Genomic DNA, 57,671 nt, shown 5'->3' with positions numbered 1-57,671 from the left:
GGATGCGCAGGCCATGCACCCGATGGAGCAGGGCTGATGACGCTGGCCGCCGATCCTGCGCGCGACCCTGGCCATGACGGGGTTCAACCCTCGGGTGCGATTCTGCCCGCGCGTGGCTTGGGTGACCGCGTATCTGCGGTCTTCTGGCGGCATCCGAACGTATTGCTGGCGACGCTTCTGGCCTTGCCGCTGCTCTGGCTGGTCGTCGTCTATCTAGGCTCGCTTGCGGCACTGCTGATGCAAAGCTTCTATTCCATCGACGAATTCTCGGGCCAGATCCGGCGGGAATTCACGCTGTCGACCTATGCAGAACTGCTCCGCCCCGCCAATATGGATATCATCATCCGCACGGTGGCCATGTCAGCGGCGGTTACGCTGGGGGCTGTCGTCATTGCCTTTCCCATCGCCTATTTTGCAGCCCGCTATGCGCGCGGGCATTGGAAGGCGCTGTTCTATCTGGGCGTGATGCTGCCGCTATGGTCGTCCTATCTGGTCAAGGTCTATGCGTGGAAACTGATCCTTGCGCGCGAGGGGATCATCACTTGGGCCACCGACGGGATCGGCGCATCTGCGGTGTTGAATGGCATACTCGCCCTGCCGGTTATCGGGGGCAATTCGCTGTCCACCAGCTATATCGGCACCTGGCTTGTCTTCCTCTATGTCTGGCTGCCCTACATGATCTTGCCGATGCAGGCCGCGCTGGAGCGTGTGCCGCAGTCAATGCTGGAGGCCTCTGCCGATTTGGGGGCGAGCCGCTGGCAGACCATGCAGACAGTTGTGTTCCCCTTGGCCTTGCCGGGGATTATCGCAGGCTCGATCTTTACCTTCTCGCTGACGATGGGGGACTACATCATTCCGCAGATCGTCGGATCGTCGCGGCGTTTCATCGGGCAGGCAGTCTACCAGTTGCAGGGCACGGCGGGGAATATTCCGCTGGCGGCGGCCTTTGCCGTGATCCCGATCGTGATCATGTTGATCTATCTGACTGTGGCACGGCGCAAGGGGGCGTTCGATGCGCTCTGACAATCGCCCGCCGCTGATCCTGACCGCCGGTGCCATTGCAGGGCTGCTGTTTTTGCACCTGCCGATCCTGCTGATCTTTCTCTATGCCTTTACCACGGATGAACGCACCTACCAGTTCCCGCCGCCGGGCCTGACCACGCAATGGTTTGCTGTGGCTTGGAATCGCGCCGATATCTGGCCGCCACTCTATCTGTCATTGCGGGTGGCGGCGTTGTCGACAGTGATGGCGCTGATCCTTGGCACACTGTGCGCCGCTGCGATGGCGCGGTCGCGCTTTTTCGGGCGTGACCAGATCAGCCTCCTGATCATCCTGCCCATCGCCTTGCCGGGCATCATCACCGGTATGTCGCTGCGCTCGGCCTTTTCGATCATGGATGTCCCGTTTTCCACATGGACCATTCTGATGGGGCACGCGACTTTCTGCATCGTGATCGTGTTCAACAACGCGGTGGCGCGATTTCGGCGGCTGTCCGGCTCGATTGTCGAGGCCTCATTGGATCTGGGGGCCAACGGATTCCAGACCTTCCGCCATGTGATCCTGCCCAATCTGGGCTCTGCCCTGCTGGCGGGCGGGATGCTGGCCTTCGCGCTGTCCTTTGACGAGGTGATCGTGACCACCTTTACCGCTGGCCAGCAAAGCACCCTGCCGATCTGGATGCTGAACGAGTTGGTGCGCCCGCGCCAGCGCCCTGTCACCAATGTCGTTGCGATTGTCGTTTTCGTCACCACCTTCGTGCCGATCCTCATCGCTTATTACCTGACGCGCGGCGGGTCCGAGACCGCCGGCGGCGGCAAATGACCCAGCCTATAACCCAAGGGAGGTTACCACATGGGCAAGATAGATATGGAACTGCTGATCGGCGATCGTTTCGAGCCTGGACAGGATGCGGCAGAACCCGTCCTTGATCCGCGCACCGGCGCGCTGATCGCCGACATAGCCGAGGCCAGCACCGCCCAGGTGGACCGCGCCGTCGCTGCTGCGCGCAAGGCTTTCGAGAAATGGTCCCGCACGACACCTGCTGAACGCTCTGCCGCACTTTTGCGGATCGCGGACAGGGTCGAGGCCGAGGCCGAAGGCTTTGCCGCACTCGAGGCGCTGAATTGCGGCAAGCCGATCAATGCGGCCCGCAATGACGAGATTCCCGCCATCGTCGATTGCTACCGCTTCTTTGCAGGTGCCGTGCGCTGTCAGACGGGTGCTATCGCGGGCGAGTATATGGAAGGCCATACCAGTATGATCCGGCGCGATCCCATCGGGGTCGTGGCCTCGATCGCGCCGTGGAACTATCCGCTGATGATGATGGCGTGGAAACTGGCCCCTGCCATTGCGGGCGGGAATACGGTGGTGTTCAAACCCTCGGAACAGACACCGCTGACCGCGCTCAAGATGGCGAAAATCCTTGCAGATGAACTGCCCGAAGGCGTGGTCAACATCCTGCCGGGGCGGGGACATACGGTGGGTAACTACTTGATCAACCACCCGCAGGTGGACATGATCAGCCTGACAGGCGATGTGGCGACCGGCAAGAAGATGCTGGATGCCGCCGCCAAGACAGTCAAGCGCACCCATCTGGAATTGGGCGGCAAAGCACCTGTGATCGTGTTCGACGATGCGAATATCGCGGAAGTGGTCGAGGGGCTACGCGCTTTCGGCTTCTATAACGCGGGGCAGGATTGCACAGCCGCCTGCCGTATCTATGCGGGCCGCAAGGTCTATGACCGGCTCGTGGCCGATCTGACCGATGCTGTCGCTTCGATCCAGTTGGGCAATGACGACGACACAACGAACGAGATCGGTCCCCTGATCAGCCTGCGCCAGCGTGACCGCGTGGCGAGCTTTGTGAACCGTGCGCGGGAAATGAACCATATCCAGATCACCACGGGCGGCGAGGCGATGGACAAAGGGTTCTATTACCGCCCCACCGTTGTCGCGGGGGCCACGCAAGCCGACGAGATTGTCCGTCGCGAGGTGTTCGGCCCTGTTGTGTCGATCACGCCATTCTCGGATGTGGACGAGGCTGTGACTTGGGCCAATGACAGCGATTACGGTCTGGCCTCTTCAGTCTGGACCCGCGATGTGGGTCGCGCAATGGCGACAGCGGCACGGCTGCGCTATGGCTGCACATGGATCAACACGCATTTCATGCTGGTCAACGAAATGCCGCATGGTGGGATCAAGCAATCAGGCTATGGCAAGGACATGTCCGCCTATGCGCTGGAGGATTACACCTTTGTGCGCCATGTGATGGTCAAGCATGGCTAGGCTGCCGCGGCTACAGGCGACCTCAATCGCCCGCCACGTCGTCAGGGGTGGCAGGCCAGATTGATGCGCCGCAGGGGGCGGACCCGCATTAGTTCTGCGCGCTTGGCCCATCTGCCCCTTGCTGCTCCAGAAGGCGGGCAAGCGTGTTGCGTGCCGTGGGGATGTCGACCGGATCGTCCTCGATATTCGGCGGGCCACTACCCAGTTGCGGCAGATGGGTGTCGGTCAGCGGCGGGACTGGGCTGTCTCCGACGATGACCTCGTAATGCAGATGCGGCGCGGTGGATGTGCCGGTTGAGCCGACCCGCCCGATCCGCTCGCCGCTGCTCACTTGTTGGCCCACTTTGAGCGTGTCTTCCACGCTGCTCAGATGTGCGTAAATGGTCCGGATATTGCGGGCATGTTCTATCTCGACCATCATCCCGTAACCGCCCCGAGGTCCTGCAAAGGCAACGCGACCGGATCGTGTCGCATGGACACTGGCCCCTTCGGGCGCGGCGAAATCGACACCGTTATGCATCCGCAGACTGCCGTGGACCGGATGGGTGCGCGGCCCGAAAGCCGAACTGAGGCGTGCGCCCTTGATCGGTTGCTCAAAGGCCAGCAAATGTTGCCCGTTCTTGTAGATCCGCGTGGTCTTGGCCCCGTCCTGCGGCCACAGGATCTCGTACCTGTCTTCCCCCAGATCAAGCTTGGCGAAGTCAATTATCGGCTCGCCGATTACGCGGTCACCCAACCGGCCTTCGCGCCAGACAAGCCCCAGATGCTCGCCTCCGCCAAGCGCGCTGCGAAGATCAAGTGTGCCTGCCAGAACAAGCTCCAGATCAGTTGCGAAACGCGTCGGGATATCGGCGGCCTCCAGTGCCGCGTAGATGGAACTGCCGATTTCGGTCTCTCCGGCGCGGTGGACCGTATCCAAGGCCGGTGGAATGGTCAGAACCGAAGGCCCATCGCCAAAAACAGCATGGATGCGAACCCCGTCCTCGACCTCAAGCGTGGCGGTTTGCAGGGTTCCGTCCGGTGTGATGGCCAGATCAAGCCTGTGACCCGGTTTCAGGCGTTGCAGATCGTATTCCGATCCGATGGCCGCAGCAACGCCTGCACGGATCGCGGCGTCAAGACCGGCTTCGGCAAGCAGGATGTAGAGGCTTTCGCCAACACCCACCGCGCGCGAGAATGTCACCTCAGCATCCTGTATCGCGCTGTCCTGGTTGTCATTTTTAAGGGCCGGAGCGCGCGCATCCACGACGTCATCCGCTTTGTCGGTTTGGTCGGGATTCTGCTCTTTAGGTTCAAAGGTCAAAGGAGCCACATTCACAAGGGGTGCGGCGTCTTTTTCGGGGTGGCCCTTTCCGAATATCACGACCAGGGCGATACTGCCCGTCACGGCAAGGGCTGTCCAATATCGCAATCTCATATTGTAGGGCCTTCTTGCCGCATCCTGTCTTGCCTCGCATAACCTCTGCGTTGCGCGGCACTTCTGCCCTTGCGAGGGCGGCAAGGCAAGGCAGCCATAGCCTGCGCCGCAAGATGTGAACACCGCGCGCTATAAATCCGCGCGGCCCGCCGCCCAGCTTTTGCGTCCTTTTTCAGCAATATCAGTGATTTGACCATCCGGAACAGGTGCGGGCGCCAGTGGCGACAAGCCATCATCGTGGAAAAGATAGAGCCGTGCCGCGAAATCCTCGAACGGCAGAGAGCCTTCCCCGAACCGCTCTCCACAACCATGGGTGGACACAACAATACCGTGCCCCCAATCCTGCCCGCTGTCATTATTGGGGTTGAAGAAATAGACACGCATCCGCTCAGCAGGGTCCAGCCCGACACGGATCAGCGTGATCGCATGCCAGCCGACAAACGTGCCCTTTGAGTCTGTAACGGCGATTCCTGCGGGCTGGGGATGGATGACAGGTTGGTTGCCATTGTGTTGCGGATGGTAAGAGGCGTGGAAATGGCGCAGGAAACCTTCGTAATCCTTCAAGGCGCCGGTCGCGACATCGACGGCGATATGGAAATCGCGCCCCACCCACCAGCCATGCAGTTCCGGATTGATCCAGCGATGCGGGTCTTCTGGCCTGCCCGCACACCGCCGGCCCATTTCCGCATAGGCTCGATCCAGATGCGGCACCAACAGGACCGACACAGGGTCTGCGTCAAGCAGTGTCGAGACAGCAAGACCCGGCGGTAGCGTGCCTGTGTCAAGCGGCTCGCCTTCGAAATGTAGTATCAGCCCGTTCCCACGCGATACCTGTGCGACCAGCCACAGCAGGTAGTCGGGATCGTTCAGCGCCCAGAGTGACAAAGCGCGGGCCGACTGGCAGGTCGGGTTGTTGCCCTGACCGACGCCAAGGGGTTGACCCAAAAGCATGATAATCCCTGCGACGAGATGCGTTCTGGCCGGTAGGGCCGTGCCGCAGGATGCCTCCAACGCGGCAATGCCATCTCCGCTAAGCGGCGTTTCCAGCAACCGCCATAACGAGGGCGCGATGGGTGGTGAATAGAGAATGCCACGCTCCAGCATCAGCGACAGCCCGTAGACCGCCTGCGTAGTGCCGGGCTGTATCGCCGCATCGACCAGCGCCCGCACCAGCGGTTCATAGCAGCGCAGCGCATCAAGCCCGGTACTGGATAGACCCAAAGCATCCGGCAACATCGTCGCATGATCGGCCTCAAGCGCCCAACGCAGATAGGTTGCGTGATAATCCGACACCAATCCCGTATCATGCATGGCGCGGGCCATGGCATAGGCCTCGTCCTGCACGGTGCGCGCGTCCGCGCGCGACAGCCTGTCGACATAGGCGGCAATGCCGGGATCATCGCGGCTAAGTGTGCTGGGCCCAAAAAGTGCGCTGATCAGCCTGTCGGCTCCGCGATGGGCGTCGGCAGCCTTGGCATTGCCGCTTTGCAATGCCTGCGCGATCTGGACAATCATCGCTTTGACATGGTCGACCTGCAAAGGCCGCTGCGCCATGATACGCCAGATCTCGTCGATCAGGTGGTCAAGTATCCCTTCGGTCCCGATCTCCTGCATCACATATTGCATCAAACGGTCTATCGCGGGCGTCAGAGGACCGTCGGCGTTGCGACGGGCCTCGTCCGCGCCTTGCCCCAGTAGGCGATCCAGATTGAGCGCCAGAACCTGCGTCAAAAAATGTTCTGCCTGCGCGGGGGGCAATGTCGGGTGCGCGTACTCTCCCGATGCAACCGCAACAAAACGCAGAAGACTTATCGCTTCCAGCGTGATGGTCGGGGCAGGGGCATAGGTCAAAGTGTGCTTGACCAGCCCCGGTAACAGGTTTGCCGGATGGCCCCAATCGGTGCCGGAAAACAGACCGGCCTTGTCCATCGTCCCTGCACGCTCACGCAAAGCAGGCAGGCCATCCTCATGCAGAAGAACGCGGCGCGCCACATCCAGCACGCGTATCGCGTGATCGGTCTTGCCGATCCGCGATGCGCTATCAAGATGCGTGACCTGCCTGTCCAGCCGGTCCAGAAGCATGCCCAGATTGGCCGCGGGGTTTTTGGAATCTGTCATTTCGGCATCGACCATCGTGTCGACCTTTTCTCAATTGGCCGGGGCACTGTGAATGCAGCCAACCGTCAATACAAGGATGCGGCAGCCCTGTGCGGATGAGTGGCAGGGATGTGCCACCTCATGCGCGATCACGGCAGCACCAGCGACCAGAGAGTGCCGTCAGAGGTAATAATCCAACTCTTCCTGCGCTTTCAACAAGTCGCGCATTTCAACCGCATCCTCGCCGAAGAAATAGACCAAGCCCCAATGCGTGCCAAACGCTGTGCGCTTTGTGACCTTTTGCGCATGCGGCGGTGCAAGTTCGTGAAAATCGAAATAGGCGTGGTTCTCGGTTGCGGCCGGGATCTCGAGATTGCTGACAACACGGCGTCGGGGATAGACCCCGAAACATCCCGCATGGCCTTTGGCATCCGCGACCGGAGTCGGAAAAAAGGCATCAAGCTCTTCCTGCGTGGTCTTGGGGTCAAACACCAGAACCAGTGCCTGATAGGCGTTGAAACCATAAGACCGCTCAAGCAGTTCGAACACGTTGAAACCCGGCGGACGATAGGCCACTTCGCCGAAATACATCGTCCCGTCCGATGTGACGAAGTATTCCGGGTGAATGAAACCGAAATCAATATCGAAAACGTCGATAAGCTTTTCAATCTCTTGTGTAATACGTCCTCGCCATTTTTCCAATTCCGGTGTCGCGGGCACAAAAACAGAATAGCCCAGCGTGACATATTCCGATATATTCAGAAACTGGATTTTACCATCCTTGATCCAGGCCTCGACCGCGAATTCCCAACCGTCCAGATGACTTTCCAGAAGAGCAGGAAATTCGTCATCCGAAATAGAGGCAACATCATCAGCGGTCCGAATGACGCGGTGCCCCAGACACCCCGCCTTGTCGAACGCCTTGAAATGGATCGGATCATTCGGATCGCCGTCCAGCTTCAGCAAGGTCTGGTTGACGCGTCTGAGAAAGCGGATCACATCGGTCTGGTCCATCGCCTCCTCGAAGATCCCGACGCGGATACCCCCAAGCTGCGCGCGCCGCTTCATCAGCGACTTGTCACGAAACAGCATGGACTGACCCAACAAACGCGGGTTTTTCATCAAAACGGAATTGACCGCACCTGCCCATTCGACAGTCTCTTCAAACAGGGGGATCGCCACATCGACGCCCATATCGTCAAGCGTTGTGGCCAGTTCGAAAGAGCGGTCGTTCAGTCGCTCGAAATCCCACGCAACAAACGGTATGTCATGCTCGACCGCATAGGCCTCGGCCCAAGCTGGAGCGACGATCACATAGCGCCGGTCAAACTTCTCAAGCGCATCAATACAGCGCAGGCTCCAACCAAAAATCGCAATATATCCCTTGTCCGAATTTTTATCGGTCATCCCAACTCCTTATTTTCTACATGGGCTGATACCTAAACACTTGTTCAATAAAATCAACCTAGACGTATATTTAATTGGAAGGTTGACTAATCTATAAAATCGCTAAGACCCGTTTGGGTGTTGGTGGATCAAGCTGTAAAAGTGATCGCCCAAGTTAATTCCTGAATTACCGCTTCTGGACAATTATATCAGACTGACGGATGGATAAGAGCAGAAGTTCTGCCTGCCGATGGCCACTGGATGGCGCTGCGATCAACGAGACATCCTCGCCAAGGGCATGGCTTCGAACGGACGTCGACATCTCAGGTGAGTTGGCTGGGGCGGTAGGATTCGAACCTACGGTACACGGTACCAAAAACCGATGCCTTACCACTTGGCCACGCCCCAACGTGTGGGGCTGATTACTCTGACATTCAGACGGGTTCAAGACCCGATTGTGAAAAAAAGAGCGGATTGTCGTGCTTGGCCTCGGGCATGATCCGGACGCGTTCCGTACGGCGTAGCGACAGTCCTGTCGCAACGTATGGGCGCCGCTCTCGGGCCGATGTCAGTTGCAAATCAGCCGGTAGTGATCCTTTGGCGCGATCAGTCGCGCAACTCGTCGGCTTTGACACCCCATAGCGCGGTTTTCGGGGCCCATCCGCGATAGCCGCCCACCGACAGGCGGCACCAGTCAGTGTTGCAATTGTCCAGACGTGCGACAACGCCCTGTTCCAGCTTGGCATTCGCCGGTGCTGCCGGATCAGGGCGGCTGAGCAGGGGAAGCATGTCCTGGTCCACGATCACGGTCCTTGTGCCCGACAAAAGCGAGTAATGCACCCATCCGCCCGCGCCGTCGCGGTCGCGGACGCGGCGCCAATGGCCATATTCGGCTGTGATCTCCAGCGGCATGTCCTTGCGCGCGAAGACCCAGTCGATCCGGTGCGTCAGGGATGGGCCGCGCCGCACATTCACCTCGCCCGACTTGATCGAGACATAACGGGGCAAGGGCAGGTTGGTCACGCTACCGCGCTCAACGGCCTCCGCTGCGCCCGCATGCGGCAGCGCCATCAAGGCTGTTAAACAGACGATTGCGATCCGTTTGGTCATCGCAGAACGGGCCGCCGCCCGAAACTTCAGCTGTGTCATCTCTTTTGCCTGCTTTCTATCCGCTCTGAACCGGTGATTTCTGGCATGGGGTTCTTGTGCCCCGCCGGTTCATCGGCCACTCTGGCATCAAGTGACTGATTTGAAAAGAACGGGAGGGTTTGAATGCCAACTGCACGTCTGAGTGTTGTCGTGACGCGACGCTTGCCCGAAGCGGTCGAGACACGGATGAAGGAATTGTTCGATGTGCAGTTGCGGGAGGACGACACGCCCATGACTCGCGCGGAGCTGGTCGACGCGGTCGCGCAGGCGGATGTGCTGGTGCCCACGGTCACCGATACGATCGACGCAGGGTTGATCGCACAGGCGGGGCCACGGATGCGGCTGATCGCCAATTACGGGGCAGGGGTGGATCATATAGACGTGGCGACCGCCCGCCAGCGTGGCATCCTTGTCTCGAATACGCCGGGTGTTCTGACCGATGATACTGCGGATATGACGATGGCTTTGCTGCTGGCTGTGACTCGTCGCATTCCCGAAGGTCTGGCGGTGATGAATGCAGGCGAATGGAAAGGCTGGTCGCCGACCGCCTTGCTGGGCGGGCGGGTTGCAGGCCGCCGTCTGGGTATTCTGGGGATGGGGCGCATCGGACAGGCCGTGGCGCGTCGCGCCCGCGCTTTCGGAATGCAGATTCATTACCACAACCGCCGCCGCCTGCGCTCCGAGATCGAGGACAAGTTCGAGGCGACCTATTGGGAAAGCCTTGACCAGATGGTGGCGCGCATGGATGTGCTGAGTATCAACTGCCCGCACACGCCCTCGACCTTCCATCTGATGAATGCGCGGCGCCTTGCGCTGATGAAACCTGACGCGGTGATCGTGAACACCTCGCGCGGCGAGGTTATCGACGAGAATGCCCTGTCGCGGATGCTGGAGGCGGGTGAACTGGCGGGGGCCGGTCTGGATGTCTACGAACATGGCACCGACGTGAATCCCAAACTGCGGGAACTGCCCAATGTGGTGCTCTTGCCGCATATGGGATCGGCCACGCGCGAGGGCCGCGCCGAGATGGGTGAGAAGGTGATCATCAACATCAAGACATTCGCCGACGGGCACCGCCCGCCTGATCAGGTCGTCCCGTCGATGTTGTGACGGGCGCAGGATCGCCACAAGAACGGAGAAGTACCGATGCGCCTGACCAATGCCGTAATTGCCATCTGGTTTGCAGCGGGCACAGTGGTGGCGCAGCAGGCAGCAGATGCCGTGGCACCCGAAACGGCAGGGGCAGGGGTGGTCGCGACATCGGCCCGTGTGCAGGCGGCGCAAACCGCCAAGGCTGAGGGACGCGCTGTCGCGGCGCAGGACTGGATGGTTGTCGCGGCGCACCCTTTGGCGGTCGAGGCGGGGGCCGATGTGCTGGCCGCCGGTGGCACGGCGGCTGATGCGATGGTCTCGGTGCAGGCGGTTCTGGGACTGGTCGAACCGCAATCCTCGGGTCTGGGGGGCGGGGCCTTTCTGGTCTGGCATGACGGCACTACAGGGCAGATCACCACGTTGGACGGGCGCGAGACCGCGCCTTTGGAAGCAACGCCGCGCCTGTTTCAGGACGATGCCGGCGAACCGCTGGGCTTTTTCGAGGCTGTTGTCGGGGGCCGCAGCGTCGGCGCGCCCGGCACACCCGCCCTGATGGCCGAGGCACAGGCCCGTTGGGGCAACAGCGATTGGGCAGCATTGCTGGACCCAGCGATCCGTCTGGCCGAGGACGGGTTCACAGTCTCGCCTCGCCTGGCAACGCTGGTGGCAGGGGATGCCGCGCGTCTGGCGGTTGATCCGGCCACGGCTGCGTATTTCCTGCCGGACGGCGTGCCGCTGGCCGAGGGCGCTGTGCTGCGAAACCCCGATTATGCCACCAGCTTGCGCGCTTTGGCGGAACAAGGGATTAACGGCTTTTACACCGGACCCGTGGCCGAGGCGATTGTCGCGGCTGTGCAGGGGGCTGATCACAATCCCGGATTGCTGGGGCCGATGGATTTGGCGATCTACCGCATCAAGGAACGCCCCGCTGTCTGCGTTCCCTATCGCGGGCACGAGGTTTGCGGGATGGGGCCGCCATCCTCGGGCGGCGTCGCCGTGGGGCAAATCCTTGGCACACTGGAAAGCACTGATCTGGCGGCGCTTGGCTCTGAGAACCCCGAAAGCTGGCGGTTGATCGGCGAGGCTAGCCGACTGGCTTTTGCGGATCGCGGGCGCTACCTGGCGGATAACGATTTTGTGCCGGTGCCAGTCGAGGGGTTGCTTGATCCTGCTTATCTGGCGACGCGCGCGGCTTTATTCGAAGACGGCGATGTTCTGGACGAGGCTCCTGCCGGAGAGCCGGAGTTTGACCATACTTTGCGACGGGCCGATGGCGACACGTTGGAGCGCCCTGCTACGACCCATATCTCGATCGTTGATTCCTATGGCAATGCGCTGTCCATGACCTCGACAATCGAGAATGCCTTTGGTGCAAGGCTGATGGCGGCAGGTTTCTTGCTGAACAATGAATTGACGGATTTTTCCTTCCGCAGCCATGAGGCGGGTGTGCCTGTTGCAAACCGTGTCGAGCCGGGCAAACGGCCCCGATCCTCGATGGCCCCCACAATCGTGCGTCGCGATGGCGCACCTGTGCTGGTGCTGGGCAGTCCCGGTGGCAGCAGCATCATTGGCTATGTCGCGCAGGCAGTGATCGCGCATCTGGACTGGGGCATGGATGTGCAGCAAGCGGCGGATATGGGCCGCGCCCTGAACCGCTTTGGTATTTTTGATCTGGAAGAAAACAGCTCCGCGGCGGCGCTGGCCGAACCCTTGGCGGCGATGGGATACGAAGTACGGCTGGGCGCGCAGACATCAGGGCTGCATGCGATCTCGGTTGGGTCAACCGGCTTGCTGGGCGGAGCCGACCCTCGCCGTGAAGGTGTAGCACTGGGGCAATAGGGGCAGAGGAGGGCTGTCTGCCTCCCGCCGCCAAGCTGCGTTCGACGCCACCCTCCGAAGATATTTCACGCAACAAGATGCGCACAGCGCGTCGCTTTCAGGCTCGGCGTCGCTTTCAGGCGGGATTGCGTCGGCTGGTTCACACGCCGTTTGCGGCACCTGCTATTGATCGGCGAAAGCTTGATCCAAGGGAGTCGCAGGCACCATGAAAACACATGTCAAAGCACTGGTTGTCGGCGGCGGCGCTGTCGGAACCTCGATCGCCTACCATCTGGCCCGTGCGGGATGGCAGGATGTCATGCTTCTGGAACGCGACGAGTTGACATCTGGCTCGACATGGCATGCCGCGGGCCTTCTGCCGCTGTTCAACATGTCTTTTGCGACAACGCATATCCACAAATACTCGGTCGATTTCTACAAATCGCTGGAAGCGGAAACCGGCCTGAACGCGGGCTTTTCGGTCGTGGGCAACTTGCGGATGGCACAAAGCCAAGCACGGATGGACGAATATATGGTCTATGCCACCACAGCGGAAACCTGTGGTGTGCCCTATGAATGGATGACGCCCGCGCAGATCAAGGACCGCTGGCCGCTGGTGCGGACAGATGACCTGAAGGGCGCGATCTATCATCCGACCGATGGCTATATCAATCCGGCCGATGTCACGATGGCGATGGCCAAGGGTGCGCGGCAACGCGGCGTGATGATCGAACGCCGCTGGCAGGCCGATGCCTATCACTGGACAGGCTCCGAATGGCAGGTGACTTGCACCAAGATGGTCGAAAAGGGCGGCAATCTTGTGCCCTCGGACGAGCAGATCGTCATCACGGCAGAGCATGTAGTAACGGCCACGGGCAATCACGCACAGCGCACCGCAAAGCTGTTGGGGATCAAATCGCCCGCTATTCCGGTCGAGCACCAGTTCATCGTGACAGAGCCCGATCCGGCCTTGATGGCCTATCGCAAGGCGGGTGGGCTGGAGCATCCGGTGCTGCGTGATGCCGATGCCAAATGGTATGTCCGCGAAGAGCGCGGCGGCTGGATTCTGGGCCCCTACGAGCGCAACGCCCCAGCGCGGTTCGAATATGGCGTGCCGGACAGTTTCCGTGCGGACCTGTTCCCGCTGGATCTGGAGCGGATCGAGGAAGAATACATGAGCATGATCCACCGTCTGCCCTCGTCAGAAACGGTGGGTCTGAAGGATGATTTCAACGGTCCGATCTGCTATACGCCAGACGGTAACCCGCTGGTCGGACCGGCCCCCGGTCTGCGGAATATGTGGCTGGCCGAAGGCTTCAGCTTCGGCATCACTGCGGCGGGCGGCACCGGCTACTACCTTGCGCAGATGATGGTTGAGGGCGAGGCCGAGATCGACATGGCCGCCCTTGATCCCAAGCGCTATGGCAGTTGGATGACCACCGAATACGCCGGGCGCAAGAATGAGGAATGCTATGAGCATGTCTTCATCCTGCACCACCCTGATGAAGAGCGCGAAGCCTGCCGTCCGCTGCGGACAGCGCCAGCCTATGACCGCCAGAAGGCGCGCGGCGCGCAGTTCGGCCATGTGAACGGCTGGGAGCGGCCCAACTATTACGGTCCGCTGGATGCATCCGACAGTTTCGACCATGACGCACGGTCGTTCCGCCGTGGTGGCTGGTGGCAATATGCGGTCGAGGAAGCCCGCGCGATCCGCGAGGGCGTGGGCCTGATTGACGCAACCGCCTTTACCAAACATCTGGTCAAAGGTCCCGGCGCGACGCAGTTTCTGGACTGGTTCACCTGCAACAAGCTGCCGAAGGTCGGCCGGATCAACCTGACCTATGCGCTGACGGATCACGGCACCACGCGCACCGAATACACGATCGTGCGACTGGCTGAAGATGAATATTATCTGGTCAGTGCAGGGGCCTGGACTGAATATGACGGGGATTTCCTGCGGAAATCCGCCGCCGAAAACATGCCCGAGTTTGGCTATATCGAGATCCAGAATGTCACGACCCAATGGGGTGTCTTTGCCATCGCAGGACCGAAGTCGCGCGATGTGTTGAAGGCCGTGATCAAGGATGCCGATCCCGAAACAGCCCTGTCCAACAAGCGCTTCCCGTGGCTGAGCGCACGTCAGATCGAACTGGGCATGTGCCCTGTCAACGCCATCCGTGTCGCCTATACCGGCGAGTTGGGTTGGGAATTGCACCACCCGATCGAGATGCAGAACTACCTGTTCGATCTGCTGGAAAAGGCGGGTGCCGCGCATGGCATGAAGCTGGTTGGCGCGCGGGCGCAGAACTGGCTGCGGCAGGAGAAATCCTATCGCGCATTTGGGAACGAACTTGGCCGCGATGCCACCCCGCTGGAGGCCGATTTGCCGCGTTTCGTGGATGTGTCAAAGGATTTCAACGGCAAGGCCGAGATGCAGGCCAAGGGTATCCGCAGCAAATGCGTGACACTTCTTGTTGACGGTCCGGCGGATGCCGATCCTTGGGGCCGCGAGGCGCTGTATACGGCGGATGGCACGCGCGTGGGGCGTCTGACCTCGGGCGGTTATTCGGTGCATTTCGGCCAGAGCATCGGTATGGGCTATGTCCGCCCCGATCTGGCTGTGGTGGGCGCGGCCCTCAAGGTCAAGATGTTCGACCAGTTGTGGGATGCGCGGATCGTCGAAGACAGCCCCTACGATCCGGCTAACGCCACGATCCGCCAGGACGGGTAAGCCAAGGAATTGCAGCGGGCTGGACCTCAGCCCGCCTCCACCGGCCAGAGCGCGACACGGATCGCGCGCCCCGCCAGAGAGCCTGACAGAAGGCCCGCGGCGGCCCCGAAAACCAGTGTCGGGATCATGGCTTCGGTCATGCTGGGGTCCAGACCCTGCATCATGCCCGCTGTGAAATTCAGACTGAACAGGCCCAGAATGGTGATCATCGTCACCCATTCACCGCGCAGCCGGATCTTTTTGGGGTCGCGTGCCACAATCCACATCGGCTGCACCCCGTAGCCAAGAACGCAACCGGTAAGATAGGCAATGACCATTGCGGTCAGTGCGACTTCGGCCAGGGGCAGCCCCAATGCGCGATTCAGCGACATCAGCCCCAGAAGCGGCAGGGCATAGATCATCCATGGTGATGCGTCGCGGTCTTGTGCGGCGCGCCTTCCCAACCAGACCAATCCTGCGAGAAGCGGAAAAACCCAAAGCGGAATAGCGGAGAAAATCGAGGTCAGCATGCGGCTGTCTATCCTGTCGTTTGATTCACTTTTCCTTGGCAATAAAGCTCCTGCATGACCAGCGGCAATTCGTGAAACGCAGGCTTGATACGCGTTCACCAGCAACCCGTCATTCGCGACACGCCACTGTCGACAGGGCTGGCCTGACCCGTTTTCAATCAAAAACGTGTGGCTGCTGGCACTCGCCACGATCAGACTGCGTTGGTAGCAACAAGCTCGTCATAGCATTCCAGCGCCTTGGCAGCATACATCATCGAGGGGCCACCGCCCATCTGGATGGTCATGGCCAGCACATCGCCGATCTCGTCCCTTGTCGCCCCTGCCCGGATCAGGGTTTCGACATGCAGGACGATACAGGCCTCGCAACGGGTTGCGATGGCGATGCCAAGGGCCACGTATTCCTTGGTCTTGAAATCCAGCACTCCGCCTTCCTTGACGGCCTTGCCCAAGCCGCCGAAAGCGCGTGTCGCGTCGGGGATGGCCTTGTTCAGGGCGCGCAACTGGTCGCGCGTGCTGTCGAGTTTGTCATTCCAGTTCATAGATCGGTCCTTTGCTGTGATCCTGTCAGAACAAGACAGATCACAGCAGGACGCAGCGCGCCTTGATCCTGATCAGATGGGGGCGTTCAGGGCCGTCTTGCGACAAAAGCCATGTTATTGGCAGGCATCTCAACGACCTGCACCAAGTCGAGCCAGTTGGACTGGAGCCATTCGATCACGTCCCAGTCATCCTTGTAGCCGATCTCGGGGTCTTGCGCCGTCAGACTGCCGTGGAATGCGGCGTCGCCTTCCGATGTCGTCTTCCCGTCGCGCAGGAACGGGCCGTAGATGATGACAACACCACCTGCGGCAAGGGCCTGCGCCGCCTCGGCGATCAGGGTTTTGGCCTCGGTCAAGCTGATCAGATGCAGCAGGTTTACCAGAACGATCAGATCTTGTCCGCCATGCGTTTCAGCCCAGCCCGGCGTTGTGGCGTCCAGTGGCAGGGCAGGGCGCAGGTTCGGCAGGTTTGCCAGCCGCGCATGGGAATCAATCGAGATGCGGCGCGCGGCGTCGATATCCGTCGGCAGCCAGTCAAGGCCCGGCATTTCGCGGGCAAAGACGACAGCATGTTCCCCTGTCCCCGAGGCCAGTTCCAGCGCCCGCCCCGATTGCGGTGCATGGCTGGATACCAAGGTCGCGATGTCCTGCGCGTTGCGCGCGGCAGAAGGTGCAAACATCCGCCCGTCATCCGAGAGATGCGCGACCGAGGCTGTATCAGGCAGGTTCCGGCGGCGGGACATGTCAGGCAAACCTTTTAGGATCAAGTGCTGCCACCGCAGCGGCATCCAGCAGGGGCGTGGCACCGAGGGCCAGATCAGCCAGCAACTGGCTGGCGGCAGGGGCCGTCTGGAAACCATAACCACCCTGACCCGCGCACCAGAAAAAAGACGCATCCTGTGCATCCGCGCCGATCACCAGCGCACGATCGGGGGCAAAGCTGCGCAGACCGGCCCAGTTGGCCAGCATGCGTGTCACCGGTGCGGTCACCATTTCCTGATAGCGGGACAGCCCTTCGGCCAGAACCATGTCATCGGCCCAAGCATCCTGCGGACCGATCGGGTCTTCATCGGCAGGCGATACGATCAACGCACCGGCATCGGGCTTGCAATACCAGCTTTCGCCCACACCATCGACAAAGGGCCAGTTGGCGGGGGACATGTCCTCAGGCAAGGCAATCCGCGCCATAGATCGGCGATAGGGCTGGATGCCCAAAGGCTGCAAGCCTGCCAGCCGCGCGATCTCATCTGCCCAAGCGCCCGCCGCATTCACCAGCAGATCGCCCTCGAAAACCTGCCCGCCAAGCGTCGTGACGCGCCAGCCTGCTGGACGTCGCTCAACAGCACTGACGCGGGCATCGGTGACGATCTGCGCTGCGTGGCTGCGGGCTGCGCGCGCGAAGTTCTGGATCAGCAGATCAGTATCCAGATCCTGCGCGTCCTCGCGGTAAGCGGCATGGGCAACAGTGTCGCGGTTCAGGATCGGCCAGAGGCGGGATGCCTCGTCCAGCGGGATCGCGTCCAGCCCTAGATCGGCCGTGTCGTGACTGAAAGCCTCGGCATGGTCGGGTCCCGCCACCATCATCATCCCGCGTGCAGAAAGAACCCCGCCATCCGCGTGATGGTGGTGATCCGCACTGGCCGCGTTCAGGGCTTTGATCGTCGCGTTGCCATAGTTTCGCAAGAACATCGCCGCCGAACGTCCCGAGGCGTGATAGGCAAGGCTGTTTTCAGCCTCGAGCACGATCACCTCGGCATGCGGGGCTAGACGGGCGGCTGCTGATATGCCCGCGACACCGCCGCCGATGACGATGATCCGGCTCATGCTTCCTCCAAACGATCTGTGGCGGGGGCAGGCGTTGGCGCAAGCGCCGACAGGCGCGTGTAAAGCGCGTCGTCCAGCGTGACATCCAACGCGGCCAGCGAAGGCGCTAGCTGTTCGGCAGACCGGCCCGAGATGATCGGGGTTGGACCTGCCGGATGACGCGCGGCCCATGCCACGGCCAGCGTGGCCGCATGGATACCCACATCTGCCGCGATCTTCTGCAAACCGACTGCCGCCTGATGCATCCAGTCCGGCGCATAGCGGCTGGCATAGGCCTGATCCTCGACCAGACGGCCACTGCCGCCGGCCGCGTATTTTCCCGTCAGCAGGCCGCCGCCCAATGGGGAATATGGTGCAATTGCAATGCCCTGATCGGCACAGGCGGGGAACAGTTCGACCTCGGCCTGCCGTTTGACGAGGTTGTACATCGGTTGCAGGATATCTATCGCCAGATCGAATTCGGAGGCGACCCATGCCGCCTTCATCACCTGCCAAGCCGCGAAATTGGACACACCGACATAGCGGATCAGTCCCCTTTGCTTCAGTTCGGCCAGTGTCTGAAATGTCTCGCGCAGGGGTGTGTCATCGTCAAAGCGGTGCAGATACAGGATGTCGACCTGATCCATCGCCAGCCGCTGCCGCGAGATGTCAAAGGTTTTGAGGATATTCTCGCGCGTCGATCCGCCCACATATCCCGCTTTGGTGGCCAGTATCAGACGATCCCGATGCGGTGCAATCAACCGTCCCGTAAGCTCTTCCGAGGCGCCGCCCGTATAGGCATGAGCCGTGTCGAAATGGGTGATGCCTGCGGCAAGGCTGGCCTCGAACATGGCCTCACTTTGCGTGGCATTGGCGCGACCGCCGAATTGCATGGTGCCAAAGGCAAGGCGGCTGGCGGGCGTGCCGTCACGGCTGGTCAGGATCTGTGTCATGCGACAAACCCTGCCACGACCACCGGCCAAGGAAAAGAGGGCAAATCAATACCTGTCAGGCCGTCGCGCCGCCATTCCTTGCCAGCTTGCGCCATGCCCATAGAAGCGAGGCCAGATACAGCAGGTCCATCACCATCAGCGTTGCCCATGGATAGCTGATCAGCGCCGCCAGAAAACCCACGAAGCCGACATAGAGATAGCGCACATTCTCGCGTTTGATCGTCAGCGATTTCAGCGAGAATGTCGGAAGCCGTCCGATCATCAGCAAGCCGATACCCAACATGTAAATACCGATCAGCGCGTCGGGTATATCAGGCAGGCCGGGCATGGCGTGTTCGGCGAAAAAGGGCAGCAGCACCAGCAGGGCGCCAGCAGGAGAAGGAACGCCCTCGAAATGGCTCGCTGGTTTATCGCTGTCGGATGCTTTGGTGCCGACATTGAACCGCGCCAGACGCAGAACGCAGCACAACGCATAGATCACAACGGCAATCCAGCCCAGATTGCCCATATCCTTGAAAGCCCAGAAATACATCAGCAGGGCAGGGGTAATCCCGAAATTCAGAAAGTCGGCAAGACTGTCCAACTCGGCCCCCAATGCGCTGGCGCTCTTGAGAAGACGTGCAAGGCTTCCATCCAGACCGTCCAGCACAGCGGCCAGCAGGACAAGCTGCACGGCAACGGTGAAATTGCCGCTGGCCGCATAGCGGATCGCCGTCAGTCCCGCACAGATCGCAGCCACCGTCACCAGATTGGGCAAAAGCTGCACAATCGGCAGTTCGCGGCGCGACCGCACGGGCGGTGTCACGTCGATATCAGGCCGTTCGCCCACTGCGTGCCTCCTCGGTGGATGCAAGATCCGCGATAACGGTCTCGCCTGCGATCATACCCTGACCAACCGCAACCATCGGGGCCACGCCATCGGGCAGGTAGACATCGACACGGCTGCCGAAACGGATCAGGCCAAAGCGCTCTCCGGTCAGAAGGCGCTGCTCGGGCTTAGTCCAGCACACGATACGGCGCGCGACCAGTCCGGCGATCTGCACAACCGCGATCTGGCGGCCATCTGCCATCTCGATACAAAGCGAATTGCGTTCGTTATCCTCGGACGCCTTGTCCAGCGAGGCGTTCAGAAATTTGCCCGGACGATAGGCAACAGCCGTCACGCGGCCTTCGATCGGCGCACGGTTCACGTGGCAGTTAAACACGTTCATAAACACGCTCACACGTGTCAGGGCACGATCCTCCATGCCCAGTTCGGCAGGCGGTACGGCTTTTTCGATCAGCGAGATCACCCCGTCTGCGGGGCTGATCAACAACCCTTCGCGGGTGGGTGTGGTGCGTTTCGGGTCGCGGAAAAAGTAGTAACACCAGACTGTCAGGCCCATACCGGTCCAGCCCAAAGGTTCCCAGATCAGGAACAGAACCACCGTGATCGCAGCAAAAATGGCAACGAACTTGCGCCCCTCGGGATGCATCGGCTTGATGAATGTCTCTAGCATGGTCATGGTCGGGCTGTGTCCTCAAAGATACTGGCCCCATGCCCTACAGCTTTGCAGTCCGCCACGCAATGCGGCTGACTGGCGCTTGTCAGGCGGCATGACCGCATAAAAAACCCCGCCGTTTGGCGGGGTTTCCTGTCGACACAAGGCTGCGATCAGTTCGGGATCGTGCCTTCGATGCCTTCGACATAGAAATCCATGCCCAGAAGTGTGCCGTCATCGGCCACCTCGCCCTCGGCCAGCCAGACCGAGCCGTCCTGCTTGTTGAGCGGGCCGGTGAATGGGTGATATTCGCCCGCAGCAATCGCATCTTTCATCGCCAGTGCTTCGGCTTTCACTTCGGCAGGCACCTTGTCGGTGATCTCGCCAATACCGACCATGCCCGGCCCGATGCCGTCCCATGTGTCGGTCGAGGTCCATGTGCCATCCATCACGGCGCGTGTACGCGCGATGTAATAGGGGGCCCAGTCGTCGATGATCGAGGACACGCGTGGACCGTCGGCGTATTCGCTCATGTCGGACGCCTGACCAAAGCCGATGATATTTCCGGCTTCGGCCGCAGCGGCCAGCGGAGCGGTGGAATCGGTGTGCTGCAGGATCACGTCAGCGCCCTGTTCGATCAGCACCTTGGCCGCATCGGCCTCTTTCGCGGGATCGAACCATGTATAGGCCCAGACGATCTTGAACTCGACGTCAGGGTTCACCTTGCGCGCATGGATGAAGGCCGAGTTGATGCCGCGGATGACTTCGGGGATCGGGTAGGAGCCGATATAGCCCACGATATTTGATTCCGTCATGTTGCCCGCGATATGGCCCTGAATGGCGCGACCTTCATAGAAACGGGCCGAATAGGTCGATACGTTGTCGGCGCGTTTGTAGCCGGTGGCGTGCTCGAATTTCACATCGGGAAATTTGGCCGCGACGTTGATGGTCGGGTCCATATAGCCGAAAGACGTGGTGAAGATCAGACCGGCACCATCCAGCGCCATCTGGGTCATCACGCGCTCGGCATCGGGGCCTTCGGGCACGGATTCAACGAACACGGTTTCAACTTTGTCGCCGAACTCGGCTTCGATAGCCTGACGGCCTTTGTCATGCTCATAGGTCCAGCCGCCATCGCCGACGGGTCCGACATAGACAAAGCCCACCTTCAGCTTGTCCTGCGCCATGGCCCCTGTGGCCAGACCCAGCGCCAAAGCGGCGGTGGTCAGTAATTGGGTCAGTTTCATTCGGGTATCCCCCTGTTAGTGACATTCAGTTTGTTGGCCTCAACGCGAGGCATGGAAAACACGACCTAGCGAGGCCGGAGCCCTGCTTTTGTCGGCAGACATGATGACCAGCACGAGGATGGTGATCAGATAAGGAGACATTGCCAGATACTCGACAGGAATCGCAACGCCTGCCGCTTGGAGATTAAGCTGAATCACGGTCACGCCGCCAAAAAGATAGGCGCCCAGCAGGACACGCCACGGTTTCCAACTGGCAAAGACTACAAGTGCAAGGGCAATCCAGCCGATTCCGGCGGTCATGCCTTCTGTCCATTGGGGCACGCGGATCAGGCTGATATAGGCCCCGCCCATCCCGGCGCAGGCCCCGCCGAACAGGATCGCCATGATGCGGATGCGTTTGACCTTGTAGCCCAAGGCATGGGCCGCTTCGTGATTCTCGCCCACGGCGCGCAGGATAAGGCCCGCGCGGGTATATTTCAGCATGAACCACACGGCGGTCACGATGAGCAGACCGAGATAGACCATCAGATCATGGGAAAACAGGATGCGCCCCAGAACCGGCATATCCGACAGGCCCGGAATGTTCAGCCGCGGGAAAGATGGCGGGCGCACACCCTGATAGCCCTGACCGATCAGTGCGGACAGACCCAGCCCGAACAACGTCAAACCAAGGCCCGAGGCGACCTGATTGGCCAGCGCAAGCTGCGTGAGCAGGGCAAATAGCAGCGCCAGAACAGCACCACCGCCTGCCGCCGCCAGAACCCCCAGCAGCGGGTCGCCAGTATTGACCGCGATAGCAAAGCCGCAGATCGCACCGGTGATCATCATGCCTTCCACACCCAGATTGAGAACCCCTGCCTTTTCCACGACAAGCTCGCCCACCGCCGCCAGTAGTAGCGGTGTCGCCGCCACCATGAGCGAGGCCAGCAGCAACACCGGATTGATTGAGGACAGATCCATCACGCCACCTCGCGCTTTGTCAGCCGTAGCCGGTAATTGGTCATCAGATCGACAGCCAGCAGGAAGAACAGCAGCATGCCCTGAAACATCTGGATCGCCGCGGCAGGCAGGCCAAGGCGCGATTGTGCGATCTCGCCGCCGATATAGGTTAGCGCCATCAACAGCCCCGCCAGTGCTATGCCCAGCGGATGCAGACGCCCCAGAAAGGCGACAATGATCGCGGTAAAGCCATAGCCCACGTTAAAATCGATACTGACACGCCCTGCAGGTCCGGACACTTCGAACAGGCCGGCAAGCCCGGCCATCGCTCCTGCCAGCCCCAGACAGATCAGCACCAGCCGCCCCGGATTGACGCCCGCGAAACGTGCGGCGCGCGGGGCCTCGCCGGTCAGACGGATGTGAAAGCCAAGAATATGCCGAGTCAGCAGCACATAGGCAAAGACCACCGCAATCAGAGCCGCCACAACACCCCAATGCATCCCCGATCCCGCAATCAACTCGGCATTATGGGCGCTGGGATATTGTTGCAGGTTGCGCGATCCGGGAAAGCCGAAGCCTTGCGGGTTTTTCATCAGCCCCAAGGACATGGAGGCCAGCAATTGCTCTGCCACATAGACCAGCATCAGCGAGACAAGAATCTCGTTGGTGCCGAATTTCACCCTCAGTACGGCAGGGATCATCGCCCATGCCCAGCCACCCAAGGCGCCGCCCAGCACCATCAGCGGAAAGATGAACCACCCCTCCAGCGGATAGAAGGCAAGCCCCACACCCGCACCTGTCAGGGCACCCACGATGTATTGCCCCTCGGCCCCGATATTCCAGATGCCTGCGCGAAACCCGAGACTTAGCCCGATGGCGATCAGCACCAGCGGCGCACCTTTGACCAGAAGTTGCGGACGATAGAAAAATGCGAACTCCGAAAACAGCGGGTCCCAGAAAATCGTCCGGATCGCGACCAGCGGATCTTTGCCCAAAGCCGCAAACAACGCGCCGCCCGCGATCATGGTGGCAATTACGGCTACGACAGGCGCCAGATAAATCCATGTCTGCGAGGGCTGTGGCCGTTTTTCCAGCTTCAGCATGGCAGGCCCCCCGTTTTGTTTTGCCTCAAATATTTATTGTGCAATGCCTCAGACATGCGCCACCTCCATGTCGTGGGCACCGCCCATCATTAGCCCGATCTCGTCTATACTCAGCTCCGATGTGGGCCGGATACGCGACAAACGCCCCTCGTTCAGCGCGCCGAAGCGGTCCGAGATTTCCATCAACTCGTCCAGATCCTGACTGATCACCACCACCGCCGTGCCGCCTGCCGCCAGATCTAGTAAAGCCTGCCGGATTGCTGCCGCGGCCGAGGCATCGACCCCCCATGTCGGCTGGTTGACGACCAGCACCTCGGGGCGTTGCATCACCTCTCGGCCGATCACGAATTTCTGCAGGTTGCCCCCTGACAGCGATCGCGCAGCATTGCCCGGACCTGGCGTGCGGACATCGAAGCGCGCGATAATCGCCTTGGCAAAGCTCTCGGCGCGGCCCCAATCCAGAAACCCGCCACGTTCAAGGTTCTCGCGCAGCGATCCCGTCAGCATGGCATTCTCGGTCAAGCTCATATCGGGGGCTGCCGCATGGCCAAGCCGTTCCTCGGGTGCGCAAAGCAGCCCGATCCGCCGCCGCTCTATCGGTCCCAACATGCCGATACTCTTGCCATGCATCCGCACCATCTCGGGCGCCGAGCGGAGTTCGCCCGACAATGCCCCCAACAATTCGTCCTGCCCGTTGCCGGCAACCCCGCCCAGACCCAGCACCTCGCCTTGCCGCACCGACAGGCTGATGTCTTTAAGCGAACAACCGAATTCCGAAGGCGAGCGCAGCGCCAACCCGCTGAGTTCAAGCGCCACATCGCCCAAGGCACGCCCGCTGCGCTCGGGCGTGTGCAGCACCGTGCCCACCATCATTTCCGCCAGTTCGCGCGCCGTTGTCTCGGCGGGGGTGCAGGTCGCGACCTTCTTGCCCAGCCGCAGGATCGTGGCGCTGTCGCAAAGCGTTCGGATTTCCTCAAGCTTGTGGCTGATATAGAGGATCGCCACACCCTCGGATGTCAGTTTCCGAAGGGTTTCGAACAGGATATCGACCTCTTGCGGGGTCAGCACCGATGTCGGTTCGTCCATGATCAGCAGGCGCGGATCTTGCAGCAGGCAGCGGATGATCTCGACTCGCTGGCGTTCACCTGCGGACAGGTCGCCCACGATGCGGAACGGGTCCAGCGGCAGACCGTAAGTCTCGGACACGTCGCGGATACGTCCTGCCAGATCAGCAAGGCGCGGTGGGTGTTCCATCCCCAAAGCGATATTCTCTGCCACGTTCAGCGCATCGAAAAGCGAGAAATGCTGGAACACCATCGCCACCCCCGCCGCCCGTGCCGCGCGCGGCTCGGCGGGCGCGAAGGGTTTGCCTTGCAGGGTCATGCTGCCTGCATCGGGCTTGACCAGCCCGTAAATCATCTTGACCAGCGTGGACTTGCCCGCGCCGTTCTCGCCCAGCAGGGCATGCACCTCGCCGGTCCGCACGTCGAAGGATACATCCGAATTCGCCACAACACCGGGATAGGCTTTGGTCAGCCCCTTGATGCTCAGAACCGGTGCTGTCATGCGCGACACTCCCTTGATGCGGTTTGTACCATGATACTGGTCAATAGGCTGGCGGCGACGCCGATGGCAATCGCTTGCGGATGTTTGCCAAGGGCCGGATCACCGATCGGGCAGCAGATGCGCGCGAGTTGGACAGGTGTGTGCCCCAAAGCCGCCAGCCGCGACCGGAACCGTGCCCATTTGGTGCCCGAGCCGATCAGCCCCGCGCTGGCAAAGCCTTGCCCCAGCAATCCGTGGCACAGCGCCAGATCCAATTCATGCGAATAAGTCAGGATCAGGTGATGTGCGTCTGCAGGTGCATAGCCGACCAGCCGCGCAGGATTAGCCGCGGGCAGGGCGGTCACGCCAGCAGGAACAGAGTCGGGATAGCGGTCGCCTGCAGTATCGACCCAAGTGATGGCCAGATCCGGCAGGGGGGACAAAACATCCACCAATGCGCGCCCGACATGGCCCGCGCCCCAGATCCACAGGGCTGTTTCCGGCTTGGCCACTGGTTCGATCATCCAGCCATCCAGCAGTTGCGGGGCAGGGCGCGCGCCTTGACCTCGCGCAGCGGTCAGGATGCGCCGCACAGCCAGCGGCATGTCCGCCCCCGTGACGACGGGCCGCGCAATCACATCCTGGCCTTCCATGAGGGTCAGCTTGGCGGCGTCGTAAACCTCGGACCAAAGCTGCACGGCCCCGCCGCAGCATTGCCCCAGATCGGGGCCAAGCGCGTGACGGCTTAGACGGGTGTCAGGCCCGCGTGCCAGCATCTGCCGCGCCACCAGACTTGCCTGATGCTCCAGCGTCCCGCCGCCGATCGTGCCGGACTGCCCGCCGTCTCGCGTGCCTTCCCAGACCAGCATCGCAGCCCCCGCATCGCGCGGGGCCGAGCCGCGCCGCTGGGCCACGACCACGCGCGCCACGCGTCCATGACGGGCAACAGCCGCCTTCAGGCCTTGCAGATCAAAGCCCATCGCGCACCTTTTGCACTGCTGCCAGTATCCGCTCTGGCGTGGCAGGCGCGTCAAGCGCGGGATAGGCCGTGCCGCAGGCTGCCACCGCATCCGAGATCGCCATCAGCGCCGATATCCCTAGCATGAGTGGCGGCTCTCCCACAGCCTTCGAGCGATAGATCGTATCCTCGCGGTTGACCCCGTCCCACAGGGCGACATTGAAGACGGCAGGTCTGTCCGACACAGCAGGGATTTTATAAGTCGAGGGCGCATGCGTCCGCAGCTTTCCGTGATCGTCCCAGACAAGTTCCTCCATCGTCAACCAGCCAGCCCCCTGCACATAACCGCCCTCGATCTGGCCGATATCCAGCGCGGGGTTCAGGCTGGCGCCAGCATCATGCAGAAGATCTGCGCGCAGGATGCGGTTCTCGCCCGTCAGCGTGTCGACCACCACCTCGGTCAGGGCTGCACCATAAGCGAAATAGAAAAACGGCCGTCCCTGGCCTTTGATCCGGTCCCATTCCACCTTTGGGGTGGCATAGAATCCAGTCGCCGACAGGCTGATCCGCGCGGCATAGGCGATCTGCGCCACTTCCGCGAAACTGTAACGCGCCTCGCCTACAAGAACGTGGCCACCGGCGAAGCGCACATCCTGCGCGTCGCATTGATGCAGCACCGCCAGATACGCGGCCATCCGGTCGCGGATTGTATCGCAGGCCGCCTTGACGGCCATGCCGTTCAGATCTGAACCCGACGACGCCGCAGTCGCGGATGTATTGGGCACCTTGCCCGTATCGGTCGCGGTGATCTTGACCGCCGACACATCCAGCCCGAACCGTGCCGCCGCCACCTGCGCCACCTTCTGGAACAGGCCCTGTCCCATTTCGGTGCCGCCATGGTTCAGATGGATCGAGCCGTCCTGATAAACATGCACCAAAGCGCCCGCCTGATTGAGATGGGTCAGCGTGAACGAAATCCCGAACTTCACCGGCGTGAGCGCCAACCCGCGTTTCAGCACAGGGTTGGCCGCGTTCCAGTCGGCCACTGCCTGCCGCCGCCGATAATATTCGGCCGTTTTCAGCAGCCTGTCGGTCAGACCATGCAGGATGAAATCCTCGACTTCCATCCCGTAAGGCGTGGTCTGTTTCTTCTTGCCGGAAATATCCTCGGGGGGGCGTTCACCTGTGGTGGACGGGGGGGCAGACAGCCCCCCTGCGCCGCGCGCCGCAGGCGCAGCCTCGGCATAGTAGTTCAGCCGCCGCACCTCTAGCGGATCAACGCCCAGATGATGCGCGACATGGTCCATCACCCGCTCGATCCCGACCATGCCTTGCGGTCCGCCAAAACCGCGAAATGCCGTAGCGCTTTGCGTGTTGGTTTTCAAACGGTGGCTTTCAATCCGCGCATGTTCCAGCAGATAGGCATTGTCGGCATGCAGCATCGCGCGGTCCGCGACCGGCAGCGACAGATCCTGCGCCCAGCCGCAGCGGGCATATTGCACGAACTCAACGCCCAGCACGCGGCCTTGATCGTCGAACCCCGCGACATAGTCGATGCGGAAGTCATGCCGTTTGCCTGTGATCACCATGTCATCGTCGCGGTCATAACGCATCTTGCAGGGGCGACCGGTCAGCGAAGCGGCCACGGCACAGGCCACGGCCAGGGCATTGCCCTGGCTTTCCTTGCCGCCAAAACCGCCGCCCATGCGCCTGATTTCGACGCGCACGGCGTGCATCGGCACGCCCAATGCCTCGGCCACCTTGTGCTGGATTTCAGTCGGATGCTGGGTCGAGCTGTGCACGACCATATCCCCGCCTTCCTGCGGCAGGGCGAGGGCGGCCTGACCCTCAAGATAGAAATGCTCCTGCCCGCCAATCTCGAAGCGGCCTTCCACGCGATGCGGGGCGGCCGCAATAGCAGCGGGCGCATCGCCTTTGGCATAGATACGTGGGCCTTCCTCGAACCGGCTATTGGCGGCCAGCGCCTGATCTATCGTCAGGATCGGGTCTTGCTTGGCATAGTCGATCCTGCCCAGCCTTGCGGCGTGACGGGCCGCCAGGTGGCTGTCGGCGATCACGGCAAAGACGGGTTGTCCGAGGTAATGCACATCACCTGTTGCCAGAAGCGGTTCGTCATGCACCGAAGGCGAGACATCATTCGAAAAGGGCAGATCATCCGCTGTCAGCACCATCACGACGCCGGGGGCGCTGCGCACGGCCTCCAGATCCATCGCAGTGATACGCCCACGCGCCACGCTGGACAGACCGAAGGCCAGATGCAGCGTTGTGGCGGGTAGCGGTATGTCATCAACATAGCGCGCCTGTCCGGTCACGTGCAAATGTGCGGCATCATGGGGCAGGGGTTTTGTGACACTCATGGCTGCACCTGCATGATGCTTGTGCTGTGCCCCGTATCCTCAAGATAGTAGCGGCGCAGCATGTTCGCGGCGGTCTGCAAGCGGTAGCGGGCCGAGGCGCGCATATCCGACATCGGGGTGAAATCCTGTGCAAAGCCCTGCAAGGCTGTGGTGACAGTTGTCTCAGTCCAGGGCTGGCCGGTCAAAGCTGTCTCGACATGGAGCGCACGCTTGGGTGTGCCTGCCATGCCGCCAAAGGCAATGCGTGCGGCTGTCACATGACCCTCGACAATAGTGATATTGAAGCAGCCGCAAACAGCCGAGATGTCTTGATCGAAACGCTTGCTCAACTTGTAGCACCGCAACCTGTCGGGCTGGCGCCGAAAGCTCACGCTTTCGACAAACTCGCCCCCAAGGCGATCCTGCTTGCCGTAATCGAGAAAGAAGTCCTCAAGCGGCATGTCGCGGCGCGTGTCGCCGCGCCGCAAATGCAGCGTTGCCCCCAGCGCGATCAGCGCGGGCGGCCCGTCCCCGATCGGCGAGCCATTGGCGATATTGCCGCCGATCGTGGCCGCCGCGCGCACCTGTGCCGAGCCGTAACGCCGCAGCATGGCCGCAAAAGAGGGGTGCACATCCTCCATCAAAGGGATCATCCGTGCGACGGTCACGCCTGCACCGATGCGGATGGTGTCTTTGTCCTCAGCGATCTGTTGCAGATCGGCGCAACGGCTTAGAAAGATCACCTGCCCGAGATCGCGCATCTGTTTGGTGACCCAAAGCCCTACATCCGTGGCCCCTGCGACCAGCGTGGCTTGCGGATCAGCAAGGTAGGCTGCGGCCAATTCGGCACTTGTGCGGGGTTGCTGGCGCTCGCTTTTGGATATTTCCGGCAAGAAGAAGCTGCGATCCGCTGTGATCCAGTCGGGGACGGGCTGTTCCTCGGCGGCACGCGCGGCGCGGATGATCGGGACATAACCGGTGCAGCGGCACAAGTTTCCCGCCAGTGCAGTATCGTGATCGGTGTCACCATTGGCATGGGCCACGGCCATCGACGCCACAAAACCCGGTGTGCAAAAGCCGCACTGGCTGCCGTGATGGTCGACCATGGCCTGTTGCACGGGATGCAATGCACCATCGGGCCCGCTGATTCCCTCGACGGTGCGCAGGGCGCGTCCGTTCAGTTGGGGCAGAAACAGGATACAGGCATTCAGCGCCTGAGTCGTGCCATCCGCATCGGTCACCATAACAGTGCAGGCACCGCAATCGCCCTCGTTGCACCCTTCTTTGGTCGCCGTCAGACCGCGCGCCTCGCGCAGCCAGTCAAGCGCCGTGACCGTGGGCGCGACATCTGTCAGCGCCACGCTTTCCCCGTTCAGACGAAAGGAGATATCCATGTGATTAAGCCTGCCGCCTTACCGTTTTCTTGTCCTGTTTTGCGCTGTCTCGATGCGGCGTAGAGCAGCGCGGACCCTGTTGGTTCCCCGCAGGAAAGCGCGGATTCGTCATCAAGGCAAGCAAAAGCTGATGGCAGAACGGCGGGTCGATGCGTTTTTCATCGCTTTCCGAAGCGCAGGGCTTGGGGTAGCTTTGCGCCTATGAGCAATTCCCCCCGATTCATCCATCTGCGTGTGCACACCGAGTATTCCCTGCTGGAAGGCGCTGTGCGGATCAAGAAACTGCCCGGGCTTTGTGCGGCCGCGGGTATGCCTGCTGTCGCGGTAACCGATACAAACAACATGTTCGCGGCGCTGGAATTTGCGGTCTCGGCCAGTGCGGCGGGAGTGCAGCCGATCATGGGGTGTCAGGTCTCGGTCGGCTATCTTGCCGCGCAACCGGGCGAGCGGTCACGCGATCCCGCGCCCATCGTGCTGCTGGCGCAGAACGAGACCGGATACGAGAACCTGATGCGGCTGAACAGTTGCCTATATCTGGATAAGGCGGGGCAGTTGCCGCAGGTCACGCTGGATGAACTGGCCGAGTTCAGCGCGGGGTTGATCTGTCTGTCCGGTGGCCCGGACGGACCTGTGGGGCGGCTGTTGCGTGCAGGGCAGAGGCCCGCGGCCGAGGACCTGATGGGCAAGCTGGCGGCGATCTATCCTGGCCGGATCTATGTGGAGTTGCAGCGCCACCCCGAAGGCGGTGGTCTGCCCGAAGCCGAGCAACAGTCGGAACGCGGTTTTGTGGAAATGGCCTATGCGATGGATTTGCCGCTGGTGGCCACGAATGATGTCTATTTCCCCAAATCGGATATGTACGAGGCACATGATGCGCTGATCTGCATCGCGGAAGGGGCCTATGTTGACCAGCAAGGTCCGCGCCGTCGCCTGACGGCACAGCATTATTTTAAATCACCGCAAGAGATGGTGACGCTCTTTGCCGACCTGCCCGAAGCGGTCGAGAATACCGTCGAGATCGCGCGGCGCTGTGCCTTCAAGGCCTATAAGCGCGATCCGATCTTGCCGAAATTCGCCGATGACGAGGTGCAGGAACTACGCCGTCAGGCACAGGAAGGGCTGGCTGCACGTCTGGCCGTGATCCCCCATGCTGCCCCTGTCGCGGAATATGAAAAGCGCCTGGAGTTCGAGCTTGGCATTATCGAAGGGATGGGCTTTCCCGGCTATTTCCTGATCGTGGCCGATTTCATCAAATGGGCCAAGGATCACACCATCCCGGTAGGGCCGGGACGCGGCTCGGGTGCGGGCAGTCTTGTGGCCTACGCGCTGACGATCACGGACCTTGACCCCTTGCGCTACAGCCTGCTGTTCGAGCGGTTCCTGAACCCCGAGCGCGTCAGCATGCCCGACTTTGACATCGACTTCTGCATGGACCGCCGCGAGGAGGTGATCCGCTATGTGCAGGACCGCTACGGGCGCGACAAGGTGGGGCAGATCATCACCTTCGGCGCGCTTCTGTCCAAGGCCGCTGTCCGCGATATCGGGCGGGTGCTGCAAATGCCCTACGGACAGGTGGACCGCCTGTCGAAACTGATACCGGTGGAAGGAGTCAAGCCCGTCAGCATCGAACAGGCACTGGCGCAGGAAGAACGCCTGCGCGAGGCCGCGCGGTCGGAAGAGGTGGTCAAACGCCTGCTGGATTACGGCCAGCAGGTCGAGGGGTTGCTCAGGAATGCCTCGACCCATGCGGCTGGTGTTGTGATCGGGGACCGCCCGCTGGACCGTCTGGTGCCGCTTTACCAAGACCCCCGTTCCGATATGCCCGCCACACAGTTCAACATGAAATGGGTCGAACAGGCCGGTCTGGTCAAATTCGACTTTCTGGGCCTCAAGACCCTGACCGTGATCCAGAACGCGGTCGATCTGATCAAGGCAGGCGGGCGGCATCTGCATATCCGCGCGGATGGCGTGCAGCTTTACACGCCGCCTGAGGGGGCCGTGGACGATATCGGTGCCATACCGTTGGAGGACGAGGCGACCTACAAGCTTTATGCCAGCGCCAAGACTGTGGCGGTGTTCCAGGTTGAATCCAGCGGCATGATGGACGCACTGCGCCGCATGAAACCCACCTGTATCGAGGATATCGTGGCGCTGGTCGCCCTTTACCGTCCCGGCCCGATGGAGAACATTCCGACCTATTGCGAGGTCAAGAACGGCCTGAAAAAGCGCGAGTCGATCCACCCGCTGATTGACCATATCCTTGAGGAAACCCAAGGCATCATCGTCTATCAGGAACAGGTGATGGAAATCGCGCAGGTGATGGCCGGCTATTCGCTGGGCGGTGCAGACCTGTTGCGCCGCGCCATGGGTAAGAAGATCGCCGAGGAAATGGCCAAGGAGCGCCCCAAATTCGAGGCGGGCGCGATGACCAAAGGGGTCGACAAGAAAAAAGCCTCGGAAGTTTTTGACCTGCTTGAGAAATTCGCCAATTACGGCTTCAACAAATCGCACGCTGCGGCCTATGCGGTGGTCAGCTACCAGACCGCCTGGCTGAAGGCGAACCATCCGGTCGAGTTCATGGCAGGGGTCATGAATTGCGACATGCATCTCACCGACAAGCTGTCGACCTATGCCGAAGAGGTGCGGCGCGGGCTGGATATCACTATCGTGCCGCCCTGTGTGAACCGCTCGGATGCAATGTTCACCGTGCTGGACGGGCAGTTGGTGTATGCGCTGGGCGCGTTGAAAAACGTGGGTGTCGAGGCGATGCGCCTGATCACCGCCGCGCGGCGCGACGAGACGGGACGCAACAAGCCCTTTGTCACGCTTTTCGATTTCGCCCGCCGTGTCGATCTTAAACGCGTGGGCAAGCGTCCGCTGGAAATGCTCGCGCGGTCGGGGGCTTTCGATATGCTGGATACGAACCGCCGCCGTGTCTTTGACGCGCTGGATGCGCTGGTCAGCTATTCGGCTGCGATCCACGAGCAGAAAGCCTCCAATCAAGTGTCACTGTTCGGCGAGGCGGGTGACGATCTGCCCGAACCGCGCCTGATGCCCGTCGCCGACTGGGAGCCGCTGGAGCGTCTGGACGAGGAACACAAGGCCATCGGCTTCTATCTGTCGGGCCATCCTCTGGATGATTACCTGCCCGCGCTCAAGCGGCGCAATGTGATGACCTTGGCTGAAATCCAGCTCAAGGCCGAACGCGAGGGCGGTGCCATCGGCAAGGTCGGCGTGCTGGTTTCTGCCTTGCAGGAACGCAAATCGGGGCGCGGTACGCGGTTTTTCCGCATGAATATCAGCGATCCGACCAGTCAAGTCTCAGGCATTGCGATGTTCTGCGATGATTTCGACGCGGTGCGCCGCGTCTTTGATCAGACCCATCAGGTGGTGATGACCCTTGAGGCGCGCTTTAACGAGGGGCAGTTTGATCCCGTGGGCCGCTCGGTTGTGGCGATGGATGGGGTGGTGGCCGAGGCAGGGGCGACGGGACTGCGAATATTTATCGAGGATGCAGCGGCTATCCCCTCGGTGGCATCAGTCCTTGGGCAGGCAGCCGAGACGATGCGCGGCGTGCCGCGCGGTCCGGTGATGTTCTGCCTGATGGACCCCGCGCTGCCCGGCGAGACCGAGATTGATACAGGGCAGGATTTCCCTCTCAACCCGCAGATCAAGGGCGCGATCCGGTCCCTGACAGGCGTGATGGAAGTGCAGGAAATCTAGGCGTGCCGCCTACCAGTGCGGCGGGCGCTGGTCGGCAAGGATCACGCTGTCACCGGCGCTGGCCTCCCGCTCGCCCTCGCGCTGCATGAGCATTTCGACACGGCGCGTCAGGCGGTCGATCTCGGTCTGCTGGGCGGCGACGATATCTGACAGATCATCGACCGAACGCAGCAGATGGGCCAGTTTCTCTTCCAGATGTTGCATCACGCCTCCTTTTGCGATGCTGTAGATACCATGAGGACAAGCCACAGGAAAGACGCCGTCATGACAGTGAAGATCGACAAAGCCGATCGGGTGGCCGTGGTCACGATCGACAGACCACAGGCGCGCAACGCGGTTGATGCCGCCACAGCACTGGCCCTGTACGAGGGGTTTCTGGCGCTTGAGGCGGATGACGCTATTGATGTGATGATCCTGACAGGGGCCGAGGCCGCGTTTTGCGCGGGCTTTGATCTGAAAACCGCCGCTGACGGGTCTGCCGCGTCATGGATTGCAGCGGTTGATATTCCCGAAGACTGGACCGATCCGGTTGCGCAGCCCCTTGCGGGCCCAATGGGACCATCGCGGCTGATGCTTTCCAAACCTGTGATCGCCGCGATCGAGGGACCGGCGGTGGCTGGCGGGATGGAACTGGCTGCGTGGTGCGACATGCGGGTGATGGCGCAGGGTGCTGTCATGGGCGTCTATTGTCGCCGCTGGGGCGTTCCGCTGATCGACGGCGGCACGGTGCGCCTGCCGCAACTGGTGGGGCAGGGGCGGGCCAATGACTTGATCCTGACAGGCCGTCCTGTGGATGCCGCCGAAGCGCAGGCGATAGGGCTTGCGGATCGCGTGGTGCTTCAAGGGCAGGCCTTGCCTGCTGCGCGCGAACTGGCGCTGTCCCTGACGCGGTTTCCCCAAGGCTGTATGCGCGCCGATCACCTGTCTGCGCGCAACCCGCCCGCAGCACTTGCCAAGGCTTTGCGCCGCGAATGGATGTCCGCGGCAATGTTTGCCGCCGAAGGGCGCAGCGGCGCCGCCCGCTTTGCAGGCGGGCAGGGACGTTCGGGACGGTTCGACGATCTCTGAGTGCGGCTTGCCCACTTGGTCTGCATCCGTTAGAGGCAAGCCGGACAAGACCGCCCCGCCAAAGACCTCAGGGAGCCCGCAATGGCCAAGGACAAGAAAACCCCGCGCCCCCGCGCCGAGACCCCCAAAGGGTTCCGCGACTATTTCGGCTCTGATGTCACAACGCGCAGCGAGATGCTGGCGCGGATCGCGGGCGTCTACCATCGCTACGGCTTTGACGCGCTGGAATCGAGCGCCGTGGAAACGGTCGAGGCGCTGGGCAAGTTCCTGCCCGATGTGGATCGGCCCAATGCGGGTGTTTTCGCGTGGCAGGAAGATGCCGAGGGAGAGGGCGACAAGGCCAAGCCGGGCGACTGGCTGGCCCTGCGCTATGACCTGACAGCGCCTTTGGCGCGGGTCTATGCCCAGCACCGCAACGATCTACCGCTGCCCTACCGTCGCTATGCGATGGGTCCGGTCTGGCGCAACGAGAAACCCGGACCGGGACGGTTTAGGCAGTTCTATCAATGCGATGCCGATACGGTCGGTGCCGCAAGCGTCGCCGCCGATGCCGAGATTTGCGCCATGCTGGCCGACACGTTGGAAGAGGTGGGTATCCCGCGCGGCGACTACATCGTGCGGGTCAACAACCGCAAGGTTTTGAACGGCGTGCTGGAAATCATGGGTCTAGACGAAGGCGAGGCCCGCGACGCGGTGCTTCGGACCATCGACAAATTCGACAAGGTGGGCGACGCTGGCGTGCGCGAATTGCTGACCAAAGGGCGGCTTGATGCCTCGGGCGCTTTCATTGACGGTGTCGGGCTGACCGACGCACAGGCAGAACCGGTGATCGCATTCCTGACCTCGAAATCCGCGACCGTGGTCCAGACGCTTGCCAATCTGCGTGACGCCGTTGGGGCCTCGGTGTCCGGCGTTCAGGGCGTGGACGAGTTGGAACAGATCGCAGGTCTTGTTGCCGGCCAAGGCTATGGTCCCGACCGCATCGTGATCGACCCTTCCGTGGTGCGCGGGCTTGGATATTACACCGGCCCTGTGTTCGAGGCCGAACTGACTTTCGAGATTTTCGACGAGAAAGGCCGCAAGCGTCAATTCGGCTCGGTCGCAGGGGGTGGGCGCTATGACGATCTGGTCAAGCGTTTCACCGGACAGGAAGTGCCGGCCACGGGTGTCTCCATCGGTGTGGACCGCCTGCTGGCGGCCCTGCGCGAGAAGGGCCGGATACGGTCCGAAGAGCGCGGCCCCGTTGTCGTGACAGTCATGGATCGCGACCGGATGGCCGATTATCAGGCGATGGCGGGTGAGTTGCGCCGCGCCGGTATCCGCGCCGAAGTTTATCTGGGCAATCCCAAGCAATTCGGTAACCAGTTGAAATATGCCGATAAACGCGCCTCACCCGTGGCTATTATCGAAGGCGGAGATGAAAAGGCGCGGGGCATTGTGCAGATCAAGGACCTGATCCTTGGCGCGCAGATCGCCGAGAATGCCACGCTGGAGGAATGGCAAAGCCGTCCCAGCCAGTACGAGGTGCCACGCGACCAGATGGTAGACCGTGTTCGCGAGATTTTGGAAAGCCAGAAACCCGAAAGCCAGAGCAATGCCTGATACGGCCATCACCCGCTCTGCGATCCGCGACGAGGCGATACGCCTGCGCGCGCTGTTCGAAGCGACAGGCGCGCAGGTCGTGGACCCGCCGATCTTGCAGCCTGCAGATATCCTGCTGGACCTTTACGGCGAGGATATCCGCGCCCGAGCCTATGTCACCTCGGACGCGATGCGCGGCGAGCAGATGTTGCGCCCCGATTTCACCGTGCCGGTCGTTCAGATGCATATGGCGCACGGGGCCGAGCCCGCTCGCTATACCTATGCAGGCGAGGTGTTCCGGCGACAAGAAGACTATCCCGAACGCGCCAGCGAATATTTCCAGACCGGATTCGAGGTCTTTGACCGCACCGATCCGGCAGCAGCGGATGCCGAGGTTTTTGCCCTGATCCGTGCCGCATTGGGCGATCTGCCGCTGCGCGCCGCGACCGGCGATATCGGCATCCTTGCGGCGGCTGTGGACGGATTGAATACCACGCCTGCGCGCAAGGCAGCGCTGCGCCGCCATATCTGGCGCCCGCGCCGTTTCCGTGCCTTGCTGGACCGCTATTCGGGCCGCGCGCCTGTGCCGGAAACGCGGGCTGCGCTTCTGGCCTCGGCCGATCCGCTGGCCGATTGCGCCCCCCTGATCGGCCTGCGCGAGCGGACCGAGATCGAAAGCCGCGTGGCAGCCCTGCGTGACGATGCGGCCGCCCCCCCGATCAGCGAGAACGAGGTCGCGCTGTTGGACAGTGTTCTGGCAGTGCGCGAAACCCTGCCTTTCGCGTTGGAACATCTGCGCGACATCTCTGTCGATCTGCCTGCCATCGGTCCCGCCGTGGCGCGCCTTGCTGCACGTGTGGATGCGCTGGCGCAGCGCGGTGTGGATGTCGACGCGCTTGAATTCGAATCCAGCTACGGACGGACCTCGATGGAGTATTACGACGGGTTCGTCTTCGGTTTCTATGCCGAGGGCCGTAGCGACCTGCCGCCTGTCGCCTCTGGCGGGCGCTATGATGCGCTGACCCGCGTACTTGGACAGGGCGTCGAGATCCCGGCCGTAGGCGGAGTGATCCGCCCCGGATTGCTGCTGGATCTGAGGGCCGCATCATGACGATCAAACTGGGTGTGCCGTCCAAAGGGCGGCTGATGGAAAAGACCTTTGAATGGTTCGCGGCACGCGGCATCACCCTGTCGCGTAGCGCGTCCGAGCGTGAATATGCAGGGGCTGTGGACGGGATCGCAAATGTCGAACTGGTGCTGCTGTCGGCGGGCGAGATTCCGCGCGAACTGGCCGCAGGACGTATCCATCTGGGGGTAACAGGCACCGATCTTGTGCGCGAGAAACTGGGCCAGTGGGATCAGCAGGTTCAGGAATTGGCCGAGCTTGGCTTTGGCCATGCCGATCTGATCATTGCCGTTCCAAGCGCTTGGGTCGATGTCGATACGCTGGACGATCTGGACGCTGCGGCGGCGGCATTCCGTGCGCGGCACGGGTTCCGGCTACGAATCGCCACCAAATACCACCGTCTGGTGCGGGATTTCCTGCGAGCGGCAGGGGTTGCCGACTATGCGCTGGTGGATAGTCAGGGCGCGACCGAGGGTACTGTCAAATTCGAGACAGCGGAAGCCGTGGCCGATATCACCTCGACGGGCGAGACTTTGCGCGCCAACCACCTGAAACTGTTGCAGGACGGGTTGATCCTGAAATCGCAGGCCACGCTTTTCCGTAGTCGCGCCGCCGTCCTGTCGGATGCGGATCGCGACACGCTGAGCCAGCTTTGCCAGATGATCGAGGTGGATTGAGCGGCGTTCAATGCTGACGCGGATCGAAAGGTTCAGGCCGCGTCCGCCCCTCGCGCAGCTTGAGCGCAAGACCCAGCGCCACGCCCACGCCGATCGCCACAGTCAGGTCAACCAGCACCGTCAGGGCCATTGTCAGCAGCAACAGCATACGGTCGGACGGGCGTTCGCGCATCCAAACGCCCCATTTATGTGGCTCGGCCATGTTCCACGCGGTCAGGATCAGCAAGCCCGCCATGGCGGGCATGGCCAGCATTCCGGTCGGGCCAGCCGCCAACATCATCATTGCAAGGATGATCACCGCATGGATCATGCCCGCAACGGGTGTTTTTCCGCCTGCGCGCACATTGGTGGCGGTGCGGGCAATCGCCCCTGTTGCAGGCAAGCCGCCAAACGCGGCAGAGGCCAGATTGGCGGCACCCTGCGCCACAACCTCGGCATTGGGTTTATGCCGTGCGCCTGTCATGCGGTCGGCGACAACAGCGGATAGCAGCGACTCGATCCCCGCCAGAAAAGCAATGATCAGCGCCGAGGGCAAAACCTCGAATATCCGCGCCAGCGACAGTTCGGGAAGGGCAGGCAGGGGCAGGGTGTCGGGCAGCGCACCGAAACGCGCCTCGATGGTCTCGACCGGCAGCGACAGCAGCACCGCAGCGCCCGATGTGATGGCCATTGCCACAATCAGACCGGGCAGGCGCGGGGCGGCACGGCGAAAGAGGATGATCAACACCATTGTCGCAAATCCAATGGCAAAGGCGGACAGACTGAACGTGTCGCGCGCGGCCCAGAGCGCGGGGAACTTGTGCAGCAATTCGGCGGGTTCATTCAGCACGGACAAGCCCAGCAAGTCTTTCAACTGGCTGGCCGCGATCAGCACCGCGATCCCGATGGTAAAGCCGTTCACGACAGCCTCGGGCACATGGGCGATCAGGCTGCCCGCCCGCAACCATCCCGCCACAAGCAGGATCACACCGGCCATTGCCGTGGCCAGGATCAGCCCGTCATAGCCATGTTGCGCGATCACACCTGCCACCACGACGATGAACGCCCCTGTGGGGCCGCCGATCTGCACCGTGCTGCCCCCGAGGGCCGAGATGATGAACCCCGCGATAATCGCGGTGACCAAGCCCTGTGCCGGTGTCGCGCCCGATGCGATGGCAATGGCCAGCGACAAAGGCAGCGCAACCATGGCCACGGTGATCCCTGCGAAAAGATCGGCACGGAACACGGCAGGGGAATAGGTACGAAGACTGGTCAGCAGTTGGGGACGCAGCATTGTGAATGGCCCTGAAACATCCGCGCAGCTTGCGTCCGCCTCTGCGCCGGTTCAAGCGCCATTTCCATGCCCTCTAAGAATTTCGGCGCGCATCGCGCGCCGTTTGCCGCGCAAGTCCGGCAAATCGGCCTAAAGGACGCCGATATCGGCCAGGGCGGCGCTCAGGTCGCTGGGTAGCGTATCCTCGTTGGCACGCCCTTTGGCCAGATCAGCAGGCGCATCGCCTGCCGCAAGATAGCGCCAGCCCTGAAATGGTTTTTTCAGCGCCTGATGGGTGCGGATCAGTTCGGGGTCCAGCACGATGGCGCAACGGCGGATACCGTCGCCACCGAACACCTCGTCCAGTCGCAGGATGCGCTGGCGGCATTGCAGCACGCCCTTGATCACCCAATAGATGGATCCGCCATCCAGAATCTCGGCCTCGCGTTTGGGCCACATCCGCGTGACGTGGCGCGGCAACCCGTCCGGCCCTTTGGCGCGCGGACTGGCCTGCCAAGCGGCCAGATCCTCGACCCCTTCGGTGCCGACAGACAGTTTGATAAGATGCAACGGCTGCGACATGGCTTTATCCCCAAGTATGGTGGAGCATAGAGGCTGCAACCGCGAGATCAAGGGTGTGTCAGGTGATCTTTGCTGTTGTGAAAGCGTTGACCAAAGGGGTCAGTCGGCCTATCCTCGACGTCCTGTCGCAAAACACTTGCGTGTTTTGCCCATGCCCCCGCCGCATCATTCCGAATACTACCTCATCTGATCCTAAGGACGCTGCCATGACCCGTTTTGCCGCCCCCATTTCCGAACAGATCTGGGATATGAAATACCGGTTCAAACAGGCGGATGGCGCCCCCATCGACCGCTCGGTCGAGGATACATGGCGGCGCATCGCACGTTCGCTGGCGCAGGTGGAACAGGACAGCGCGCTGTGGGAAGACCGTTTCTACACAGCACTTGAGGATTTCAAATACCTTCCCGCAGGGCGCATCACCGCCGGAGCGGGCACAGGGCGTCGCGTGACGCTGTTCAACTGCTTCGTCATGGGGACGATTCCCGACAGCATGGGCGGCATCTTCGACATGCTGAAAGAGGCCGCGCTGACCATGCAGCAGGGTGGCGGAATCGGTTATGATTTTTCCACCATCCGGCCCCGCGGCGCCGATGTTCTGGGCGTCGCTGCCGATGCGTCGGGACCGTTGTCCTTCATGGATGTCTGGGATGCCATGTGCCGCACGATCATGTCCGCAGGCAGTCGACGTGGCGCGATGATGGCGACGATGCGTTGCGACCATCCGGATATCGAGGCGTTCATCACCGCCAAATCCGATGCTGCCCGCTTGCGGATGTTCAATCTTTCGGTACTTGTCACCGATCCTTTCATGGAGGCGGTCAAGGCCGATGCGCCGTGGGATCTGCAATTCGACGGTAAAGTCTATCACACCGTTCAGGCGCGCTATCTGTGGAACCGGATCATGAAAAGCACTTATGATTTCGCCGAACCCGGCGTGATCTTCATCGACCGCATCAATGCGGCGAACAACCTCAACTATGTCGAAACGATCGCGGCCACGAACCCTTGCGGCGAGCAACCCTTGCCGCCCTACGGGGCCTGCCTCTTGGGGTCGATCAACATGGCGCGGCTGGTGGCGGACCCCTTCGGCAGGAAAGCGCGGCTGGATCCCAAGCAACTGACCGATCTGGTCGCCGTTGCCGTGCGGATGATGGACAATGTGGTGGATGCCAGCCGCTTCCCGCTTGAGGCGCAAGCGCAAGAGGCGCAGGCCAAACGGCGGATCGGACTGGGTGTGACGGGTCTGGCCGATGCGCTGCTGATGGTCGGCCTGCGCTACGGCTCGGAGGAAGCGGCGCGTCAGACCGAGGAATGGCTGCACGCGATCGCCCGCGCCGCCTATCTGGCCTCGGTTGACTTGGCCAAGGAGAAGGGCGCTTTTCCACTGTTCGATGCAGAAAAATTTCTGGCGTCAGGCAATATGCGGATGATGGATGATGACGTGCGCGAGGCAATCCGCACTCACGGTATCCGCAACGCGCTGCTGACCTCGATCGCGCCGACCGGCACGATCAGCCTGTATGCAGGCAATGTGTCGTCGGGGATCGAGCCGGTCTTTGCCTATGCTTACAAGCGTAAAGTCCTGCAAAAAGACGGCAGCCGCACCGAGGAGGAAGTCGTGGATTACGCCGTGCAGATGTGGCGCGAGAAATTCGGCGACGCTGAGCTTCCCGACTATTTCGTCAACGCTCAGACGCTGGCCCCGCTGGATCATGTGCGCATGCAGGCAGCGGCGCAGAAATGGGTGGACAGCTCGATCTCGAAAACCATCAATTGCCCCGAGGACATCAGCTTTGATGCGTTCAAGGAGGTCTATATGGCCGCCTATGAATCGGGCTGCAAAGGCTGCACCACCTACCGCCCTAACGATGTGACGGGATCGGTGCTCAGCGTATCCGAGACCACCGACAAGACGCCGGAAGCCGATCAGGGTGCGGATGTCATTTACATGTCCGAGCCACTGGACCGTCCGCAAGCGCTGGACGGCAATACCTACAAGCTGAAATGGCCCGATAGCGAGCATGCGATTTATTTGACGGTAAATGACATCATCATCAACGGCCACCGCCGCCCCTTCGAGGTGTTCATCAACTCCAAGAACATGGAGCATTTCGCCTGGACCGTGGCGCTGACGCGGATGATTTCGGCCGTGTTCCGGCGCGGTGGCGACGTGAGCTTTGTGGTGGAAGAGTTGAAAGCCGTCTTCGACCCGCGCGGCGGGGCATGGATGGGCGGGAAATACATCCCGTCGATCCTTGCGGCCATCGGCGGCGTGATCGAGCGTCACATGATCTCGATCGGCTTCATCGCCGGAGAGGGGATGGGACTGAAAACAGATCCGCAATCCAAGGTCGTCGGACTGGAACTTCCCCGCGGCAAAGCCTGCCCGTCTTGCGGTCAATACGACATGCGGATGGTCGAAGGCTGCATGACCTGTGCCAGTTGCGGCCACTCCAAATGCGGTTAAGCGGCGCTGGGGGCAGGGAGTTGTATCATGACGACCAATTAGTGGCTATTGGCCGGGCTAAAATGTCTATTCTGCAGGCAAAAGAGGTCAATTTGGAAAGACCGCCGTTTTTTCGCGATTTGTCACCGTTTCAAGTGACAAAGGGTTCTTTGGTCGGCTTTCCTTGTCGGTAGTGGTATCATCCGCGAGGGCAAGTGGGCCTTTGATCCGAGTGTGATGAGCGGCAAAGCTTGCAATTTGATGCGCACTTGAGATGTCAGCAGCCTGCCAAGACTTATTGTGCCCAACTTTCGGTATGATGGTGATTTCAGCTGGGAGATCGACATCGGTAATGGTCGAACAAGTCGCACGCATCCGCTTCGAGATCGAAGGCCCTGACCTGCTGGTATGGCGTAGGCTGGAGACAACATCTATCTGCGCAAGATCCACAGTGCGAAGAGCTTATGCCTCTCGGCCCTGACCGAGCGAGGCGTAAGGCAGGTGCTTTACGTCCACGTTTTGGCTCCTAAGCATCGGCACCAGAGGGCACAATCGGACGTGCGTCGGCTGGTCCTTTGATCGGGAGCGGCGTTTGTCGGAGCACGAATCCGGAGCTGATGCAAAATCTACACGCGCTCGGGAATGCATCTGATATTTGCAGAGGGCCTGCTGGCATGCGTTGAAGCCATGCGATGCGAATGGCATCTCAAGCGTGATCGCCGCTTGCGCAGGGCACTGGCGAAATCCGCACAAGGACTTTCTTGCACAGAGAGGGTGGCCCCGAGCGCCGGAGCGTCGTGGCCAGTATCGATCAGTGGCCGTTGAAGGAACGGCCGAGTTCCTCGACCCGTGCGAGGTTCCACCGGTGTGCGGCGAATGGGTCGGTCGCCCGAGCAGCGTGTTCGACGCGCTCGATGGCCGACTGCGACATCTCTGATAGTGCCGCGACGATCGCCGCCACAGCAGACTGCACCGCCGCCGGACACCGTAGAGGGTCGTGGGAGAGGGCGATCAGATCGCCCAATGCCGTCAATCCGGCCGGATCGGCAGCCTGTTCGAGCAGGAGCCAAACTCCATCCGCGTGACGGCGGATGAAGTTCGTAACATATTCGGCGGCGATCGCCTGTCGTTCAGCAGCTCTGGCCGCTCTCGGATAGAGAAGTTCTGTCATTTGACATCCTTCGGACGAACAGTCGGCGGCGGGAGCCGCGCGTGTTCACCTGTCGTCAAGGGCCGCCGCCCGTTGGGGCGGCAGCTTTGGCGTGGGTCGCATCAGGCAGCCGCAGCAACAGGCCGGGCTGTCGCGTGAAGGAGGGCGCTCTCGGCAAGCGCCTCACGCAGGCCATCGGTCAGCAAGCAGATATCGGCGACGACCGGATCAGCCGGATCGATCGCCGCGAAATACCCAGCTTCGGGACGGTAGAAATCGTCGACAAGTTCGAGCGAGAAGATATCCAACATAGCCTGCAGGTCCTTTTTGGTTGCCCGGGTCAGCGGCTCCGCCTTACTCAGGGCGTCAACGATGCGGGTGACGCATTTCGCACCCGGTGAGCCTGCCAATAGGCGGCTTGCGTGGAAGAGGGCATCGCTACTCAGCGCGATGAAGACGTGAAGCGGGTCAGCGGTGAAGTGACAGACAGTGGTCGTGATATGCTGGTACAACATGGGGGGGCCATTCTCTGGATAGTGTCCGGATCAATGCCCGGGTCAAGCTGTCTGTCTTTCTTGCTCTATGGCTCCTTCGATCCAACCTGTGCGCCTCTGCCCTGCCAGACGCGTCGGTTGGATTGAAGCTGCGGCGACCTTTGAAAACCTTTCTCCTGCTGGTGATGTCCTGTCCGCCTCTGAAATGAACATTGGCCGAAGTAGTAAAACCCGAAGGGAATTTTTGACTGAGCTCGCCTTTTTTTCGTAACGGCAAGAAAAACTTCGCCTGCTTTTGCAAGTTGAACCCAATATCATGGGCATGGAGGACGTACGGTCAGTGACGTTTACCCAGAGAGTGAGATCTGCCAGGAGAAGCTTCTCTTACTCGGCCACTCCTGGGGCGCCTATCTGGGCATTCAGGTGGCCGCCGCGGCGCCCGACAGGTTCCTCGCCTACGTAGGCATGGCACAGATCGTGCACCAGCTCCGTTCCGAGGTCCTGGCGCGCGATCACTTGATCGCAGCGTATCGGATGCAGGGCGATGACGCGATGGTCCGCCGGTTGCAGGCTGCGCCGGTCAGCATGTCAGAAGGCACATCGGACTCTTGGATGCGGCTGCGCGACAGGGCCATGCACGAGATGGGCGTTGACCACATTCATGCGATGCGTTCCGTTATCACTGGGATCTTCCCTTGCATGGGCTGCGAGTCATCACGCGGGGCTGTTCATCAGCATCTCAGAACGAGGGTGATTTCAACACCCTGTCTTCCAACGAACTGCTTTGACTTACACCAACTGATGCGGTTTCGCGCCCGCCTCGGTATCGGGGACCCTTGCCTCTCCCGCCACTGGCATGATCCTCGCCGTGGTCATCCTCGTTCTCTTCGCCGTCGTCGCCGGCATGGTCATCGCCGTGATCGTCCTCACCGCTATGCGCATCATCAGGACGGCCGCCTTGGCCACCACCTCTCCGGCCTTGCCCGCTTTCGTGCGTCGTCTCGCCCTCGTCACTATGTTGGGCGAATAGGGGTCGCGCAAGAACCAGTGCCAGCAGACTGGTCAGCATCAGGCGACGGTTCATACTGTCAGGAAACACGATCGTCCTCCTTTCGAAGAAGGGTGATGCGGGGCAACACCATGTCGCCCCGCAAGGCACGCTTTATTCCATCGTTTCAGGCACGGCATATTCGTGGATGAACTCGATCACAGCCCGCGCATCATCCGCAGCCTGGGTATAGGCATCGAGCGATCCTGACGCTGTGAGGTCAACTGACCCGAAGACAACATCATAGATATTGACCTCTTCTACCGCGAAGGTTCCATCATCCTGATCGACCAGCACCGTCGCCATGACATCCGCGTAGCTGTCGGACCGGTCGTAGCTGAAGGACGAGTAATCGACGTCGGAGTAAGTCACGTCACCTACTGTTGCCAGATTGATGCCGACGAATGAGTTGATGTAGGCAATCTCATCCGAGGTGAATACACCCGTCTTGTCGGTTGCCGCAGCAAGAAAGGCTGCCGACGCGGCAAGGTCTTCTGGTGTGTATAGGCCATCAACCAGGAAGTCATACTCGGTTCCGACCAGATCATCGGGCGTCAGTCCAGGAATGCTTCCCGTCGTCAGCAGAGAGATGTAGATCGCCAGATTTTCGAGGGGCGCGTCAATCGTCTTTGCTTCTCCGTCGATCGTCAGAACAAGACGGCCTGCCGCATCTGTCGTCAAGGCTGTCGCGCTGCTGAGCACGGCGATCACCTCATCAGCACGCGCGTCAAGTACCTTGTTGGGCGCGCGTCCCACATTCAATCGACCAAGTTCAACTTCAACGGTCAGGGTCTCGTCAACTGGTTTGCCTTCTTCATCCAGAGCGATGAGGTTACCCTCAGCGTCAATGGGTTGGACAAAGCCTTCTTCTGTCAGGAGAGGCACGCCGTTTTCATCGCGCAAGATGATCCAGAGATCTCCGAACAGATCGCCTTTCTTGGCACCGGCGGTTGCAGGCTTGCCGCCACCGGCCCCACCCTTGCCTCCAGCTGCCGCACTTCCGGACTGACCTGCATCCGCAGGGCGACCCTGGACAGCATCCGGCGCCGCATCCGCACCGTCGACGGGATCATCCATGCCGGTGATTTCCTTGAAGATGCCACCAAGTCCGGCGCCCGAACCTTCACGGCCCGCTTGGCCGCCTTGCCCCTGGCCATGTCCAGCTCCAGCAGCACCGCCGCTTGCGCCCCCCTGCATTTGCTTACCCGCCCCCTGTTGAGCCACGGCCATATCAGGCAGGACCGAACCGCCGGCAAGAGCAAGCGATGCACAACCGGCCGCAAGCCAAAACTTCACAGATAGATTTTTGGAAAAACGTTTCAGCATATCAACTTCTCCTATGCTTGTCTTCCGCCAGCGCGAGGAACCCAGGGTCACCTCGGAGCGGACACAGACGCACATAAGCACAAAACCCACATTCGGTTATTGATATGTATCAACCTCGTACAAAATCATACGGCGGGATGAAAGCACAAAACCAGAAGAGAACGGATGGTCGAACCCGTTTCAGAATTGACGGGTTAGGCCTACCCGAAACAGCCGCTCTTTCGTGTCAAAGTTGTCTACTCCCAATCCATAGTCGACCGCGTTGGAGTCGTAGGTGGTATGGGTATAGTCGAGACGAACGTTCGTATTCTCACCGATGGCGAATTCAACCCCACCGCCCATCCGGACGCCATCCAGGGTTGTGCTTTGGCTTACGGCGGCGCTGCGGAATGAATAGGCGACGTCGAAGTCTGACCGCACAACACCGGCCCTTGCGTAAAGCAGGACATTGTCGTTCAGCACGTAGCCCAGCCGAACACCAAGACCGGCTGTCGCTTTCTTCTCGACCGAATAGATCCGGCCAACGGGACTGCGCTCGATGTTCCAGTCTGCAGATGACAGCTCGATCTCGGCCTCGCCGCCGATATAGAAGCCGTTTTGCTGGATGCCGTAACCCGCGTAACCGCCCCCTGTAAAGCCCTGACCGGCGCGCGTCGCGGAAAGTGTAAATGCAGGTGCACCATCGTCGGGACGCAGGCCCGTGTTGTCGCTTTGCAGCGTGCCATGCCCGATCTGTGCCCCTGCATAGAAGCCTGCGAAATCCCTTGCCATGCTGGTATCTGCGGCCTGTTCCTTGGCCGCAAAGTCGTAGACAAGGCCGAACCGCACGAGGCCTTCGACATTGGCGAAGTTATCGCTGCTGGGGGTCCCGAGGGGCGATCCCAAGGGATAATCTTCATAGGCACGCAGCTGATACTCCATCCGCCCCGACAAACCGTTTCCAAATGGAATCTTCGCCCCGACCCCAAGCAGTAACCCAAGCTCACGCTCGGACTGGCTGACGGCCGCAGAGGCGTCGCGCTGATAGGTGCTGGAGAACTCGGTCGAGATCACACCGAAGCGCGTATAGAACAGATTGTCATTCTGGGTCTGCACACCCGTTACTGCGGTGATCGCAAGCGCATTGTCACGCTCGACCCCAAAAACGCGATTGCCGGTATGGGTCCAGGATGTGGAGTTAAACTCGAAATCCACCTCGCCGCCCAGCACAAGAGCGCCATATTCACTTCTGTATCCCGCAAACACGCTGCCTGCCGGGCCGTGATCTCCGAAATCCGCTGTCAGACTGCCACCAGAGCCACGCGTCCCATTAACCTTGCTGTGCAGTGCGATATCGCCCAGCTGGACGCCTGCGTAGAACCCGCCACCCGTGACCTTGGCCAGATCTGCGGGGTCTGCGTCAAAGCGAGGCTCCAGTGTTGCGCCGAAGGTCAGGGATACCCGATGCTCATCGAAATCGGCACCCGCCACATCAGATTGACGCTGACGGAAGTCGTAATTGGTATCAAAATAGACGCGCGACGTGAGGGCATATCGCAGCGACACGCCCGCCTCTGCCAGATGGTCCGTCCGCGAGATGGACTGATAATCGTTCTGCGTCAAAAAAGCATAGGCCGCCAGGGACATGTCCGGGGCAACCCTGTGCCTGAGGCGCAGACCGGCTGAGGTCGAGATATAACCTGATGCGCCGCTGATCGTGGTCTCTTCGATACTGCGTTCGACAATGGCGTCAAGATCGGTGCGATCGTCGAGCGGCATACTCAGATCCGCGCCGATATCCAGCGCCGTGGTCGTGCCAAAACGCGCGTCGTCATAGTTTTGGGACATCAGGCCAACAAGCACCTCGCCCCGCATGGGGCCAATCATGCCATTGTAGCCGATCGCAAGCTGGTAACCTTCCGAACTCCGCGCGAAACCCAGCCCCTGATTGTCTATTGGCTGATCATATTCGCGCTGGTCATAGATGCCTTGCAGAAAAACCTCGCCATCTTCCAGACCTGCAATGCCGATGCGCCCGCCAAATTCTATCAAACGGCGGTCCCTGTCATCGTTGTCGATCGCTCCGCCAAGAGAGGTGGGCGTGTCTTTGAAATCAAGGTCTCTGACGTTCAGCCCCAGCCGGAAAGAGCGTTCCGCAATCGCGCCGCCGATTCCAAGATAACCGCTCGCTTCGCGCAACTCGGTGGGGTTGAGCCCGCTGACGTCATCCGGCGACTCGCGGCCTTCATGACCAAGTTCGTAGTCCAGACCGCCAAAGACAAAGACATTCTCGTTGACCCGATACTGGGCTTCGGCACCCAGGAAATAATCCTCATAATCTTCCTGCCCATATTCCGCGAAACGGGCAATGGCACTGCTGGCCTCAAGGTTCAGTCTGAAATCTTCGGCGCGGTAGGACAGTCCCATCCACGGAGATACCACTGTCACAAAGTCCGAACGCCGGTCATTGGCGGTCAGGAACACGTTGTCCGTCGCCTGAACCGATACTGTAACGCCCGCATCGAATTCGTAAGAGGTATCCGAAGCATCATTCGACTGCGCAAGGGCCTGCTGCGCCGCCAAGGAAACAGTAAGGACTGTCGCCAAGCGCGAGACTCCCGCAGATTTTGAAAATGTCATCGAAAACTCCGGCCTTGGTAGAGCAATTTGGTTCGTATATAAAAGAAACGCGAGAATCTGGAAATCTTCAGTTTATACGATGTGTTGCAAAACAAGGTGATGTTGCAAAAATGATCTTCCCCACCGATCATAAAACCGGGCCATCAACCAGGATAGGATCCGACACCTTGTTAACAGTCTGTAATTGACTTAGTTCAATTGAGGGAGCGGGGTTGCGGATCGGCGATATTGAATGCCTCCGACTGCATTATGCGCTGACGCTGCGGCGCTGGTTTGATCGGTTCAATGCCAAAGCAGATGTCGCGGCTGCGTTGAAGGACGAGCGTTTCGGCGACATACTGGTCCAGTGCATGGCTCAGGTGCGCGGCTTGGACCTTTCGCATATCCTCCAGACTCGAGCAGGCCAGCAGCTCTTACTGGGTCTTTTGGCCCTGTTGCAGCCGGTTCCAGAAAAAGCGGATCGTTTCTGTCCCCATATCCATACACGCTTGCGCGGCAACGATGCCAGCGGTCAGCGGCAATGGGGGGCTTGATGCCTTGTCTGTTGGCTTTGCCGGGACGGGATGATCGGTTTTCTGCTTCTTTTCAGGCATTCTCGCTCCTTTCGATAGGATGACAGCGCAGGCAGGCCATCTGCATATGAGATATGTCTTGCCCGTTCATCATGGCGGTTCATTGATCATCGTCAATAATTCCGCGGCCAAGGCCATCTGATAGGGCAGCGGCCAGTATGGCGCGCACCTCTGCATTATCCAATTGCGCAAAGTTGATGTAATGCCGGCCAACAGCAATGAAATTGGTGGGCGCGTGCAGGCGGATGACCTCATCGGCAAGGTCAGACACCTTCGTCCCGATAGACCAAAGACCCACGCTGCATTAATGATCAAACTGGACCACTCGATGGGGGCAGTCCACCTTTTTAGAGGCGAAACTACGTGGCTGATGCAGATCACAGACCGCCCCGACAGATTTGCATTTTGCCCGATGGCAGCTATCTACCCACACCGAACGTATTCAAATTCACTGCAAGATTTCTTGATCTCGATCATATCGATGACCGTGGCCAATGATATTCTGGCTACATGCTCAGAGACAGTCTGAAATTGCCGGTCTTCCGGGCCGAGCGCGTGACCAGGGTCTACCGGACCGGAGCAGTCGATGTCTGGGCGCTGCGCGGAGTCGATCTGTCTTTGGCTGAGGGCGAAATGGTGGTCCTTCTGGGGGCGTCGGGATCAGGCAAGTCGACACTGGTGAACATCCTGGGGGGGCTGGATCTGCCATCAAGCGGGCGGGTGTTCTTTCGTGATCAAGATTTGAGCCGGGCCAGTGATCGCCAGTTAACGGCCTTCCGGCGCGATCATGTGGGCTTCGTTTTCCAGTTCTACAATCTTGTCCCCAGCCTGACCGCAAGCGAGAATGTTGCACTGGTGACCGAGATCGCGAAAAATCCGATGACGCCGCAAGAAGCGCTCGAACGCGTCGGGCTCGCGCATCGCATGGATCATTTTCCGGCCGAGTTGTAGGGGGGTGAGCAGCAACGTGTTGCTATCGCGCGGGCCATTGCCAGGCGCCCGGATGTGCTTTTGTGCGACGAGCCTACCGGAGCATTGGACAGCAAGACCGGCATTCAGGTTCTGGAGGCGCTACACGAGGTCAATCGCGATCTGGGGACGGCGACAGTGTTGATCACCCATAACGCCAGCATCCAGCGTATTGCGCACCGGGTTGTGGTGCTGGCGGATGGTCGTATCACCCGCGACGATGTGAATGCCGCGCGCGTGCTGCCACGCGAGGTAATTTGGTGAGGGCGCTTGACCGGAAGATGCTGCGCGATCTGAGCAGGATTTGGGCGCAAACACTGGCCATTGCTCTGGTGCTGGGCTGCGGCGTCATGGTGCTGGTGGGGGCGCAGGCAACGCAAGCCACGCTGGTCCAGACGCAGACCGCCTATTACGAACGTCACCGTTTTGCCAATATCTTTTCCGGGGCCACGCGTTTGCCAGGGGATGTGGTGCAGGCAGCATCGCTGATTGACGGTGTGGCACAGGCGGAAGGGCGCATCAGCTTTCAGGCCGTTCTGGATATCGACGGCATGTCTGAGCCTGCTACGGCGCGCATCCTGTCATTGCCTCCCGCTGGACCTGGGTTGAACCTGCCGCTGGTCCGTCTTGGAAGACTGCCGGACCCCGACCGCGCCGATGAGGTGGCTTTGGCCGAGCCTTTTGCCGAAATTCACGGCCTTACCCCCGGAAGCAGCTTTCGCGGGATACTCAATGGCCAGTTGCAGGAGCTGACCGTGACCGGCTGGGTCCTGAGCCCCGAATTTATCTATACTATGCCGCCCGGAGCGATGATGCCGGATGAGCGTCGGTATGGTCTGATCTGGATGAACGAGGCCGCCGCCGCTGCCGCGCTGGACATGAATGCAGCTGTCAATGATATCGCGCTGCGTCTGACACGGGATGGCGACGAACGCGCGGTGATCGCTGCGCTTGACCAGCTTCTGGACCCTTACGGTGGCACCGGCGCATATGGGCGTGACCGACAGTTGTCACATGCCTTTCTTGAGGGCGAACTGAGCCAACTGGCGGCGATGGCCGCGTTCATTCCACCAATTTTCCTGATCGTCGCGGCCTTTCTGGTCGATATGGTGCTTGGCCGTCTGATCGCGTTGGAGCGGTCGCAGATCGGGCTGCTGAAAGCACTGGGCTACGCACGGCGCGAGATCGCGGGCCACTACTTGAAGCTCGCGGTTCTGATCGGCGTGATCGGGGTGCTGATCGGCTGGATCTTCGGATGGTGGATCGCGCATGCCATGATCGGGCTTTACGGTGATTTCTTCCGCTTCCCCTTTATCATCCGTGACTGGGGAACGCAGGCGCTGGTGATCTCAGCAGCCCTCGGAATGGCGACGGCTGTGCTGGGCGGGTTTCGCGCTGTCTGGGCATCGCTGCAACTCCCACCGGCGGAAGCCATGCAACCGCCTGCACCGCCCGTCTTGCGCGCGGGGTCGCCGACCGGTTGCTGAGGCGCATGTGCTTCGGGCAAACCACAATGATGATCTTCCGCTCGATCATCCTTTGGCCCGGGCGGGCTTTCATCACATTGTTCGGGGTGTCGGCTTCGGTCGGAGTGCTTGTCATGAGCTATTTCATGTTCGATGCCGTGGAGAGACTGGCTGACAGCGTTTTCCAACAACCCAACCGGCAGCATGTGACACTGTTGCTGGCACAGGGTCAGTCCGAGCGCGCCGTGCAGGACGCACTGGCTTTGCCCGGCGTTCTGGCCGCCGAAGGTGCCTATGCGATACCGGTGCGCGCCCTGAAGGGGCACCGCAACCGGCTGACTGCCCTACAGAGCCATTTCCCCGGCGCGGAGCTTGCGCGTCTGGTCGATGACGCCGGGCGCATCGTGACGCCGCCAGTCGAGGGTGTGATCCTGCCCGAGATGCTGGCCCGTGCGTTGGGGGTCGACGTTGGTCAAATCTTGCGGCTGGAAATGTTAGCCGCCCCCCGCACGGTGCTCAACCTGCCTGTGGCAGGGATCATCGCCCAAGGCATGGGACAGGAAGCGCATATCTTTGCCAAAGCGCTGCTTGCGGCGATGGACAGCGTGCCACAGGTGAACATGATCCATCTGGCCGTGCAGTCGGACCGGATGGGCGATCTCAACGCCGCGATCAAAGAGACACCGGCGATTGCCGGGCTGATGGACTGGGCTGACGTCCGCAACCAGTTTGACGTCACACTGCGTGAGAACCTGCTGACAATGGTTAGCATCTACACTCTCATCGGGGTGCTGATTGCCATCGGCGTGGTCTACAACGCTGCGCGCATCCAGTTGTCAGAGCGCAGCTATGAACTGGCCAGTCTGCGGATTCTTGGCTTCAGTCGCGGCGAAGTTGGCTATGTGCTGGTGGGTGAGATGATGCTTCTGACGGCACTGGCGATCCCGTTAGGCTGGGTCATGGGTTATTGGCTGGCACTCGGGCTGGTGGCGCTGGCGGTGTTTCTCGCGTCACTTGCTTCGGTGCTGATGGTGCGGCGCAGGCTCGACCGCGTGGATCTGGCGACAGCGCTCAAAGCGCGCGACTGACAGAGAAAGGGAATGAACATGATGCGCAAACTGGCGATGGGCGGGATCGGAGCGGGACTGGTGGCAGCGCTACTCTGGGCGCTCTGGCCGCAGCCGATGCCGGTCGATCTGGCGTCCGTCACCCTCGGTCCGATGCAGGGGGTGATCACGGCGCAGGGCGTGACCCTTGTGCGCAACCCGTATGCCATCACCGCCCTGATCACCGGAGCAGCCACGCGCTTTCCCGTCGAGGTAGGTGATCAGGTGGTCGCGGGCGAAACGGTTGTAGCGGTGATCCAGCCCGCTGACCCTGCGCTGATGGACGCCCGCACCCGGGCGCAGGCCGAAGCCGCCGCGGCGGAAGCTGCGGTCGCAGTGGCGCAAAGCAATCTGCGTCAGGCTGAAACTGGGCGGGACCATTCCGAGTTGGAGCTTGAGCGTAGCCGCATCCTTGCCGAGCGCGGCATCATTGCCCGTCGCATGCTCGAAGATATCGAAGCCGCCCATTTGTCAGCGCAGCAAAGGCTGGATGCGGCGCGCCTTCAGCTTGACCTGAACCGCGCCGCGTTGGCGCGTGCACAGGCGCAAATGTTGGGCCCGCAGGCACTGCTCGACCTGGATGCTGAACCCGGCGCGTGCTGTGTGCAGATTGTGGCGCCCCAGAATGGGTTCGTGCTTGATGTCAGCGATCAGAGCGCGCGGCTGTTTCAGGCTGGAAGCCACCTTCTGACCATTGGCGATCTTGACGAGATGGAGATCGAGCTGGACCGTTTGTCCACCGATGCCGTTCAGGTGCCTGTCAGCGCGCGGGCGCTGATAGAGCGTTGGGGCGGCGACGGGGAGCTCGAGGCGCGGCTGCGGCGTATCGACCCGGCGGCGTTCACTCGCGTCTCTGCTCTGGGAATAGAAGAACAACGCGTCCGTTTGCGACTGGACCTTCTGACCCCGCCCGAGGCACGCCGCGGGCTGGGCGAAGGCTACCGCGTGCATGTCCGGTTAATCCTTTGGGACGCCCACGCGATTATCAGCGTTCCACAGGCAGCCCTGTTTCGACACGACGATAGCTGGGCAGTATTTGTCGAGGACTCTGGCCAGGCGCGGCTTGAACCCGTGAGAATCGGGCGACAAGCCGGGGGACAAGCTGAGGTGCTTGATGGATTGGATGAGGGCGTGCCGGTGGTCCTGTATCCCTCTGGCGCACTGACGGAGGGCAAAACCATAACTTCACGCGATTGAACGGCACGCTTCAGAGCTGCAAATCTTCTGATCAAGGACAGGGCCAGTTCCTGGACGTTGGCGCCAGGCCTCGAGTGATCGCATTCACATCGACGACTCGGTTTCATCGTCGCCCAGCAAATCCGGTCGGCCCACTGTCCACAAACAAAGTATCGCCCGAAAGCACGCTGCACGGGGTATCCGTGCGACCGTCATAGAGCATTTAGGACCTGGAGTGCCCCCACTGAAGTTCTCTAATCGCATTGGTCGAGTTTGATATTTGATGTCTTCGCGCGCGCCGGGTTCATGGTTCTCTCCGCGGTCGACTTCCATGGATCGCCGCATGGTGGCGTCGGATGGTCGGATCGGCCTAAGTGGTCTTCGCACTTGTTTCGCTGATCAGTGCATTCAAAGGGACGGCCTTATGGCGACAATAGGGCGAATGGTGGCTATCACAAAATACTGCGAGCACAGTGCTGCTACTTCACAGTCTGCATTCTGTTCTACACCTTGACCATGCTACAACTTCACGCGAGTTTTTTTTGCGGGCGCATCGAAAGGCGGGAAGGTCCTCACCGCCGACATTTGCCATCCAAAAATGCTGCACGATGCAAGAACGGCAGGAATATGAAAACTGCAACGCAGCGCTCGACTATGAAGCCAATGCCTACGCTCTTTGGTGGATAACCGGGATTGTTTTCTTCCGCAGAACATGGAACTCGGAACGAAAGCTAAGGCAAAGCCCTTTCGGCAGAGCGACACAAATGGACGCCCACCTTTAGGGTTGAAAGACATATGTTCCCGGTGCCCGGGCAAGGGGTGTGTAGCCAAGACCCGCCGCGCCCATGTTTGGGGGATCAGTCATCTCGCCGCTATGGGTCGCCGCCCATTCGGCCCACTCGGGCCACCAGGATCCCGCCTTCGGGGATTGCGCAGCGAACCATGTATCGGGGTCGACATAAGGCGCGCCGGTCGGTCGGTGTGAAATGCGATAGTGGCGCCGTTCATGACCGGGCTCGCTCAAGATGCCGCCGTTGTGGCCGCCCTTGGTCAGCAACAGATGCAGGTCGCAATCGGTGAAAAGCGCGGTCTTGTACACCGACCGCCACGGTGCGATGTGGTCGGTTTCCGTGGCGACGATGAACATCGGCACCTCGATATGTTTAAGCGCGATGACGCGGCCGTCCACGGCATACCGCCCCGCCGTAATACGATTCTCGAGGAAGATGCCGCGCAGGTATTCGGAATGCATCTGTGCGGGCATTCGGGTCGTGTCGTTGACCCAAACCGTAATATCTGTCGGCAGGTCCGGCTCGTTCAGAAAATATCGGCGCACGGCACGCGACCAGATAAGGTCTTCGGATCGGATCGCCGCAAAAGCGCCAGACATCTGCGGACGGTCAAGGTAGCCCTGCGCCCACATCATGTCTTCAAGGAAGGCGACCTGGCTTTCATCGAGAAAAATCAGCAACTCGCCCGCCTCCGCGAAATCCACTTGGGCCGCCATCAGCGTGACGGTGGCAAGGCGGTCGTCGTGTTCGCGCGCCATAGTTGCCGCCGCGATCGCCAAAAGAGTGCCACCAAGGCAATAGCCATTGGCGTGGATCTTGCGGCCGGGAACAATCGCATTGATCACGTCAAGCGCCTGCATGATGCCCTGCACCCGGTAGTCGTTCAGCGACAGATGCGCCTGCGCAGCGCCCGGGTTGCGCCACGAAATGCAGAATACCGTGTAACCCTGATCGACGAGCCAGCGAATGAACGAGTTTTCCGGCGACAGATCGAGGATGTAATATTTCATAATCCAGGCAGGCACGATCAGAATCGGCTCGGCGTGGACCTTCCTTGTCGTCGGAGCATACTGGATTAACTCCATTACATCGTTGCGATAGACGACCGCTCCCGGTGTGGCGGCAAGCTTCTTGCCAAGAGCGAAGTCGTCCGGAACCGGGCGGTGTTCCTGAGCCAGCAAATGGAGCGCGTCATCGGCGAAGTTCGCGGCACCCTCGACAAGATTGCGACCACCGGTCTTCCAGATTGCCTCAAGGATCTCGGGGTTGGCATGTGGAAAATTCGCTGGCGACACGGTGTCCAGAAGCTGCCGGATCATGAAGCCCGTGCGCCGCGCGTTCAGGCCTCGCAGGCCGGGAAGATCGGCGGTCGCGACCTGCCACCAATCCTGCGCGCCAAGAAAACCCTGTTGCCATACTGAAAAGGGCGCTGCGTTCCAGCCTTCGTGCGACCAGCGCGTATCGTTCGGCCCAGGGGTGAACGGCTTGTCCGCAGTGCTGTCTTCGGCCGTGGATGCGGCAAACTGGGCCAGCTTCAGCCAGTTGGTCTGTGCATGTTCGATCAGTTCAAGCTGGCGGCCGGGTGCTCGGGCCAGATGCATCGCCCAATCGCTCCACGCATCAAGGACTGCATGGGGCGATAGCCCCGCAGTGATTCGCGCAAGACTGGCCATTACTGCGCGATCCAGCGCCGCGTGCGGATGCGCCACATTTTTGTACCGCGCTGCGCCATTCGGTTCTTCTGTGGAAGGCGGCACGATCGCCAGCGCCTGCGAGGAACGATCTGAAAGGCGGGCAAGGGATGGTTTCCGGGTCATGTGGCATAAACCTCTTTGGGTCTGAGAGACGGGATTTCCTCTGGCGAGATTGTTTCAGGCTCCGAAAGCAGTCTCGCTCCGGCCTCCAACTCGTAAGGTGCTGATGCCGCCAATCATATGCGCCAGATCAAATACGTGATGGTATGGGATGCAAAACTCCGCTTGCGACGACGCAAATTTATATTTTGGCTCTAATACAGTGCCAAGAACACGACTTTGATCGGCAGTCCTGCGAAAGTTGCAGCTGGGTCGGTTCATTCGGTCATTCACATGGAAGATCACAGTGATAGCAGCTTGGGCCTCTGTCTATTGGACTTCCAACAAGACCAGATTTGTCAGTGTCCGCGAACTGGCTACTGATGGTGGAAAAACTGATGATTGAGAGAACACCCATGCTGCTGACCGATCCGCATAACCAGTCTGTCGACACCTGCCTTTCAGCGCTGGCCTCTGATTCTGCAGGCCTGAGCGCGACTTAGGCAGCGCGGCGGTTGGCCGAACACGGTCCGAACTGTCTGCCCGAAGTGCGTGCACATGGGCCGCTGATGCGGTTTCTGGCGCAGTTCCACAATGTGCTGATCTATGTGCTACTGGGGGCCGCCGTGGTGACGGGCGTCTTGCAGCATTGGGTCGATACCGGGGTGATCCTGGCGGTGGTGCTGGCCAATGCCGTGATCGGCTACCTGCAGGAGGGCAAGGCCGAGGCCGCCATGGCCGCGATCCGCGGCATGCTGGCCCCACGCGCCGCCGTCTTGCGCGATGGGGTGCTTGTCACGCTTGATGGTGCCGATCTTGTCCCCGGCGGCGTGGTACTGCTTGAGGCGGGCGACAAGGTGTGAGAACGGCGGTGCGAAAGTCGGCCACGGTAGCGGCGGGA

Annotated in this window: 46 protein-coding genes, 1 tRNA gene and 1 pseudogene (1 of these 48 running past the window's edge); 19 read left to right on the top strand and 29 right to left on the bottom strand. The window is 60.8% G+C overall.

Annotated elements, in window-relative coordinates; translation table 11 throughout:
* The 4 genes in view from K7H22_RS06990 to K7H22_RS06975 are tightly spaced (at most 39 nt apart) and all read left to right on the top strand, a layout consistent with a single transcriptional unit that may run on beyond the window.
* A protein-coding gene (locus K7H22_RS06990; RefSeq protein ID WP_230800021.1) for an ABC transporter ATP-binding protein crosses the window boundary here: on the top strand, positions 1–37 show its final stretch. The gene continues 953 nt to the left of window position 1, outside the view; 37 of the gene's 990 nt are visible here — the last part of the coding sequence; its start codon lies beyond the left edge, outside the window; the stop codon is at positions 35–37.
* Positions 37–1,023: an ABC transporter permease gene (locus K7H22_RS06985; protein WP_230800020.1), complete on the top strand. Its 987-nt coding sequence runs from the start codon at positions 37–39 to the stop codon at positions 1,021–1,023. Before K7H22_RS06990 ends, K7H22_RS06985 begins: the two co-directional genes overlap by 1 nt.
* Positions 1,013–1,822, top strand: a complete 810-nt coding sequence (locus tag K7H22_RS06980) for an ABC transporter permease (RefSeq protein WP_230800019.1) — start codon at positions 1,013–1,015, stop codon at positions 1,820–1,822. Before K7H22_RS06985 ends, K7H22_RS06980 begins: the two co-directional genes overlap by 11 nt.
* 39 nt (positions 1,823–1,861) lie before the next feature.
* Positions 1,862–3,286 carry a gamma-aminobutyraldehyde dehydrogenase gene (locus K7H22_RS06975; protein ID WP_230800266.1) on the top strand — a complete coding sequence of 475 codons (1,425 nt, stop codon included), beginning with the start codon at positions 1,862–1,864 and terminating at the stop codon, positions 3,284–3,286.
* 88 nt (positions 3,287–3,374) lie between these two features.
* Here the strand turns inward: K7H22_RS06975 and K7H22_RS06970 are convergent, their stop codons facing one another.
* The 5 genes from K7H22_RS06970 to K7H22_RS06950 all read right to left on the bottom strand — a co-directional run bounded on the left by K7H22_RS06970 (position 3,375) and on the right by K7H22_RS06950 (position 9,257).
* Positions 3,375–4,703, bottom strand: a complete 1,329-nt coding sequence (locus K7H22_RS06970; protein WP_230800018.1) for a M23 family metallopeptidase — start codon at positions 4,701–4,703, stop codon at positions 3,375–3,377.
* A gap of 129 nt (positions 4,704–4,832) precedes the next feature.
* Entirely contained in the window at positions 4,833–6,836 is a 2,004-nt protein-coding gene (locus K7H22_RS06965) for a hypothetical protein (RefSeq protein WP_230800017.1), read from the bottom strand.
* 144 nt (positions 6,837–6,980) lie between these two features.
* Complete coding sequence (locus K7H22_RS06960) at positions 6,981–8,207, bottom strand: ATP-grasp domain-containing protein (protein WP_230800016.1); 1,227 nt, start codon at positions 8,205–8,207, stop codon at positions 6,981–6,983.
* A gap of 312 nt (positions 8,208–8,519) precedes the next feature.
* Positions 8,520–8,594: transfer RNA gene (locus K7H22_RS06955), tRNA-Gln, on the bottom strand.
* 198 nt (positions 8,595–8,792) lie between these two features.
* Entirely contained in the window at positions 8,793–9,257 is a 465-nt protein-coding gene (locus K7H22_RS06950) for an SH3 domain-containing protein (RefSeq protein WP_230800265.1), read from the bottom strand.
* Between the two features lie 201 nt (positions 9,258–9,458).
* Between K7H22_RS06950 and K7H22_RS06945 the strand changes: the two genes are divergently transcribed.
* From K7H22_RS06945 to K7H22_RS06935, 3 genes are all read left to right on the top strand, one after another.
* The gene (locus tag K7H22_RS06945; RefSeq protein ID WP_230800015.1) at positions 9,459–10,445 is read left to right on the top strand and encodes a 2-hydroxyacid dehydrogenase; all 987 of its coding nucleotides are present in this window, start codon (positions 9,459–9,461) and stop codon (positions 10,443–10,445) included.
* A gap of 36 nt (positions 10,446–10,481) precedes the next feature.
* A complete protein-coding gene (gene ggt, locus K7H22_RS06940) occupies positions 10,482–12,266 on the top strand; it encodes a gamma-glutamyltransferase (protein WP_230800014.1) in 1,785 nt (594 codons plus the stop codon).
* Between the two features lie 205 nt (positions 12,267–12,471).
* Complete coding sequence (locus tag K7H22_RS06935) at positions 12,472–14,976, top strand: GcvT family protein (RefSeq protein ID WP_230800013.1); 2,505 nt, start codon at positions 12,472–12,474, stop codon at positions 14,974–14,976.
* 26 nt (positions 14,977–15,002) lie between these two features.
* Here the strand turns inward: K7H22_RS06935 and K7H22_RS06930 are convergent, their stop codons facing one another.
* The 14 genes from K7H22_RS06930 to xdhA all read right to left on the bottom strand — a co-directional run bounded on the left by K7H22_RS06930 (position 15,003) and on the right by xdhA (position 29,804).
* Positions 15,003–15,485, bottom strand: coding sequence for a hypothetical protein (locus K7H22_RS06930; RefSeq protein ID WP_230800012.1), 483 nt, complete (start codon positions 15,483–15,485; stop codon positions 15,003–15,005).
* A gap of 191 nt (positions 15,486–15,676) precedes the next feature.
* Positions 15,677–16,024, bottom strand: a complete 348-nt coding sequence (locus tag K7H22_RS06925; RefSeq protein WP_230800011.1) for a carboxymuconolactone decarboxylase family protein — start codon at positions 16,022–16,024, stop codon at positions 15,677–15,679.
* Positions 16,025–16,110: 86 nt separating this feature from the next.
* Positions 16,111–16,767 carry a DUF938 domain-containing protein gene (locus K7H22_RS06920; RefSeq protein ID WP_230800010.1) on the bottom strand — a complete coding sequence of 219 codons (657 nt, stop codon included), beginning with the start codon at positions 16,765–16,767 and terminating at the stop codon, positions 16,111–16,113.
* A gap of 1 nt (position 16,768) precedes the next feature.
* Positions 16,769–17,848: an NAD(P)/FAD-dependent oxidoreductase gene (locus tag K7H22_RS06915; protein WP_230800009.1), complete on the bottom strand. Its 1,080-nt coding sequence runs from the start codon at positions 17,846–17,848 to the stop codon at positions 16,769–16,771.
* Positions 17,845–18,780, bottom strand: a complete 936-nt coding sequence (locus K7H22_RS06910; protein WP_230800008.1) for an aldo/keto reductase — start codon at positions 18,778–18,780, stop codon at positions 17,845–17,847. The genes K7H22_RS06915 and K7H22_RS06910 overlap by 4 nt, the downstream gene beginning before the upstream one ends.
* Before the next feature lie 55 nt (positions 18,781–18,835).
* Positions 18,836–19,609 (bottom strand): CDP-diacylglycerol--serine O-phosphatidyltransferase, encoded by a 774-nt coding sequence (pssA, locus tag K7H22_RS06905; RefSeq protein WP_230800007.1) that lies wholly within the window; start codon positions 19,607–19,609, stop codon positions 18,836–18,838.
* Positions 19,593–20,285 carry a phosphatidylserine decarboxylase gene (locus K7H22_RS06900; protein WP_230800006.1) on the bottom strand — a complete coding sequence of 231 codons (693 nt, stop codon included), beginning with the start codon at positions 20,283–20,285 and terminating at the stop codon, positions 19,593–19,595. The genes pssA and K7H22_RS06900 overlap by 17 nt, the downstream gene beginning before the upstream one ends.
* A gap of 149 nt (positions 20,286–20,434) precedes the next feature.
* Positions 20,435–21,508, bottom strand: a complete 1,074-nt coding sequence (locus K7H22_RS06895; RefSeq protein ID WP_230800005.1) for a BMP family ABC transporter substrate-binding protein — start codon at positions 21,506–21,508, stop codon at positions 20,435–20,437.
* A 39-nt stretch (positions 21,509–21,547) separates the two neighbouring features.
* Complete coding sequence (locus K7H22_RS06890) at positions 21,548–22,468, bottom strand: ABC transporter permease (protein WP_230800004.1); 921 nt, start codon at positions 22,466–22,468, stop codon at positions 21,548–21,550.
* Positions 22,468–23,550, bottom strand: a complete 1,083-nt coding sequence (locus tag K7H22_RS06885; RefSeq protein ID WP_230800003.1) for an ABC transporter permease — start codon at positions 23,548–23,550, stop codon at positions 22,468–22,470. The genes K7H22_RS06890 and K7H22_RS06885 overlap by 1 nt, the downstream gene beginning before the upstream one ends.
* A 48-nt stretch (positions 23,551–23,598) precedes the next feature.
* Positions 23,599–25,116 carry an ABC transporter ATP-binding protein gene (locus K7H22_RS06880; protein WP_230800002.1) on the bottom strand — a complete coding sequence of 506 codons (1,518 nt, stop codon included), beginning with the start codon at positions 25,114–25,116 and terminating at the stop codon, positions 23,599–23,601.
* Positions 25,113–26,075 carry a xanthine dehydrogenase accessory protein XdhC gene (xdhC, locus tag K7H22_RS06875; RefSeq protein ID WP_230800001.1) on the bottom strand — a complete coding sequence of 321 codons (963 nt, stop codon included), beginning with the start codon at positions 26,073–26,075 and terminating at the stop codon, positions 25,113–25,115. Before xdhC ends, K7H22_RS06880 begins: the two co-directional genes overlap by 4 nt.
* Positions 26,065–28,431 (bottom strand): xanthine dehydrogenase molybdopterin binding subunit, encoded by a 2,367-nt coding sequence (xdhB, locus tag K7H22_RS06870; protein WP_230800000.1) that lies wholly within the window; start codon positions 28,429–28,431, stop codon positions 26,065–26,067. Before xdhB ends, xdhC begins: the two co-directional genes overlap by 11 nt.
* Positions 28,428–29,804 (bottom strand): xanthine dehydrogenase small subunit, encoded by a 1,377-nt coding sequence (gene xdhA, locus K7H22_RS06865; RefSeq protein WP_230799999.1) that lies wholly within the window; start codon positions 29,802–29,804, stop codon positions 28,428–28,430. The genes xdhB and xdhA overlap by 4 nt, the downstream gene beginning before the upstream one ends.
* Positions 29,805–30,005: 201 nt before the next feature.
* Between xdhA and dnaE the strand changes: the two genes are divergently transcribed.
* Positions 30,006–33,527: a DNA polymerase III subunit alpha gene (dnaE, locus tag K7H22_RS06860; RefSeq protein WP_230799998.1), complete on the top strand. Its 3,522-nt coding sequence runs from the start codon at positions 30,006–30,008 to the stop codon at positions 33,525–33,527.
* Between the two features lie 9 nt (positions 33,528–33,536).
* On the opposite strand, the gene K7H22_RS06855 is transcribed toward dnaE, so the two are convergent.
* Positions 33,537–33,731, bottom strand: coding sequence for a SlyX family protein (locus K7H22_RS06855; protein ID WP_230799997.1), 195 nt, complete (start codon positions 33,729–33,731; stop codon positions 33,537–33,539).
* Between the two features lie 60 nt (positions 33,732–33,791).
* Between K7H22_RS06855 and K7H22_RS06850 the strand changes: the two genes are divergently transcribed.
* The 4 genes from K7H22_RS06850 (at position 33,792) to hisG (ending at position 37,979) form a co-directional block, all read left to right on the top strand.
* On the top strand, positions 33,792–34,595 hold the full coding sequence (locus K7H22_RS06850) for a crotonase/enoyl-CoA hydratase family protein (protein ID WP_230799996.1): 804 nt from the start codon (positions 33,792–33,794) through the stop codon (positions 34,593–34,595).
* Between the two features lie 81 nt (positions 34,596–34,676).
* On the top strand, positions 34,677–36,197 hold the full coding sequence (gene hisS, locus K7H22_RS06845; RefSeq protein ID WP_230799995.1) for a histidine--tRNA ligase: 1,521 nt from the start codon (positions 34,677–34,679) through the stop codon (positions 36,195–36,197).
* Positions 36,190–37,287, top strand: a complete 1,098-nt coding sequence (locus K7H22_RS06840) for an ATP phosphoribosyltransferase regulatory subunit (RefSeq protein ID WP_230799994.1) — start codon at positions 36,190–36,192, stop codon at positions 37,285–37,287. Before hisS ends, K7H22_RS06840 begins: the two co-directional genes overlap by 8 nt.
* A complete protein-coding gene (gene hisG / locus K7H22_RS06835; protein WP_230799993.1) occupies positions 37,284–37,979 on the top strand; it encodes an ATP phosphoribosyltransferase in 696 nt (231 codons plus the stop codon). The genes K7H22_RS06840 and hisG overlap by 4 nt, the downstream gene beginning before the upstream one ends.
* A gap of 7 nt (positions 37,980–37,986) precedes the next feature.
* Here hisG and K7H22_RS06830 read toward each other — a convergent pair whose 3' ends face one another.
* Both K7H22_RS06830 and K7H22_RS06825 read right to left on the bottom strand, forming a co-directional pair.
* Positions 37,987–39,252: a SulP family inorganic anion transporter gene (locus tag K7H22_RS06830; protein WP_330165840.1), complete on the bottom strand. Its 1,266-nt coding sequence runs from the start codon at positions 39,250–39,252 to the stop codon at positions 37,987–37,989.
* 129 nt (positions 39,253–39,381) lie between these two features.
* On the bottom strand, positions 39,382–39,813 hold the full coding sequence (locus K7H22_RS06825) for a DUF1489 family protein (protein ID WP_230799992.1): 432 nt from the start codon (positions 39,811–39,813) through the stop codon (positions 39,382–39,384).
* A gap of 206 nt (positions 39,814–40,019) precedes the next feature.
* Between K7H22_RS06825 and K7H22_RS06820 the strand changes: the two genes are divergently transcribed.
* A complete protein-coding gene (locus K7H22_RS06820; protein ID WP_230799991.1) occupies positions 40,020–42,281 on the top strand; it encodes an adenosylcobalamin-dependent ribonucleoside-diphosphate reductase in 2,262 nt (753 codons plus the stop codon).
* 790 nt (positions 42,282–43,071) lie between these two features.
* Here K7H22_RS06820 and K7H22_RS06815 read toward each other — a convergent pair.
* The 5 genes from K7H22_RS06815 to K7H22_RS06795 form a co-directional block, all read right to left on the bottom strand.
* On the bottom strand, positions 43,072–43,431 hold the full coding sequence (locus tag K7H22_RS06815; RefSeq protein ID WP_230799990.1) for a hypothetical protein: 360 nt from the start codon (positions 43,429–43,431) through the stop codon (positions 43,072–43,074).
* 101 nt (positions 43,432–43,532) lie between these two features.
* Entirely contained in the window at positions 43,533–43,925 is a 393-nt protein-coding gene (locus K7H22_RS06810; RefSeq protein ID WP_230799989.1) for a hypothetical protein, read from the bottom strand.
* Between the two features lie 718 nt (positions 43,926–44,643).
* Positions 44,644–45,003 carry a hypothetical protein gene (locus K7H22_RS06805; protein WP_230799988.1) on the bottom strand — a complete coding sequence of 120 codons (360 nt, stop codon included), beginning with the start codon at positions 45,001–45,003 and terminating at the stop codon, positions 44,644–44,646.
* Positions 45,004–45,066: 63 nt separating this feature from the next.
* The gene (locus tag K7H22_RS06800; RefSeq protein ID WP_230799987.1) at positions 45,067–46,248 is read right to left on the bottom strand and encodes a hypothetical protein; all 1,182 of its coding nucleotides are present in this window, start codon (positions 46,246–46,248) and stop codon (positions 45,067–45,069) included.
* 210 nt (positions 46,249–46,458) lie between these two features.
* Complete coding sequence (locus tag K7H22_RS06795; protein ID WP_230799986.1) at positions 46,459–48,897, bottom strand: outer membrane beta-barrel protein; 2,439 nt, start codon at positions 48,895–48,897, stop codon at positions 46,459–46,461.
* Positions 48,898–49,094: 197 nt separating this feature from the next.
* Between K7H22_RS06795 and K7H22_RS06790 the strand changes: the two genes are divergently transcribed.
* Positions 49,095–49,430, top strand: a complete 336-nt coding sequence (locus tag K7H22_RS06790; RefSeq protein WP_330165845.1) for a class I SAM-dependent methyltransferase — start codon at positions 49,095–49,097, stop codon at positions 49,428–49,430.
* A 139-nt stretch (positions 49,431–49,569) separates the two neighbouring features.
* Here the strand turns inward: K7H22_RS06790 and K7H22_RS06785 are convergent, their stop codons facing one another.
* Positions 49,570–49,740 carry a hypothetical protein gene (locus K7H22_RS06785; RefSeq protein WP_230799984.1) on the bottom strand — a complete coding sequence of 57 codons (171 nt, stop codon included), beginning with the start codon at positions 49,738–49,740 and terminating at the stop codon, positions 49,570–49,572.
* A 239-nt stretch (positions 49,741–49,979) separates the two neighbouring features.
* On the opposite strand from K7H22_RS06785, the pseudogene K7H22_RS06780 reads away from it, so the two are divergent.
* The 4 genes and pseudogenes from K7H22_RS06780 to K7H22_RS06765 all read left to right on the top strand — a co-directional run bounded on the left by K7H22_RS06780 (position 49,980) and on the right by K7H22_RS06765 (position 54,207).
* Positions 49,980–50,702: pseudogene (locus tag K7H22_RS06780) on the top strand (ABC transporter ATP-binding protein).
* A 17-nt stretch (positions 50,703–50,719) separates the two neighbouring features.
* Entirely contained in the window at positions 50,720–51,925 is a 1,206-nt protein-coding gene (locus K7H22_RS06775; protein WP_230799983.1) for an ABC transporter permease, read from the top strand.
* Positions 51,926–51,951: 26 nt separating this feature from the next.
* Positions 51,952–52,992 (top strand): ABC transporter permease, encoded by a 1,041-nt coding sequence (locus tag K7H22_RS06770; RefSeq protein ID WP_230799982.1) that lies wholly within the window; start codon positions 51,952–51,954, stop codon positions 52,990–52,992.
* A gap of 18 nt (positions 52,993–53,010) precedes the next feature.
* Entirely contained in the window at positions 53,011–54,207 is a 1,197-nt protein-coding gene (locus tag K7H22_RS06765) for an efflux RND transporter periplasmic adaptor subunit (protein ID WP_230799981.1), read from the top strand.
* A gap of 757 nt (positions 54,208–54,964) precedes the next feature.
* On the opposite strand, the gene K7H22_RS06760 is transcribed toward K7H22_RS06765, so the two are convergent.
* On the bottom strand, positions 54,965–56,650 hold the full coding sequence (locus K7H22_RS06760; protein WP_419248162.1) for a PHA/PHB synthase family protein: 1,686 nt from the start codon (positions 56,648–56,650) through the stop codon (positions 54,965–54,967).
* A gap of 635 nt (positions 56,651–57,285) precedes the next feature.
* Here K7H22_RS06760 and K7H22_RS06755 point away from each other — a divergent pair.
* Positions 57,286–57,633, top strand: coding sequence for a cation-transporting P-type ATPase (locus K7H22_RS06755; protein WP_330165839.1), 348 nt, complete (start codon positions 57,286–57,288; stop codon positions 57,631–57,633).
* The last annotated feature ends 38 nt before the right edge of the window (positions 57,634–57,671 follow it).

The sequence above is a fragment of the Seohaeicola saemankumensis genome, from assembly GCF_021021435.1.
Classification (GTDB): Bacteria; Pseudomonadota; Alphaproteobacteria; order Rhodobacterales; family Rhodobacteraceae; genus Seohaeicola.
Note: the sequence above shows the minus strand (reverse complement) of the source record. Positions and strands in the feature narration are given on the sequence as shown.

What these genes read in the sequence shown, in the direction of transcription:
- K7H22_RS06985 (WP_230800020.1), top strand. Translation starts at nt 37, where the DNA reads ATGACGCTGGCCGCCGATCCTGCGCGCGACCCTGGCCATGACGGGGTT.
- K7H22_RS06980 (WP_230800019.1), top strand. Translation starts at nt 1,013, where the DNA reads ATGCGCTCTGACAATCGCCCGCCGCTGATCCTGACCGCCGGTGCCATT.
- K7H22_RS06970 (WP_230800018.1), bottom strand. Translation starts at nt 4,703, where the DNA reads ATGAGATTGCGATATTGGACAGCCCTTGCCGTGACGGGCAGTATCGCC.
- K7H22_RS06965 (WP_230800017.1), bottom strand. Translation starts at nt 6,836, where the DNA reads ATGGTCGATGCCGAAATGACAGATTCCAAAAACCCCGCGGCCAATCTG.
- K7H22_RS06960 (WP_230800016.1), bottom strand. Translation starts at nt 8,207, where the DNA reads ATGACCGATAAAAATTCGGACAAGGGATATATTGCGATTTTTGGTTGG.
- K7H22_RS06950 (WP_230800265.1), bottom strand. Translation starts at nt 9,257, where the DNA reads ATGGCGCTGCCGCATGCGGGCGCAGCGGAGGCCGTTGAGCGCGGTAGC.
- K7H22_RS06945 (WP_230800015.1), top strand. Translation starts at nt 9,459, where the DNA reads ATGCCAACTGCACGTCTGAGTGTTGTCGTGACGCGACGCTTGCCCGAA.
- ggt (WP_230800014.1), top strand. Translation starts at nt 10,482, where the DNA reads ATGCGCCTGACCAATGCCGTAATTGCCATCTGGTTTGCAGCGGGCACA.
- K7H22_RS06935 (WP_230800013.1), top strand. Translation starts at nt 12,472, where the DNA reads ATGAAAACACATGTCAAAGCACTGGTTGTCGGCGGCGGCGCTGTCGGA.
- K7H22_RS06930 (WP_230800012.1), bottom strand. Translation starts at nt 15,485, where the DNA reads ATGCTGACCTCGATTTTCTCCGCTATTCCGCTTTGGGTTTTTCCGCTT.
- K7H22_RS06925 (WP_230800011.1), bottom strand. Translation starts at nt 16,024, where the DNA reads ATGAACTGGAATGACAAACTCGACAGCACGCGCGACCAGTTGCGCGCC.
- K7H22_RS06920 (WP_230800010.1), bottom strand. Translation starts at nt 16,767, where the DNA reads ATGTCCCGCCGCCGGAACCTGCCTGATACAGCCTCGGTCGCGCATCTC.
- K7H22_RS06915 (WP_230800009.1), bottom strand. Translation starts at nt 17,848, where the DNA reads ATGAGCCGGATCATCGTCATCGGCGGCGGTGTCGCGGGCATATCAGCA.
- K7H22_RS06910 (WP_230800008.1), bottom strand. Translation starts at nt 18,780, where the DNA reads ATGACACAGATCCTGACCAGCCGTGACGGCACGCCCGCCAGCCGCCTT.
- K7H22_RS06900 (WP_230800006.1), bottom strand. Translation starts at nt 20,285, where the DNA reads ATGACCATGCTAGAGACATTCATCAAGCCGATGCATCCCGAGGGGCGC.
- K7H22_RS06895 (WP_230800005.1), bottom strand. Translation starts at nt 21,508, where the DNA reads ATGAAACTGACCCAATTACTGACCACCGCCGCTTTGGCGCTGGGTCTG.
- K7H22_RS06890 (WP_230800004.1), bottom strand. Translation starts at nt 22,468, where the DNA reads ATGGATCTGTCCTCAATCAATCCGGTGTTGCTGCTGGCCTCGCTCATG.
- K7H22_RS06885 (WP_230800003.1), bottom strand. Translation starts at nt 23,550, where the DNA reads ATGCTGAAGCTGGAAAAACGGCCACAGCCCTCGCAGACATGGATTTAT.
- K7H22_RS06880 (WP_230800002.1), bottom strand. Translation starts at nt 25,116, where the DNA reads ATGACAGCACCGGTTCTGAGCATCAAGGGGCTGACCAAAGCCTATCCC.
- xdhC (WP_230800001.1), bottom strand. Translation starts at nt 26,075, where the DNA reads ATGGGCTTTGATCTGCAAGGCCTGAAGGCGGCTGTTGCCCGTCATGGA.
- xdhB (WP_230800000.1), bottom strand. Translation starts at nt 28,431, where the DNA reads ATGAGTGTCACAAAACCCCTGCCCCATGATGCCGCACATTTGCACGTG.
- xdhA (WP_230799999.1), bottom strand. Translation starts at nt 29,804, where the DNA reads ATGGATATCTCCTTTCGTCTGAACGGGGAAAGCGTGGCGCTGACAGAT.
- dnaE (WP_230799998.1), top strand. Translation starts at nt 30,006, where the DNA reads ATGAGCAATTCCCCCCGATTCATCCATCTGCGTGTGCACACCGAGTAT.
- K7H22_RS06855 (WP_230799997.1), bottom strand. Translation starts at nt 33,731, where the DNA reads ATGCAACATCTGGAAGAGAAACTGGCCCATCTGCTGCGTTCGGTCGAT.
- K7H22_RS06850 (WP_230799996.1), top strand. Translation starts at nt 33,792, where the DNA reads ATGACAGTGAAGATCGACAAAGCCGATCGGGTGGCCGTGGTCACGATC.
- hisS (WP_230799995.1), top strand. Translation starts at nt 34,677, where the DNA reads ATGGCCAAGGACAAGAAAACCCCGCGCCCCCGCGCCGAGACCCCCAAA.
- K7H22_RS06840 (WP_230799994.1), top strand. Translation starts at nt 36,190, where the DNA reads ATGCCTGATACGGCCATCACCCGCTCTGCGATCCGCGACGAGGCGATA.
- hisG (WP_230799993.1), top strand. Translation starts at nt 37,284, where the DNA reads ATGACGATCAAACTGGGTGTGCCGTCCAAAGGGCGGCTGATGGAAAAG.
- K7H22_RS06830 (WP_330165840.1), bottom strand. Translation starts at nt 39,252, where the DNA reads ATGCTGCGTCCCCAACTGCTGACCAGTCTTCGTACCTATTCCCCTGCC.
- K7H22_RS06825 (WP_230799992.1), bottom strand. Translation starts at nt 39,813, where the DNA reads ATGTCGCAGCCGTTGCATCTTATCAAACTGTCTGTCGGCACCGAAGGG.
- K7H22_RS06820 (WP_230799991.1), top strand. Translation starts at nt 40,020, where the DNA reads ATGACCCGTTTTGCCGCCCCCATTTCCGAACAGATCTGGGATATGAAA.
- K7H22_RS06815 (WP_230799990.1), bottom strand. Translation starts at nt 43,431, where the DNA reads ATGACAGAACTTCTCTATCCGAGAGCGGCCAGAGCTGCTGAACGACAG.
- K7H22_RS06810 (WP_230799989.1), bottom strand. Translation starts at nt 43,925, where the DNA reads ATGTTGTACCAGCATATCACGACCACTGTCTGTCACTTCACCGCTGAC.
- K7H22_RS06795 (WP_230799986.1), bottom strand. Translation starts at nt 48,897, where the DNA reads ATGACATTTTCAAAATCTGCGGGAGTCTCGCGCTTGGCGACAGTCCTT.
- K7H22_RS06775 (WP_230799983.1), top strand. Translation starts at nt 50,720, where the DNA reads ATGCTGCGCGATCTGAGCAGGATTTGGGCGCAAACACTGGCCATTGCT.
- K7H22_RS06770 (WP_230799982.1), top strand. Translation starts at nt 51,952, where the DNA reads ATGATGATCTTCCGCTCGATCATCCTTTGGCCCGGGCGGGCTTTCATC.
- K7H22_RS06765 (WP_230799981.1), top strand. Translation starts at nt 53,011, where the DNA reads ATGATGCGCAAACTGGCGATGGGCGGGATCGGAGCGGGACTGGTGGCA.
- K7H22_RS06760 (WP_419248162.1), bottom strand. Translation starts at nt 56,650, where the DNA reads ATGGCCAGTCTTGCGCGAATCACTGCGGGGCTATCGCCCCATGCAGTC.